Origin of the sequence: Streptomyces sp. NPDC088817 (assembly GCF_044750345.1) — a bacterium.
Taxonomy (GTDB): domain Bacteria; phylum Actinomycetota; class Actinomycetes; order Streptomycetales; family Streptomycetaceae; genus Streptomyces.
Genome location: NZ_JBIVJN010000009.1, coordinates 113,011 through 168,736 on the forward strand (window position 1 = coordinate 113,011; position 55,726 = coordinate 168,736).

Consider the following 55,726-nt stretch of genomic DNA (forward strand, 5'->3'; position numbering starts at 1 on the left):
GCACGTCACGGCGAATTGACGTGCGGTCGGATGGCGCCGGAGTCGGGCCGACCTCATGGGTCAGATCGCGGGGCCCGCGGTCCGGGTGTAGGTGAGCCCGTTGCTGACGCCCGCGGGAGTGGTCACCGTGACGGTGACCGCTCCGGCGGCACCGGCGGGCGCGACAGCCGTGACGCTGGTCGGGGAGAGCACGGTGAACGACGCGGGGACGCCGCCGAACTCCACGCCGGTCGTGGTGGTGAGGTTGCTGCCGGTCAGCGTGACGACGGCTCCCGCGTACGTCGGCCCCTGGCCGGGGGTCACGGAGATGAGGATAGGCGGGTCGAGGTAGACGTAGCTGAGAGGGTTGCTGGTGCCGCCGGCGGTGGTGACCGTGACCGCCGCGGCGCCGGCCGCGTGAGGGGGAGTCACCAGGGTGATCTGCGTGTCGGAGACGACGGTGAACGATGCCGTCACCGCGTCGAAGCGCACCGCCGTGGCGTTGAGGAGTCCGCTGCCGGTCAGAGTCGCCGCGGCGCCGCCGGCCGAGGGTCCGGCGGGGGGCTCGATGCCGGTCAGCGACGGCACAGGCGTGTAGTAGAAGTACGCGGTGGGGTTGTTGGGGTTGCTGGTTCCGCCGGGGGTGGTCACCGTGACCGCCGCGGCACCGGCCGCGTGAGCGGGAGTCACCGCGACGATCCTCGTGGCGGACAGGACGGTGAACGACGTCGCAGCGATCCCGTCGAAGAGCACGGCCGTCGCCCCCGACAGGCTGGTGCCTGTCAGCGTCACCGTGGTGCCCCCGGAGACAGGCCCCTGACTGGGCGTCACGCCCGATACCGTGGGGGCGGCGAGGTAGGTGTACGTGGCGGTCTGGGTGCTGGTGCCCTGGCTGGTGGTGACGGTGACGTTGACCGAACCGGTCCCGGAGGGAGGGATCGCGGTGAGCTGTGTGCCGCTGAGGACGGTGAACGAGGTGGCGGCTCCGCCACCGAACTGCACGGCCGTCACACCGGTGAAGCCGGTGCCCGTGACGGTGACGGTGTTCCCGCCGGAGGACGGCCCCTGGTTGGGACTGAGCGCGGAGACGGTGGGGGCAGCCATGGCTGTACTCCTTCACGCAGCACTGCGGCGGATCTGTGTCGGACCGGTTCGGGCGACGACGGCGAGTGCGGGGACACACCCGCCCGAGCGCAGGAGGGAACTGCGCTCGGACAGGTGTCGTGTGCATCCCCGTTACAGGGTTGCTGAATCAGATGCCGGGGCCGGCGACGTAGGTGAATCCGCCGGCGGCGGTGGCGGTCCCGGCAGGGTTGGTGACCACCACGTCGACGGCGCCGGCCGTGCCGGGCGGGGTGACCGCCGACAGGGTGGTGGAGCTGAGGACGGAGAACGGCGCGGCGGTGCCGCCGAAGGTGACCGAGCTGGTGCTGTCGAGGTTGGTGCCCGTGATGGTCACCGCCGTTCCGCCGGAGGTCGGGCCCGAGGACGGGTTGACGGTCACGATCGTCGGGTCGTCGATGTAGGTGTAGGAGAGGCCGTTGTTGCTGCCGCCCGCTGTCGTCACGGTCACCCCGACCGGTCCGGCCGCGGTGCCCGCGGGCACGACGACGCTGATGGAACTGTCGGAGTTCACCGTCGGGGTGGCGGTGTTCGCGCCGAAGGACACGCTGGTCGCGGTCGACAGGCCGGTGCCGTTGATGGTGATGGTGTTGCCACCCGCCAGCGGCCCGGAGCTGGTGCTCAGAGCGGACTTGAACGGAGCACCGACGTAGAAGAACGACAGCGGGTTGCTCGTGCCGCCCGGGGTGGTCACCGTGACCCCGACCACGCCCGCACCGGACGGGGAGACCGCGGTGACCTGGGTCGGTGAGACGTTGGTGACGCTGGTGGCCGGCTTGGTACCGAACGTCACCGCGCTGGTGTTGGAGAGGTTGGTTCCGGTGATGGTCACCAGCGTGCCTCCGCCGGTGGAACCTTGGTTCGGAGAGATGGGCATAGGGACACTCCTTCGTCTCTGCTGGGGACGTGCGAGGAACCAGCGGGATGGCCAGTCACCGTCCGCGTCGCCGCCGAGAAGGCGGACCGCCGCAGGCACACGAGCGCCGTCAGCCCGTTCGGGCTGCTTCAGGCGTGGAAGAACACGGCTCAGGAATGCTGCTGGACCCGGAGGGAACGAACGGACTGTCGCCGGGCGCACATGGCCAGGCGCGCAGCAGTCTGCGCCGTCTTCCCTGGGCATGGAGAAAACCGGCAACAGCTGCCTGTCTCAACGTCCTTCTGGCACGGGGATGGGCAGCCCGCCGGTGTCACACTCACAGTGACCCACACCTCCGATCGGGTGACAAGAGGCCCTTCGCCACCATCACCCGTATGGAGTAAAGGGGCGCACGACCCGGGCAATCCCAGCAGGTGGCACGACGAGAGGGGAGCGCGGTGATCGCGCTCCCCTGATGGAGTGACGTACCCGGAAACTCCTTGCTGGTGTGCCGACCTGGAGGCTTGGATGTGAATATCCAACCGGTGGGCTGCCCATCCTCTCCGGGGGTTGTGGCGGTCGATCCGCGTTCGGCTTCTCTCCGGAGGACGTGCGTACGTGCCGGCTTGCCACGATGGGCACCCCCGGCAGAGGAATTTGGATCGGGTCAGCCGGTGCCGTCCAGGTACCGGCTGACCCGGTGGTACACGCGGGTTTCCGCATGTGTGAGCCCGGATACGCAGGGGTGTCACGGGCCCTGACTGGCTATCAGGGACTCTTGCAGGTGAGGTTTCCCGGTGCAGGGGTGGAGTTGCCGGTGGCGGTGAAGCCGAAGGTGACGGTGCCGTTGGCCGCGAGGCTGCCGTTGTACGAGGCGTTGCGTACCGTGACGGATCCGCTGGTCCCGGTGCTGACGCCGTCCCAGAGGCTGCTGATGGACTGACCGGAGGCCAGGTTCAGGCCGACCGTCCAGCCGTTGAGCGTGCTGGTGCCGTTGTTGCGGACCGTCACCTCACCCTGGAATCCACCGGACCAGCTGTTGACGTTGCGGTAGGCGGCGGTGCAAGTACCGTTCGTGCCCCCGCCACCCGGGTTCGTACCGCCGCCCGGGTCACCGCCCGGGTCTCCCCCCGTGCCGCCACCCGGGTCGCCTCCGTTGCCGCCTCCGCCGTCGGTCAGGGCCGGCGTCTGCCAGTCACGCCACGAGGACAGGTTGCCGGACTTGCCGGCGGCGATTCTGAACACGCCGGAGCCGTTGCCCGTGCCCAGCAGGAACTTCTGCAGGTTCTGCTGCAACGGTGTCTTCCACTCGGGCCTGACGGCACAGTGGGTCCCGTCCTGGACGTCCGACCAGTAGGTGATGTTGCTGCCGGCGCCGAGCGCCTTGTAGATCTCGGCCCCGCCCAGCGCCGCCACGCTTCCCGACCTGGCGGCCAGCCAGTCGACGTACGGGTTCTCCATGACGAACAGACCGCGCGGCGCGACCATGCCCAGGATTTCGTGGGTGTCCACCGGCAGGGAGTTCGGGTTGCCCGTGTACGAGCTGAACGCGTCGCCCAGCCACGGCTGTTCCGAGTAGGCGCTGCTCAGCGGCTGCGCGCCGCTCTCCCCCGGAATGCCGCGGAGGATGGGCACACCGCCGCTTCCCGACTCGATCGGCATGGTCAGGGCGACGCGCTGGTCGAACGCGCCGGCCACGATGGCACCCTTGCCGAACCGCGAGCACCCCGTCACTCCGGTCGCGCTCGCCTTGAGGATGTTGCCGCCCGACTGCTCGATGACGTCGATGATGCGGCTCACGCCCCAGGACCAGGCCATCAGCAGGCCCGTACTGCTGGACGAGCCGTACACGCTGTAGAAGGCACCCTGCTTGTTGTTCCGCGCGGTGCCCTCCCTGCCCACCGTGTAGGGGTCGAAGTTGACGACGGCGACGCCGGCGGCCTTGATGGTGGCCGTGTCCGCGCCGAGCCCGCCGAACACGATGACGGCCGGGAAGGGCCCCGAACCGCTCGGCAGGCTCACGCTCGCCGAGAAGCTCGCGCTCTTGCCCTGGTCCGACACGTTCACGGTGATGCTGCTCGCCGACACCGCGCCCGTGACGCTAGCGGGTTTCGCGGGCTTCTGGCCGTAGACGGACCTCTGCGCCAGCTGGCTGATCTCCGCCCGGCGGCACCGCCAGTCGCCCTTGGCCGCGATGCGCGTGCCGTTCAGCTTCTTGAAGGGGTCCGGCAGCAGGGAACTGGCCGCCGGAGAACCCGGGTCGGGCACCGCGCAGTCCGCACCGTCGTCCTCGCCGCCGGCCAGCACCTGCGCCGCGCCGACGGCTCCCTCGGCGGCGCCCGCCTGCGCGGTGAGCGAGGGAGTGATGAGGCCGGCGGTGGCGACCAGGACCGCGGCCGCCCACACTCTGGGCCGATATCGGGACCGATGGAAGCGCATGGGGACCTCCGGAGGACGATGCGCGATCGGCTGTGGGGTGTGCCGGTTCGAATGTTGCGTGGCGCGTGGGACGTCGCGAGACAACTGGGAGCGCTCCCAAGCGTAGGAATGGGGCCCGGAGCATGACAACACCCGGGAGGTGGGCCCCTCGGTTTGGCCATTCCGCCCCAGCCATCGACGCACCACACGACTGGCAAAGAGGGACGGATGCCCGGAAAGCCGCCGATCCGCTCGGCCCCCGCGGTTCCACGCAATAGAAGTTCCGGCCGTTTCGTACAGCACAACGAAACTTTCGACGTCAGCACCGTACACCGACGGCGTACCGGGCGCAGGCCCTCACCGCACCGAACGGCACAGTATCCCGACGAAGAATGACAGAGTGTTACAACAGGTGCGTAAGGAAGGAACACGATGAAGCGGAAGCCTTCACAGTCGACAGAGCCGACGGAGCCGACGGCGGGATCCACGCCGGAGGTCGCCGCGGCCAGGCTGCGGCTGCTCGCCGAGGCCAGCCGCGCGCTGGCCTCGGGCCTTGACGCGGAGGAGGCGCTGCGCCGCGTGGCCCGGGTGGTGGTTCCGCATCTGGCCGACGCCTGTGTCGTCGACCTGGTCGAGGGGAACGGGCTGCGCCGTCTCACCGTCATGGACCGGGACGCGGAGCGGGTGTTGCGGGTCCTGCCGGGCGGGTTCCTGCCCGGGCCGGACGACTCGGCCGCCGCCCTGGCGAAGGTGCTGCGCGGCGCGGGCCCGACCGTGGTCACCGACTTCGACATGCCCGATCCGGACGACTCCCTGCGCTCCGCCCAGTGGACCCTTTACCGGATGCTGGGCGCCGAGACCGCGTTGATCGTGCCCATGGGCGTACGCCGGGAGGCGCTCGGAGCGCTCACCTTCGTACGCCGTGCCCCGGCCGTTCCCTTCGACGAGCAGGAGCAGGCGCTCGCCGCCGACCTGGGACACCGCGCGGGCCTCGCCCTGGACAACGCGCGTCTGTACGCGCTGCAACAGCACACCGCGGAGCAGCTCCAGCTCTCCCTTCTGCCCGATCTGACCGGGCTCGGGCACCTCCAGCTCGCCACCCGCTACGTGGCCGCCCGCGAGCGGGCCGAGGTCGGCGGCGACTGGTACGACGCCTTCCCGCTCCCCGACGGCTCGGTGGTCCTCGCGATCGGGGACGTGGTCGGCCACGACCTGGCGGCGGCCGTCCGCATGGGCCAGTTGCGCAACATGCTGCGCGCCCTCGCCTACGACAGCGGGGACGATCCGGCCGGGGTGATGAACCGTCTGGACCGGGTCATGCAGGGCCTGACCAGCATCGAACTCGTCACAGCCGTCATCGCCCGGATCGAGACGCCGCCCGGTGAACCGTGGCGGCTGCTCATGAGCAACGCCGGCCACCTTCCGCCGCTGCTCGCCCAGCCCGATGGCCGCACCCTCCTGCTGGAGGAGGGGCACGCCCCCGTTCTGGGAGTCGATCCGGCGCTCCGGCGCGAGACCGCGGTGGTCGCCCTGCCGTCCGGCGGCACCCTGCTCTTCTACACCGACGGCCTCATCGAACGTCCCGGCGAGGACATCGGCCGCGGCCTCACCCGGCTGCGCCAGCACGCGGCCGCGCTGGCCCGTGAACCGCTGACGGTCTTCCGCGACGAACTGCTCACCCGGTTGAGCGACGACCAGCACGACGACATCGCCATCCTGGCCCTGCGCATCCCTTGATTCCCCGAAACGCGTGGGTACAGAGAAGCGAAAGGTCAGTTGTGATCGCCAACGTGTTCGTATACGACACTCCCCGATCAATGGATGTCAGTGTTGAAGACCTTCCCTCGGACGCCCCGGACGCGCGCCTACGGTGCGCTCACCGGACGGCCGGCGCCGTCCCGGACTCAGCCGACGATCAAGGGGAGACACCGTGGCGAGTGTGGAAGTGTCGCTGAAGGAAATGATGACCGCGGTCGAGGGGGCGCTGGGCGCGGCGGTCGTCGACTACACCAGCGGAATGGCCCTGGGAACCCTGGGCGGGGGCAAGGACCTGGATCTCACCATCGCCGCGGCGGGGAACACGGATGTGATCCGCGCCAAGGTGCGCACCATGGAGCAGTTGGGCCTGAACAGCCAGATCCAGGACGTGCTGATCACGCTCGGCGACCAGTACCACCTGATCCGCCTGGTCACCGGACGCAACGGCAACGGCCTGTTCCTCTACCTGGTGCTGGACAAGACCCGTTCGAATCTGGCGATGGCCCGCCACCAGCTCAAGCGTGTCGAGGAACAGCTCGAGATCTAGCTCTTCGCGCGCCCCGGGCCGACGTCTGCCCATGATGTGAAAACTTCTTCAAGTCACCACATCAGCATGATTCCAAGTCGTGGTTGCACACGGCCCGGGGCGAGAAGGATCTGCTCTGCACAGCACATTCCGTGTGGCGTCCCCCGGGGCGCCACCGCGTCTTGGACCATCCCCGATGCGGCAGGGAGCACGCGCTCATGCAAGTCCCCCTCTACCAGGCCAAGGCGGAGTTCTTCCGCATGCTCGGGCACCCCGTGCGCATCCGGGTCCTGGAGCTGCTCCAGCACGGTCCCGTGCCCGTACGCGATCTGCTCGCCGACATCGAGATCGAGCCGTCCAGCCTCTCGCAGCAACTGGCCGTGCTGCGTCGCTCCGGCATCGTCGTGTCCATCCGGGAAGGATCGACGGTCCGCTACGCCCTCGCCGGCGGCGATGTCGCCGAACTGCTGCGCGCGGCCCGCCGTATCCTCACCGAACTCCTGGCCGGCCAGAACGAACTGCTCGCCGAGCTCCGGCAGACCGACGGGGCCGTTCCCGCCACCACCCCCGTGCCCGCCGTGTCCGGACGGATGCCCGTGGGGGCCCAACTCGCGCACACCGTCGTACCGTCGGAGGCGCGGGGCCGCGGCAAGGGGTGAGCGGCACTCAACGACACCGTGCCGGAGGCTGCGGACCGAACGCGGCGCTCTTCAGGGAACGCCGCATGGTCCGCACCATCGGGCGCTCCACGAACCGGTGCACGAGATGGGCCAGCACGACCAGGGCGACGACCGTGACCCCGACCAGGAGCAGGGGTTCGAACCGGTCGCCGAAGTGGTGCGCGACGGTCATGCCGATCGTGTCGTGCAGTAGGTAGAGCGGGAAGGTCATCGTGCCCATGACGGTCAGCCCGCGCCAGCGGAGCCGGCGGGTCCAGCCGAGCGCGATCGCGCCGACCATCAGGAAGAAGACCGTGACCGCCAGGACTAGCCAGCCACGCCAGGGCGCCCAGGTCTCCCAGTTGTTGCGGCCGCCGGTGGGGGCCAGCAGGAAGTGCAGGGCCAGCAGCCAGGACATGGCGACGATGCCCCACAGCAGAGGTGTGGGCCGGTAGCGGTGCATGAGGTAGAAGGCCATGCCCGCGATGAAGTACGGGGCGGAGGTCGGGTTCACCACGAGCGTGAGCAGCGGGACGTGGGCGGCGGGCGCGAGTACGGCGGCGACCGTCCACAGCCCGCAGAAGATCACGACGCGCTGGTGGCTGAGGCCCTTCCACACCACGGCGGCGAAGGTGAGGTAGAAGCAGAGCTCCGGCCACAGGGTCCAGTAGACGGGGTCCAGGTTGGACACGCCGAGCGGGGTCTGGAGCATGGTGAAGTTCGCGAGCAGGACGCGCGGGTGGGGGTGCCCGAAGGGGGTGTCGGCGAAGTAGATGACGCACGCCGACACCACGATGGCGATCCAGTACATCGGGTACAGGCGGGTGACGCGGGAGATGAAGAAGTCACGCGGGGTGCGCCCCCACGCGCTCATGCAGATGACGAAGCCACTGATCAGGAAGAACAGGTCGACGCCGAGCCGCCCGAAGGCGAAGTAGCCGTGCAGCTCTGGGAAGACGCTCTGGTACGGGCGCCCCCAGATGATCCGCATCGCCGCCGGTGTCTGGCCGACGAAGTGGAAGAGCACGACCGACAGCGCCGCCAGGAAGCGCAGCCCGTCCAGTGCGGCGAGCCGGTCTCCGCCGGTGTCGCGCCCGGCGACGATCGCTCGTGCCGCAGGGGGTGCCTGCGGCACCAGCACTTCCTCTGTGACCGCCCCCTCGTTCCGCAGTCGCGTGGCTGTACCGGCCGATGCCCTGCGATCCGTCTGGGTCATATCTCCCGTTCCAGAGTCGTCCTTTGTCGAAAGGGCCCTGGAATCCGGTTCGATGCCCGACGGGCGGATGGCGGTTTCGCCGAGTTTGCACTCATTCCGCTGCGGGGGCGAGTGCCGGCACCGCCCTGGCCCACAGAAGGGCCCTACCCGAAGTCCTCGATGAGATACGGGGCCGCCGGGGTGACACGAACCCCACAGGGGAGCGACACCCCCGGAGCGTCCTCCTCATGCCGGATGCTCCCGGCAGGAGACTGCCGAAGCCCGCGCCCCTGCACAAAGGTCACTGACTTCCGCCCACGACCAGCACGAGTACCCCGGGGACCGGTCACACCAGCCCTTTGACCTGCGGCTTCAGGTTGGCGAAGGCTCAGTCCTCTCCATTCGCCGGGTCAACTCGGCATTGCCCGACCGAAGTTCTCTGCTACCGGGCACCGGCGATGTCCTGGTACGGGAGTGCGTCGTGCAGTGGATGATCAGGTGTAGGTGTAGGCGTCGGGAAGGGTGGCGGAGCCGCCCGCCGTGGTAACGGTGACGTCGACGGGGCCGGGGGCGGAGCCAGGGGGAACGATGGCGGCCAGGACGGTATCGGACCCGATGCTGAACTGGGCGAAGACGCCGTTGAACGAGACGGCGGCGGTGGTCGTCAGGTTCTTGCCGGTGAGGTCGACGACAGTCCCGCCGGCTACCGGGCCGCTGGTGGCGCTCAGGCCTCCGAACTGTGGTGGGTCGACATAGGTGTAGCTGAGCCTTCCGGTGGTCAGGCCGCCGGCGGTGGTGATGGAGACGGGAACGGTGCCAGGGGAGGCGGCGGGTGGCACGTCGACGGTCAGCTGCTGGTCGGAGACGACTTGGGGAACGGCCAGCAGGGTGCCGAACAGTACTTGGGTGGCGGTGGCCAGGAGGGCGCCGTTGATGGTGACGATGTTCCTGCCTGCTGTCGGACCGGCGGCGGGGCTGAGGGAGGAGGCGTGACCGCTGGGGTAGTACTGGAAGGGCTTGGGGTTGCTGGTGCCGCCTGCGGTGGTGACGGTGACCGGAGCGGTGCCGGAGCCGGGTGGAGACGACGCGACGACCTTGTTGGGCGTGTTGGCGATGACGGCGGCGGAGCTGGTGCCGAATTGCACCGCGGTGACCCCGGACAGGTTGGTGCCGGTGATCGTCACCTTGGTGCCGCCGGACTGGGGGCCCAGAGTGGGAGCCATTTTGTACAGGGCTTGGATGACGCTGACGCTGTTGGATCCGGAGTTGGCCACGAAGACGGCCAGCCCGTTGGGGGTGACGGCGATTCCGGCGGGCTGGTGGCCGACGGCAATGGTGTCGGTGACCGTGCCCGTGGTGGCGTCGATGATGCTGACGGTGTCGGAGCCATTGTTGCTCACGTACACCTCGCTGCTGTCCGGGGTGATCGCCACGCCCCAGGGAGTGGTGCCCACGGGGATGGTGGTGGTGATCGTCTGGCTGGCGGTGTCGATGACGCTGAGGGTGTTCGCGCCGCTGTTGGCGGCATAGAGGTGGAGGGTGTCCGTGCTGGCTGCTACGCCGACGGGCGCGGAAAGGCCGGGGATGGTTGCCACCACGGTGAAGGTGGCTGTGTCGATCACGCTGAGGGTGTTGTCGTCGTGGTTCGTCACGTACACCTGTCCCCCGGTGGGGGAGACCGCGACCCCGGTGGGGCCGGCGCCGACCGGAATGGTCGTGAGGATGGAGTTGTTGAACGTGTCTACCACGGTGAGACTGTCCGATCCCTGGTCGGCGACGTATACGCGGATCCCGGCCGGGCTCACGGCGATCCCGAAAGGAGCGCTTCCCACCTCGATCTTGGAGAGGACGGTCAGTGTCTGCTGCTCTGCGGTGCTGAGAGCGTTCGCGCCGTTTTCCGCCACATAGATGAGACTGCTGTCCGGACTGACCCCCACCCCGGCGGGGGCGCTGTAAGGGGCCAGGGCAGTACTGACGACGAGTTGTCCGATATCCACCACGGAGGTGGTGCCGGATCCGCTGTTGGTCACATACGCATGCAGCCCGAGGGGGCCCATCCCCAACCCCAGTGGCTTGATTCCCACCGGAACCGTTTGCACGGCCCGGGAGATGACGGCAGCCTGCGATACGGCAGCCAGGACTGGCGGTTCTACGGTCGGGTTTGCTGGTTCGTCCATCATGCACCTACCGGTGGTGAGCCCCTGGGAGGGGCTTCGGGAAGACGTGCCACGCCGTCGAAGGCACGGAACGAGCAGTGCAGCGAAGGGCCGACGGGCACGTGCGAGGAGCGAAATCGCCTTGCCTCCGCCTAATTAGACGAGCAGGACCGGACTCGACGACAGGTAGACATGAAGTATTTGATATCAACATAAATACTTCTGTGCGCCCCCGCTTCGACCTGTTTCACCGCGTCCCGTTCGCCGCGCCGACTCGGTGTGCACCTTCCCGGGCAACCGCGTCCGGCGGAGCATCAACAGCATGGATCTGCACCAGGTCCCTGGCGGCCGGTCGGTGAAGCCCCGGTCAGCGTGGCCGGGACAAAAGGACTCGATCCGTCTTTCGAGGAGTCGGATGCCGTCGCACTGTCTCGCCCTGCCGGCGGCGTCGGGTCCGCCTTCTCCCACCGCGACAACGCGTTCGGCACCACGGCCGTGTTGAGGCAGGACGACTTCTCGCGGGGGGCCAAGACGCGCGGCCCCTGTTTCTGGACTCCGCGACGCCGTCCGGGGTGGTCGGTCGCCAGACGCCGCCGGAACTGCGGAAGCCCAGCGGGCGCGGAGCGGTGCCGATGTCCCGCAACGGACCCCTGACCGTCGCGTTGAGGTCGGGCATCTCCCAACGACAATCCTCGATCGCCGAGCGTTTTCAGCTCTTGAGGAACGCCTCCACCTCGTCGCGGTGGGGCAGTGACGGCTGGGCGCCGGGGCGGGTGGTGCTGAGTGCCGCCGCGGCGCAGGCCCAGCGGGCGGCCTGTTCCAGGGTGCGGCCCTCGGCGAGGGCGACGGCGAGCGCGCCGCAGAAGCAGTCGCCGGCCGCCGTGGTGTCGACCGGCCCGACCGTGTAGGCCGGGACGTGCAGTCGCGCGGTGCCCTCCAGGAGGAGCACGCCGTCACCGCCGAGGGTGACGATGACCGCGCCCGCTCCGCGGAGTTTGCCCGCGGCGGCGGCGACCTCGTCCATCGTGTCCGGTACCGGGGTGCCGGTGAGGGCGGCCAACTCGGTGCGGTTGGGGACCAGCACGTCGACGTGGCGGGGCGGGACGGCGCCCTCGACGGCGGGTGCCGGGTTGTACACGACGATGCCGCCGGCCAGCTCGGCGGCCGCGTGATTGGCCTCGTCGGGGACCTCCTGCTGGAGGACCGTGACCTCGGCCCGGCTCAGCACGTCGGCGGCGGCCCGGCAGTCGGCGGCGGTCAGGCGGGAGTTGGCGCCGGGGCTGACGATGATGGAGTTCTCGCCCGAGGGGTTGACGGCGATCAGCGCGCGCCCGGTGGGCACGCCGGGGGTGCGGGTCAGGTGGGTGGTGTCCACGCCCTCGGCGCAGGCCGCGGCGGCCATCACGTCGGCGGCGTCGTCCTCGCCGACCCGGCCGATCAGGGCGACCTGCCCGCCGAGCCGGGCCGCGGCGACCGCCTGGTTGGCCCCCTTGCCGCCGGGGTGCTCGACGATGTCCCCGCCGAGCACGGTCTCCCCCGGCACCGGATGCCGGGGAACGGGTGCGACGAGATCGAGGTTGAGGCTTCCGACGACTGCGATCACTGGTGTTCCTCTGGGGTTCTGCTGCCGGGGACGGTCGTGGGGGCGGCGGCGCCGGGGGCGCTGGAGGCGCGGACGACGAGTTCGGGTGAGAGGCGGACGGCCCGGTACGCCTCGGCTCCCCCGCCGTCGAGCCGCTGGGCAAGGAGCCGGAGCGCCTCGGCCGCGACCTCGGCGGCCGGCTGACGGACCGTGGTCAGGTTGGGTTCGGCGAGGCTCGCCATGGGGATGTCGTCGAAGCCGGTGACGGCGACCTCGCCGGGGACGTCGACGCCGAGTTGTCCGAGGCGTTGCACCGCTCCGACCGCGATGAGGTCGTTGGCGCAGACGATGGCGTCCGGGCGGGCCGGCCAGATCCGGTCGACCGCGGCCCGTCCCCATTCCACGGAGAAGTCGCCGAGTTCGGAGCGTTCGGGGGCGAGCGGGTCCAGGGCGGCGACACCCGCCGCGTAGGCCATGCGCCGTTCGACGGCGGTCGAGGCGGTCCCGGCGGCGCCGAGGAAGCAGAAGCGGCGGCGCCCGGTGCGGGTCAGGTGCTGCAGGACGAGGGCCATGCCGGCGGCGTTGTCGACGGCCACCGAGTCGGCGACGCCGGGACCGCAGGAGCGATCGAGGAGGACCAACGGGACACGGGTTGCGGCGAGTTCGACGGCCGCGCGGCTGTGTGCCTCGTCGACGGGGATGACCAGCAGCGCGTCCACCTGCCGGTCCAGCAGGGCGGTGATCCGGGCCGCCTCGATCCGCGGGTCGTCGTCGCAGTCGGCGAGCAGCAGGGCGCGGCCCCCGGCGTGCAGGGCGTGCTCCACCTCACGCACGAGGGAGGGGAAGAAGGGGTTCGTGATCTGCGGCAGCACCAGGCCGATGGTGCCGGTGGAGCGGCTGCGCAGGGCGCGGGCGACCTGGTTGGGGCGATAGCCGAGGCTTTCAGCCGCGGCCCGAACGCGGCGTGCCGTCTCCGCTCCCACCGGACGGGTGCCGGCCAGTACGCGGGACACCGTGGCGACGGAGCAGCCGGACGCGCGAGCCACATCACGCAATGTCACCTCGGTCACCGCACTCCGCCCCCTTCTGTCGGCTCGGATTCCTGGTCGGCACACGGGTCCCCGGCACCGACCAGCACCGATGCCGGAGAACGTTATCACCCGCCTCCTGCGCCCGGACTGCTGCGGGATCAGGGGAGGGCGGGAGAAAGATGTAACGTCCATTGACATATTGGTGAGGAATGGGCGAATGTTCGGGAGAACGTTTTCCCTAACGTCTCCCCAGGCGCCGGACCACTCGGCGCCCTCCGGACGCGGCCGCCCCTGGGCGTCCCCGGAGATCGGTTTCACCCAGGTATGCGAGCAAAGGGGCTCTCCGTTGGCCAGAAAGATCATCCTCGACTGCGACCCCGGGCACGACGACGCCATCGCCATGCTGCTGGCGCACGGCAATCCCGAGATCGAGCTCGTCGCGGTCACGACTGTGGTCGGGAACCAGACGCTGGAGAAGGTGACCCGCAACGCGCTGTCCGTGGCCCGTATCGCCGGGATCACCGGAGTGCCCTTCGCCGCGGGCTGCCCCCGGCCTCTGGTGCGCGAAATCGAGACGGCGCCGGACATCCACGGCGAGTCCGGACTCGACGGACCCGTGCTGCCCGAGCCGACCCTGGAGCTGGACCGCCGCCACGCGGTCGACCTGATCATCGACACGGTCATGTCGCACGAGCCGGGCGAGATCACCATCGTGCCGACCGCCGGTCTGACCAACATCGCGATGGCGGTCCGCAAGGAGCCGCGCATCGCCTCCCGCGTCCGCGAGGTCGTCCTGATGGGCGGCGGCTACCACGAGGGCAACTGGAGCGCGGTCGCCGAGTTCAACATCAAGATCGACCCCGAGGCCGCGCACATCGTCTTCAACGAGAGCTGGCCGGTCACCATGGTCGGTCTCGACCTCACGCACCAGGCGCTCGCGACACCCGCCGTCACCGAGAAGATCGCCGCGGTCGGCACCGCGCCCGCCAAGTTCGTCCTGGAACTGCTGGACTTCTTCGGCGCGATGTACGAGCAGGCCCAGGGCTTCGAGTTCCCGCCGGTGCACGACCCCTGCGCGGTCGCCTACGTCATCGACCCCGACGTCATGACGGTGCGCAAGGCCCCCGTGGACATCGAGCTCACCGGCACCCTGACCCTCGGCATGACCGTGGCCGACTTCCGGGCGCCCGCCCCGGACGACTGCCACACCCAGGTCGCGGTGAAGCTCGACCACGAGCGGTTCTGGAACCTCGTGGTGGACGCCCTCGAACGGATCGGCGACGTCCAGGCATGACCGCTCCCAGCGTTTCCACCACCGGCAGGCCACCCGGTTCCGCGCAGGGCTCCCCCGTCCGGATCGGTGTCCTGCTGACCGCGCTGCTCGCCGCGTGCGTGGCGTTCCAGCTCAACGCCAGCATGATCAGCCCGGCGCTGAAGAGCATGGAGGGCGCCCTCCACGCCACCTCGGCCGAGATCGGGCTCACGCAGACCGCGTTCTTCACGTCCGCGGCCCTGTTCTCGCTGTTCCTGCCGCGGCTGGGCGATGTCGTCGGCCGCCGCAAGGTCCTCACGGGCATGCTGGCCCTCATGGCGGTCGGCTGTGTCGTCGCCGCGTTCGCGCACAACGTGCCGGTGCTGTTCGCCGGGCGCGTCATCCAGGGCGTGTGCGGCCCGGTCGTCCCGCTGTGCCTGATCATGCTGCGGATGGAGGTGCCCGAGCCCAAGCGCTACGGCACCCTGCTCGGTGTGATCACCGCCTTCAACGGCGGAGTCGCGGGTGTCGACTCCCTCGCGGGCGGCTACCTCGCCGACCACCACGGGTTCCAGTCGGTCTTCTGGGCGATGGCCGTCGTCGCGGCGGTCGCCACGGCCATGGTCGCGCTGATGAGCCGCGAGTCCAGGGCGCCGGTCGCCGAGCGCATGGACTGGCCCGGCGTCCTGCTGCTCGTGGTCTCGGTGGGCTCACTGCTCATCGCGCTGAACGAGGCCGGCAAGCTCGCAGCGGCCGACTGGCCGCTGGTCGCCCTGCTCGTGGTCGTCGCCGCGGTGGCCTTCGCGCTGTTCTGGCGCACGGAGAACCGCAGCGGGCATCCGCTGGTCGCCACGCATCATCTGCGGCAGCGCTCCACGTGGGCGCTCCTGCTCACGACGGTGCTCACCATGACGGGTGTGTTCGCCGTCATGAACGGGCTGATCCCGGCGTTCGCCGAGGACGCGCAGGCCGGACTCGGGATGTCCGCGCAGCAGTCCGCGTGGTGGACGCTCACGCCGTACGCCCTGGCCGGACTGGCCATGGGCCCGATCGCGGGCCGGCTGGCTGCCACCTTCGGGTACGGCCGGATCCTGCGCATCGGTCTCGTCGGGGCCGCGGCGACCGTGGTCCTGATGATCTTCACGCTGCACGGCCATTCGCGGGCCCTGCTGCTGACGGCGTCCATCCTGGTGGGGATCACCTACGCGGGGATCGGGAACATCGTGCTCAACGGGCTCGGCATCGTGCTGTCCCCGCGTGAGAACCCCGGGTTCCTGCCCGGTCTGAACGCGGGCGCGTTCAACCTCGGCGCCGGTCTGAGCTTCGCGGTGCTGTACGCGGTGAAGACCGCGGCGGCCCCCGCGGATCCGTCGTCGACCGGCGACTACACCACCGCGATGATCACGGGCGCGGTCATCATGGCCGTCGCGGTGGTGACATCGTTCCTCATCCCCAAACCGGTGGCTGCGGAAGCGCGTTGAGCCGCGCGCGGGCGCACTGTGGGCCCCGCCGGGAGTTCGCTCCCGGCGGGGCCCACGCGTAGGGTTCCCCGCATGACGAGTGACGAGCGGGAAGAGGCCGTGCGGGCGGCCCTCGACGGAGAGTTGCGGCTTCTCGATCCCGAGGTGCGCGCCTGTCCGGACCGCGTCCTGGAGCTGCTCGACCCGGAGTTCACCGAGATCGGGGCCTCCGGACGCCGCTGGGACGCGCGGTCGATCCTCGAGGTGACGAGCGGCGGCTCCGTCTCCCCGGACTCTCCGGTCGAGGTCAGCGAGATGTCCGGAACCGTCCTCGCCCCGGGCCTCGTCCACCTCACCTACTTCGCCGACAACCAGGGCCGCCGCGTATGGCGCAGCTCCCTGTGGCGACTGACGGAGACAGGCTGGCGCATGTACTTCCACCAGGGCACACCGGCCGGCTGAGTACCCTCACCCCGCGGACGACGCGGAGGCGAGGGTGGGGGCGGCGGTCAGCAGTTCTGCCACAGGCGGGTCATCACCCTGACGCCGAAGCGGAGGCCTTCGAGGGGGACTCGCTCGTCCACGCCGTGGAAGAGGCGGCCGTAGTCGAGGTCGTGGGGCAGTTTCAGGCCCTTGAAGCCGAAGCAGCGGATGCCGAGCTTCGTGAAGGCCTTCGCGTCGGTGCCGCCCGGGTTGCAGTACGGCACCGGGTGGCCGTCGGGGTCCTCCGCGCGTACGGCCGCGCACATCGCGTCCACGAGAGGGCCGTCGAAGGTGGTCTCCATGGCGATGTCGTGGTTGACCCACTGCCGGCTGACCGACGGCAGGAGCAACTTGTCGATGGTGTCGACGAGTTCCTGCTCGTGGCCGGGCAGGAAGCGCCCGTCGACGCGGGCGGTGGCCCGGCCCGGGATCACGTTGGTCTGGTAACCGGCCGAGAACATGGTGGGGTTGGCGGAGTTGCGCAGCACCACCTGCATGAAGTCGGCGACCGGCCCGAGCTTCGCGAGTTCCGCGTCGAGGTCCTCGGCGTCGAAGTCGACGTCGACGCCCTTGAGCCGCGCGGCCTCCGCGAGCAGCGCGCGCACCGGCTCGATCAGGCGGATCGGGAAGGTGTGGCGGCCGATGCGGGTGAGCGACTCGGCGAGGTCGGTGACCGCGTTCTCGTCGTTCGGCGAGGAGCCGTGGCCCGCGCGACCGGTGGCCGTCAGTTCCATCCAGGCCATGCCGCGCTGGGCGTTCTCGATCGGGTACAGCCGCCGGGTGTCGTCGAGCGCGTAGCTGAACCCGCCGCCCTCACCGATCGCCTCGGTGACGCCGGCGAACAGCTCGGGCCGGTGCTCGACCAGCCAGTGCGCGCCGTACCTGCCGCCCGCCTCCTCGTCGGCGAGGAAGGCCAGGACGATGTCGCGGGACGGCCGGGTGCCGGTGCGGGCGAAGTGCCGGGCGGTGGCCAGCATGACCGCCACCGTGTCCTTCATGTCGATGGCGCCCCGGCCCCACAGGTAGCCGTCGCGGATCTCGCCGGAGAACGGCGGGACCTGCCACTCGTCCGGGTCGGCCGGTACGACGTCCAGATGGCCGTGGACGAGCAGCGCCCCGCGGTCCGGGTCGCGGCCGGGGATGCGGGCGACGACGTTGGCGCGGCCCGGCGCGCTCTCCACCAGTTCCGAGCCGATGCCGGCCTCGGCCAGCAGCTCGACGACCCGGTCGGCGCAGGCGCGCTCGTCGCTGGTGGGGTTGGAGGTGTCGAAGCGGATCAGCTCCGCGCACAGTTCGATGGCCTCGCGCTGCGCCTCCTCGGAGGCTGCGGCGAGTGCGGGGGTGGTGCTCATGAGGCTCCTACGGAGGCCGTGCCGGTGGCGGCCGGGGACTGCCCGGTGCCGTCGGCGGTCTCGTCGTCGAGGGTGGTGGTGCCGTAGGTCCTGATCCAGCCGGCGAGTCCGAGGACGCTGTACAGGACGAAGGCGGTCAGCAGGGAGTTGAGGACGGGGATGCCGCCGTCGTAGAACTTGCCGACGCAGAACGCCGCGGCCCAGATGACCAGCGACATCGGTACCCAGACCGGTGAGGTGGCGGGCAGGGTCTGCGTCTCGCGGGTGGCGTCGAGCGGTCCGCGCATGCGGCGCACCACCCAGTACTCGGCGACGATGATGCCGCCGACCGGCGGGATGGCCACGCCGAGCACCGACAGGAAGTCGGTGAAGTGGGTCATGATGCCGACCGCGGACAGCAGGGTGCCGGCGAGGCCGAGGACGATGGTGACCGCGCCGCGGCGCAGGCGCTTGCGGAAGACGACCTGGAAGAAGTTGACGACGCCGAGGGAGGAGCCGTACAGGTTCCAGTCGTTGATCTTCGCCGTGGACATCAGGACGACCAGCACACCGAAGACGCCGGAGGTGGAGAGCACGATCTGGGAGACCTGGTTGCTGCCCACCAGATGACCGAGCAGGACACCGGTCATGCCGACGATGTACTCGGACAGGATCATGGATGAGGCGCTCTGCACGAAGACGTGCGCGCCCTTCTTGTTGTAGCGGGTCATCTCGGGCGCGACGATCGCGCCGGTCATGAAGCCGCCCGCGATGGCGGTCGCGGCGACCGACAGCGGGATCGCCGGGCCGGGGGCCGGCGAGTGGACGAGGTCCGAGAGGGAGTGCTTGGTCAGGGCGTCGGTGACGGACCAGGCGACCATCGCGAAGAACAGCGGGGTGACGATCTTCGCGAAGACCGCCATGTAGCGGAAGCCGAAGACCACCAGGACCGTGATGGCCAGGCCGGCGACGACGCACCACAGCCACGCGGGGCCGCCGACCAGCGCGGAGACGCTGTTGCCGAAGATCGTGTTCTGCACTCCGAACCAGCCGACGAGGCTGATGGAGATGACGAGGCTGACCAGCGCCGAGCCGTTGCGGCCGAACCCGACCCAGCGGGTCAGCAGCGGGGTCGCGAGGCCCTCGCGCATTCCGGCCAGGCCGATCGCGAAGATCACGACTTCCAGGATCACGGCGCCGAGGGTGAAGGCGAGAAGCGCGTTGCCGAAGGACATCCCGACGCCGATGGTGGCGCCGAGCGTGAACTGCGAGATCGATCCGGACTGGGCGAGCCACTGGAGCAGCATCGTCCAGAAGCCGAGCCGTTCGCTGCGCGGGACACGGGCGAGCGCGTAGTCGTCGCTGCCCAGGTCTCTGTGGCCGGCGGCGTCCTGGGCGGTGGCGGTGTTCTTGTGTGCGGCCATGATCACGACTCCCTGGGTGCGCGGCCGAGGGTCTGCAGGTGTGCCAGCGAGCCGTAACGGGACACGAGCTGGTCGAACTCCACGTCGTCGTGGAAGTCCAGGCGTCCGCCGCCGTAGGCCTTGGCGGTCTCGACGGCGAACCGGGCGGCGGCCGCGATGTCGCTCTCGTGGCTCGCGCCCGTCTGGCAGCCGGGCACCGCCGCGGCCGAGGTGACCGCGAGGCCGACGACCGGGGCGGACGTCGCCGTGGCCGGCTGAAGGATCGAATTGATGTGGTGTACACCGTTACCGTACGGGGTGATGTCCTGCGTGGTCACCGGGTACGTGACCAACGGCTCACCGGTGACCACGGCCAGCAGCTCCCCCAGCTGCTCGCTGACCTTGAGCACCCAGCCCTCCTTGACGGTGGGCGACAGGGCCAGGCCCTTGTGGTTGATGATCCGGTTGCCCTTGGTGGTGTCGATGGAGAGCACCGCCTCCATCGCGTCCGTGACCTCGTGCCGGTTCATGGTGGCGATGTCGACCGGCGAGTCCATGAACGGCACCGGGTCGTGCGGTGCGGTCGGGGCGTTCGGGCAGATGTGGGTCGCCACGATCACGTCGCCGTCGAGCACGTCGCCGCGGCGGCGCATGTCCAGCAGCTTGGCGGCGGTGGCGATCGCGGCGATCGCGCCGTCCGCGTCGGAGACCAGGCCGGTGATCTCCGGACGGGCGCCCACGCCGCCGAGCCGTCCGACCACGCCGAGGGTGCGCGCGGTGCCGCCGCGGCCGCGGCCGGCGCGGCCCGGCACGCGTACGAGGACGAAATCCGTGGCGCCCCGCTCGCCGGTGACGGTGGTGACCTGGGTGCCGGAGCCGGCGGGGCCCGCCACGGAGTCGAGGTAGGCGGCGACTCGCTTCCCGTCGGCATCCGGATCGTCCAGCAGATCCACGATGTCCAGGACGTACTTCAACATGTGCAGCTTCTCCTGATCCGCACCTGGGGCGGTGCTGACAGAAGATTCGGGATCCGTTAACCTTCTTGGCAACAGTTTCCCGTTATCTGCAATTCAGGTCTGAATGGCGAGATGGGCGGAGGGACGGACGTCCCTGGCGGACGTCATGCGGAGAGGAGTTGCCGTGCCTGACATCCCCGTCGACCGGAAGACCCCGGCCGGGGCGCTGCAGACCGTCGACCGCGCCCTGCTGGTGCTGCTGGCGTTCGAGCGCACCCGGCCCGACTGGGGCGTGACGGAGGTGGCCACCGAGTTCGGCTGGGACACCTCGGTCGCGCAGCGGCTGCTGTCCACGCTGGCCGGGCGCGGCTTCCTGGTGTCGGACCCGGCGACCCGCCGCTACCGGATCGGTCCCGCCGCGCTGCGGCTCGGCCGCCTCTGGGAGCGATCCGGCTCGCTGGAACTGCTCGCGGAGCCCGTCCTCCAGGAGCTGCGCGCGGCGACCGGGGACACGGTCCTGTTCTGTCTGCCCGACAGCTTCCACATGCGGTGCGTGGCCGCGGTCGAGGGCGAGGAGGGGCCGCTCCGGTACTACCCTCTGGTCGGCGAGCTGTATCCGGCGCACGCGGGGGCGACCAGCAAGTCGTACTACGCGTTCCTGCCCGACGAGCAGCGCCACCGGCTGTTCCGCGGCCGGCCCATGGCCCGGTTCACGGAGCGCACGGTCACCGACCCCGACCAGCTGGAAAGGGAGTTCCGTCAGGTGCGGGCACAGGGGTACGCGTGGACGGTGGGCGAGTACGACGCGGGCATCGGCACCGTCGCCGTGCCGGTCTTCCTCGGCGCCGAGCCCTACGGCAGTCTCAGCCTGGGGGCCGCCGGGGAGCGCTTCCCCGACGGTCCCGAGGACCGGCTCGACGCGCTGCGCAAGGCGGCCCGCCTGCTGGAGCAGCGGCTGACCCACCCGCCCCAGCGCCACCGCCGCCCGCGCGGCCGTACGGCCTGAAGCATCGACCCCATGGTGAGGAACACCCCTTGAACCTGCTGCTCCTGTCCAACTCCACCCAGTACGGCCGCGGTTACCTGGAACACGCCCTCGACACCGTGACCGCGTTCCTGCCGGACCGGGCACGGCTCGCGTTCGTGCCGTACGCGCTCGCCGACCACGACGCCTACACGGCCAAGGTGCGCGACGCGCTCGCCGGGGCCGGCATCGACGTGCACGGCGTGCACGAGGGCGGTGACCCGGTGGGCCGGCTCGCCGAGGCGGACGCCGTGTTCGTCGGCGGCGGCAACTCCTTCCGGCTGCTGACCGCCCTGTACCGGACGGGCCTGCGGGAGGCGCTGATCAAGGCGGTCGGGGACGGGCTGCCGTACATGGGCGCCAGCGCGGGCACCAACATGGCCGCGCCCACGCTGCGCACCACCAACGACATGCCGATCGTCCAGCCCCCGTCCTTCGAGACGCTGGGTCTCGTCCCGTTCCAGATCAACCCGCACTACCTGGACCCCGACCCGGGCTCCACGCACAAGGGCGAGACCCGCGAGGAGCGCCTGACGGAGTTCCTCGAGGAGAACGACGTGCCGGTCCTCGGTCTGCGCGAGGGCTCCTGGCTGCGCGTGACCGGAACCCACGCCGTGATCGGCGGCGAGAACGCCGCCCGCCTCTTCTCCCGCGGCACCACGCCGCGCGAGGTACCGGTCGGCACGGACGTCTCCGAACTGCTCACCATCACCCCGGAGTACGACACACCGGCGCGGTAGGGCCGGGAGCGAGCCGGAGGAGAACCGCCGCCGCGCCGGGGGAGGCGGCGGCGGTTCAGGCCGGCAGGCGCGGCACGCTGTCGAGCAGGCGGCGGGTGTACGGGTGGTCGGGCCGGGTCAGGACCTGGGCGGTGTCGCCGTGTTCGACCATGCGGCCGCGTTCCAGGACGGCGGTGCGTTCGCACAGGGAGGCGACGACCGACAGGTCGTGGGAGACCATCACCAGGGTCAGCCCCTGCTCCTGCTTGAGCTCGGCCAGCAGGTCGACGACCTTCACGCGGGTGGTGACGTCGAGCGCGCTCACGGGTTCGTCGGCCAGCAGCACCCGCGGGGTGCAGACGGTGGCGCGGGCGATGGCGATCCGCTGGCGCTGGCCACCGGAGAACTCGTGCGGGTAGCGGTCCGCCGCGTCGGCGGGCAGGCCGACCCGTTCCAGGGCCGCGGCCACCTTCGGCCGGGCCGTGGCGCGGCTGTCGATACCGAGGGAGAGCAGCGGCTCGGCCACGGTGGCTCCGACCCGGCGGCGCGGGTCGAGCGAGGAGTACGGATCCTGGAAGACGCACTGGACGCCGCGCCGGAAGCGGCGCAGCTGTTCCCGGTCCCGCGGGGACAGCTCAGCCCCGTCGAAGCGGACCTGGCCGGCCGTGGGGCGGGCGAGGCCCAGCAGCAGCCGCAGCAGCGTGGTCTTGCCGGCCCCGGACTCGCCGACGAGCGCGAGACTGCGTCCGGCCTCGACCTCGAACGACACGTCCTCGACCACGTTGCCGACGGCGCCCCGGTAGCGCAGCGCGACGCCGGACAGTTCGAGTACGGGGGTCATCGCGCGCTCCTCAGGTCCAGGGCGGATTCCAGGCGCCGGGCGCTGGCGACGAGGGCCTTGGTGTAGTCCTCGCGGGGCGTGCCGACGATGGCCCCGACCGGGCCCTCCTCCACGGCCCGCCCGTCCTTCAGCACCAGGGCGCGGTCGGTCACCTTGGCCACCACGGCGAGGTCGTGGCTGACGAACAGCACCGCCATGTCCCGTTCCCGGACCAGCGTGTCGATGAGTTCCAGCATCTCGGCCTGGACGGACACGTCCAGGGCGGTGGTCGGCTCGTCCGCGATGAGCAGTTTCGGCTCGCAGGCCAGGGCCATGGCGAGGGCCACGCGCTGACGCTGTCCGCCGGAGATCTCGTGCGGGAAGGCACGGGCGATGCGCTCGGGTTCGGGCAGCCGGACCTGGACGAGTGTCCGCGCCACCGCCTGCTGAAGGTCCTTGCCCTTCAGGCCGGTGCGCCTGCGGAGGGGTTCGGCGATCTGGCGGCCCACACGCATCAGCGGGTCGAGCGCGGTGAGCGGCTCCTGGAAGACGACGGCCGCGTCCCGGCCGCGCAGGGAGGTGAGCCGCTTCTCGGGGGCGCCGACCACCTGGGTGCCGGCGAGTTCGACGCTGCCGGTGGCGGTCATGCCGTCGGGCAGCAGACCGAGCACGGCGAGCGTGGTGAGGGACTTGCCGGAGCCGGACTCGCCGATGAGGCCGAGGCGTTCGCCGCCGGACACGGTGAAGGACAGGTCGTCGACCAGGGTGCGGCCGTCGCTGGTGCGGACGCTCAGTCCGCGTACGTCGAGGAGGTTCACGCGCGCCTCCGGCGGGTGGCCGGGTCGAGGGTGTCGCGCAGGCCGTCGGCGATGAGGTTGACGCCGATGACGAGCAGGACGAGCAGGATGCCGGGGGCGAGCGCGCCCGCCGGGGCGGTGGTGAAGGTGGCCTGGGCCTCCTGGAGCATCCGGCCCCACGAGGCGTTCGGCGGGGGCGCTCCGAGCCCGAGGTAGGACAGTCCGGCCTCGGCGAGCACGGCGAGCCCGAACTGGAGGGCCAGGTTGACCACCAGGGTGGGCCAGATGTTGGGCATCACATGGCCGACGACGGTCCTGGGCCAGGACGTGCCGGAGGTGCGGGCCGCGGTGATGTAGTCCTGCGCGAGGACGCGCTTGACGAGGATGCGCACGAGCCGGGCGACGACCGCGCTCTGCGCCAGGCCGATCGCGAGGACGGCCGAGCCGAGGGTCGCCGAGCGCGCGGCGACGATGAGCATCGCGAGCAGCAGGGTCGGGAAGGCGATGAGGATGTCGAGGAACGCCGAGAGCGTGTCGTCGAGCCAGCCCTGCGCGAACGCGGCGAGCACCCCGAGGGTGACGCCGATCGCGGCGGCGACGAGCACCGACCCGAGGCCCGCCTCGACGGCGATCCGTGAGCCGGTCATGACCTGGGTGAACAGGTCGCGCCCGAGCTTGTCGGTGCCCAGCAGATGCCCGTTCCCGGGGCCGGCGAGGCGCCCGCCGGAGGTGTCGTCGGCGGAGTAGGGCAGCCAGAACAGGGACACCAGGGCGAGCAGCGCGATGAGGCCGGCGAGGACGCAGCCGACGACGAGCGTGGCCGAGCGCCGGGGGCGGCGTCCGCCCGGTGGCGTCTTCTCCGGCCGGACGGTGGGCAGTGTGTCCGCGCGGGTCATCGGGCACCTCCGGAGAGTCGGCCACGCAGACGCGGGTCGATGATCCGCTGGACCAGGTCGGCGACGAAGCCGATGAGCAGCACGGCGAGGGTGGAGACGAACAGCACGCCCTGGATGACCGGGTAGTCGTGCTGGGCGATGGCGGTGGCGAGCAGGGAGCCGAGGCCGGGCAGCGCGTACACCGATTCCACGACGACCGCGCCGAGCAGGGTCGAGGCGAGTTCGATGCCGAGGATCGAGATGACCGGCACGGAGGCGTTGCGCAGTCCGTGCCGCCACATCGCCCGGCCGAAGGACGAGCCCAGGGCTCGGGCGGTGCGCAGATGGTCGCTGCCGAGGACGTCGAGGGTGGCGGAGCGGATGTAGCGGATCAGGGACGCGCTCATCACCAGGGCGATGGTGACGACCGGCAGGACGAGGGAGCGGATCGCCTCGGCGGGCTCCGACCAGCCGTCCGGCGGGAAGCCGCCGGACGGGAGCCAGCCGGCGTTCAGGGCGAACACGGCGATGAGGATCATGCCGAGCCAGAACACCGGAACCGCGATGCCCAGTTGGGACACGCCGCTGAGCAGTGCGCCGTACCAGGTGTGCCGTTTGTGCGCGGCGACGAACCCGGCGGGCACGGCGAGGACGACGGCGAGGGTGAACGCGGCCAGGGTCAGTGGCACGGTGACGCCCAGCCGGGAGGCGACCTCGGGTCCGACGGGCAGCGAGCTGACGAAGGAGGTGCCGAGGTCGCCGCTCGCCAACTGCCCGAGCCAGTGGACGAACTGCTCGGGCAGCGGCTTGTCGGACCCGATGGAGTGCCGTGCCGCGGCGATCTGTTCCGGGCTCGCACCCACCGAGGTGAGTGCGTTGGCCGGGTCGCCGGGCAGCATGCGCAGCAGGACGAACAGCACCACGCTCGCCAGGGCCAGCGACACCAGGAGGAAGGCGAAGCGGCGCAGGAGATAGCGGGCCATCAGCCCTTCTTCTGGATGTCGTAGACGTAGAACTGCGAGTTGAGGCCGTTGAGCGGGTAGCCGGACAGCTTGCTGCTCGCGACGACGATCTGCGGGTACAGGTACAGCCAGTCGCTGGCCGCGTCCTCGGCGGTCCTGCGGTTGACCTTCTTCAGCAGTTCGGTCTGCTCGGCGGTGGTGGAGGCCTGTTCGGCCTGCTCGACCCACTGCGTGACCTGCTTGTTGTCGTAGCCCCAGTAGAAGTCGGGGTTGCCGTACCAGACGAGGTCGCGGTCGTTGACGTGCTCCTGGAGAGTGGCCGAGAAGTCGTGGTTCTTGTAGACCTTCGTGTACCACTCGTCCGGCGTGATCGTGTTGATCTTCACGTTGACGCCGACCTTGGCGAGTTCGGACTTGATGAAGGTCGCGGCGGTGGGGTGCGGGTCGTAGTTCGGGGTGTCGAGGGTGAAGCTGAAGCCCTTGGCGTAGCCGGCCTCGGCGAGCAGCTTCTTGGCGCGTGCCGGGTCGTAGGCGTTGACCTTGGTGAGGTCCTCGTACCAGGGGTCGGTGGGCGGCACCATCGAGCCGATGAGCTTGCCGTAGCCGCCCCACACGGATTCGAGGAGCTTCTTGTCGTCGATGGCGGCGGACACGGCCTGGCGCACCTTGACGTCGGTGAACGGCTTGGCCTTGTCGTTGAAGGCGAGCAGCAGCTTGGTGGTCGAGTCGCCGTCGTTGACCTTGTAGTTCTGGTTGCTCTTGAACTGGTCGAGGGCGTCGGGCGACTGCTCGCTGGTGACCACGTCGACGGCGCCCGTCAGCAGCGCGTTGTTGAGGGCGGTCGCGTCCTTGTAGTAGTGGAAGACGGCCTTCTTGTTCGTGGCCGCCTTGCCCCAGTAGCCGGGGAACCGGTCCAGGCTCAGCGCGGAGCCCCGGGTCCACTTGCCGAGCTGGTACGGGCCGGTGCCGTCCTCGGTCGTCTTCAGGTTCTTCGCCTGGGAGTTGATGATCCAGACGTAGGAGAGGTTGTAGACGAAGGAGATCGACTTCGTCGACAGCGTGACCTTGACGGTCCGCGCGTCGGGGGTGGCGATGTCCTTGATGACCTGGAGGTTGTTCTTGCGGGCGGACTGGGAGTCGTCCGCGATGACCTTCTCCAGGCTGTACTTGACGTCCTCGCTGGTGAGGGCCTTGCCGCTGTGGAACTTCACGCCGTCGCGCAGAGTGAAGGTGTAGGTGAGTCCGTCACCGCTCACCTTGTAGTCCGTGGCGAGCAGCTTCTCGACCTTGCCGTCGTCGGTGAGCTTGAACAGCCCTTCGTAGACGTTGCCGTTGAGGGCCTCGGTGACGCCCTGGCCGCCGCCCGCGGTGTTGTCGAGGTTCTGCGGCTCGTAGAGGGAGCCGACGTTGACGGTGGCGTCCTTGCCGGCGGTGCCGCCGGAGGCGCTGCCGCCCGAGCCGGAGCCGCCGCAGGCGGTCAGGGTCACGGCGAGGACGGCGATGGTGGCGGTGGCGTACAGGGACGTCTTCTTGATGCTCATGGCTGTGGGCGCTTTCGTGCTGGGGGTGCGGGAGGCTACGGGGTGATCAGTGCTGTGCGGGGAAGCCGCCGCGGAAGACGGGGAGCTTCTCACCGGCCTGAATGGGCAGGTGGAAACGGTTCTGCCGCGGCGGCATCGGACAGTTGTACTGATCGGAGAATCCGCAGGGCGGCACGAAGGCGCGGTTGAAGTCGAGCAGGACGCGGTCGTCGTCCTCGGTGCGCCGCACGAAGAGGAAGCGGCCGGCGCCGTAGGTGGTGTCACCGTTGGTGGGGTCGCCGAAGACGAGCAGCAGGGTGCCGTCGTCGTCGAAGGCGCTGAGGGTGTACTCGCGGCCGTCGATGCTGAGCGTGATGTCGCCCGGGACGACGAGGTCGCGGGTGCCGCCGTTGTCCCGGATGTGCTCGAAGGCCACGCGCCGGGCGCCGGGTACGGGCGTGTAGGTCGCCTCGAGCACCCAGGCCGGGTCGTAGGGGAACGCGTCGACGCGGGCGAAGTGGCGGACGGCGTCCGAGTCGGCGTCCCAGAAGCGCAGGCCGTGCTCGGGCTCGCCGGTGACGAGGTCGGTGCGCTTGAGCGTGGTCACGGTCACCGTCCGCGGCCGGCCCGCGCGTGCGGCCTCGGCGTCCGGGCGCTCACCGGCCGGCAGCCAGCGGGTCTCGACGAGGGCGAGGTTGCCCGTCGGCGAGGTGAGGGCCTGATGGCGCTCGGACCGCCATGCGTCCCACTCCCCCGCGGGGTCGGCTGTGGGCTGGTCGGTGGTGGGGTGGGACATGTCAGGACTCATTCGCGCAGCGTTCGTGGGCATCACGCCGCAGATGTCACGCCGCGTGAATTGATGGCCAAAGCGTCACCTTTATCTTCTATAAGGCTCTCTAATGTCAAATGAGATCCACAGGGCGGACAGCGACCCGGACGGCGGACCGGGGACAACCCGTCCGCCGTCCGGGGCCGGACATCAGTGACGCAGCAGCAGCGTGACACCGGCGACCACCGCGCCGAGCACGATCGCGGCGACACCATGGGTGACGCGGTGCGAGCGCAGCCCGGGCAGCAGCCGGTCCACGGCGATCCGGCCGGGGCCGGTCAGGGCGAGGGCCACCGCGGAGACGGCGATGAGCAGTTCGTACTCGACGCCCTGCGGGGCGAAGAAGCCGCCACCCCACTTGACGGAGATCGCGTTGACCAGCGTGCCGGCGACGGCCGCGGCGGCGAGCGGGGTGAGCAGGCCGAGCACCAGGCCGAGCCCGCCGAGGGTCTCGCTGAGCCCGGCCACGACGGCGAACGCCTTGGGCGAGGGGTAGCCGGAGGCCGCGAAGAACTGCCCGGTGCCGTCCACACCGCCTCCGCCGAACCAGCCGAACAGCTTCTGGGTGCCGTGTGCGGCCATGGTCAGCCCGAGTACCAGGCGCAGGACGAGCAGGCCGGCGTCGTACGCGTGCGCGGGGGCCGCCGGGGCCGCCTCCGCCGCGACGGCGGGGCGGGACAGGGCGGTTTCGGAAGTGGTCAAGGCGGGGACTCCTCGTGATTCGTGGGGGCGCGGGGTCTCGCGGCGCCGGGCATGGGGACCCGACATCACTTGAAACTTCAAGCTATACCCCGCGAGAGCATTACTACAACTTTCAAGCAGCTCGGTGTGGCGCCCCACGGGCCTGCCGCGCGCCCAGGGGTGTGGTTACGTCGGACATGGCGGCCCTCCACCGGCCGAAGGGGCATCACGATGACCGCACACGACATCGCCCGGCAGGTCCTGGCCGGCCTGAACACCACCCTGAACCAGGACCTCGAAGCGCTCTACCAGGACCTGCACGCCCACCCCGAGCTGTCCTTCGAGGAGCACCGCACGGCCGCCGAAGTCGCCCGCCGTGCAAGGGACTTGGGGTACGAGGTCACCGAGGGCGTCGGGCGGACCGGCGTCGTGGCCAGGCTGGTGAACGGGGAGGGCCCGACCGTGCTCCTGCGCGCCGACTTCGACGCGCTGCCCGTCACCGAGCGGACCGGGCTGCCCTACGCCTCCGTCAACGAGGGCGTGATGCACGCGTGCGGCCACGACGTGCACGTCACCTGCCTGTCCGGCGCCATGGCACTCCTGGCCGGCGCCCGCGAGCGGTGGTCCGGCACCGTGCTGGCCGTGTTCCAGCCGGCCGAGGAGCTCGGCCAGGGCGCCCAGGCGATGGTCGACGACGACCTGTACGGCCGCTTCGGCACCCCCGACGTCGTCCTCGGCCAGCACGTCATGGCGCTCCCGGCCGGCACCGTCGCCTGCCACCCCGGACTCGCCTTCGCCGCCACCGACGCGCTCCAGGTGCGCATGTTCGGGCGCGGAGCCCACGCCTCCATGCCGGAGGCGTCGATCGACCCGGTGGTGATGGCGGCCTCCACCGTGATGCGGTTGCAGACCGTGGTCTCCCGCGAGATCGCCTCCATGGACCGGGCCGTGGTCACCGTCGGCGCCCTGCAGGCCGGCACCAAGGACAACATCATCCCGGACGAGGCCCGGCTCCAGCTCAACATCCGCACCTACGGACCGCGGGTCCGCCGGACCGTCCTGGACGCGGTGGAGCGGATCGTCCGCGGCGAGGCGGCGGTCGCCGGGGCGCAGCAGGATCCCGAGATCAGCACCCTGCACACCTTCCCGCTGATGGTCAACGACGACGAGGCGTGCGCCCGCACCATGGCAGCCATCGGCGACGTGATCGGCCACGACAGGCTGACCGACCCCGGAGCCTCCTCCGGCAGCGAGGACGTCGGCGTCCTCGGCACCAGCGCGGACGTGCCCGTCTGCTACTGGCTCATCGGCGGCGTCGACCCCGGCACCTACGCGAAGGCTGACGCCGCGGGCACCAGGAGCCGGGACATCCCGCAGAACCACTCGCCGTTCTTCGCCCCCGTGATGCGGCCCACCCTCACCGACGGCGTCACGGCGCTCACCACCGCGGCCCTCGCCTGGCTCGGCCCGGCCCCGCGTGACCCGCCCGCGGGGAAACCTGATCGAGTAGGGTCCCCGGTGTGAACACCGGACCGGCCACAGGCCACTCACGGACGGGCGACCCGGTGGAGGGCTGATCGCACCACGGGAGCCGAGAAGGCTCCCCCCGGGTCCGGCACGCGGACCTCCCGTGCTCGTGCACCTCGACGAGTCCGTTTCCGTGCCGAACCACAGTCAGGTCAGCCGAATGACAGCCACGTTCAACCACACCATCATCGCCTCCAAGGACCCCGAGGAGTCGGCCCGCTTCTTCCGGGAGCTGCTCGAAGCGGGGGCGGCGCCGTCCTGGGGCCCGTTCACCAACGTCCGGCTCGCCGACGGCGTGCTGCTCCAGTTCGCCGAGCCGCCTGTGGAGATCCAGATGCAGCACTACGCGTTCCTGGTCGACGACGACCTCTTCGACCGGGCGTATCAGCGGCTGCGCGACGGCGGCATCGAGCACTGGGCCGATCCGCACATGCGGTGCCCCGGCGAGATCAACCACGAGCACGGCGGCCGAGGGGTCTACCTCAAGGACCCCGCCGGCCACGGGATCGAGCTGATCACCCGCCCGTATCTGTAACCGGGGCGGAGCCCGGCCGGACACCCGCACCCTGGTGCCCGGCCGGGCGTTCAGCGCGCCCCTGACCGGCAGCACGTGCCCTTGACCGGGCAGGACGCGCTCCGAGCCGTCAGGACGTGCCCCGGGACTGGTCAGGAGTCGAGAAGCGCCGGGCACCGGGCCGCCGGTAGCGTGGGCCGGGCTGTCCGGCGACCAGTCCGATGACCTACGGAAGAGTGCACAAAGTCGGAATGCATGGATAATGCCTTGGTTCTCGCGCGGAGCGCGGCCCCGGTGAGCGCCGCCGGACGGGCGTCGCGCCACCCCGGCCGACACCGCCGTTCAGGCGGACCCCCGGCGTCGCCGCGAAGGCGGCCCAGCCTCACAGATGGAGACACGATGAGCAAGGCCACGGACACGCCGTCGCCCGCGGCACACGCTGCCGACAGCCACGACATGATCCGCGTGCTCGGCGCGCGCGAGAACAACCTCAAGGACGTCAGCATCGAGATCCCGAAGCGGCGCCTGACGGTGTTCACCGGTGTCTCCGGCTCGGGCAAGAGCTCACTCGTCTTCGACACGATCGCCGCCGAGTCGCAGCGGCTGATCAACGAGACCTACAGCGCCTTCGTGCAGGGCTTCATGCCGACGCTGGCCCGGCCCGAGGTCGACGTCCTCGACGGGCTGACCACCGCGATCATCGTCGACCAGCAGCGGATGGGCGGCGACCCGCGTTCCACGGTGGGCACCGCGACCGACGCCAACGCGATGCTGCGCATCCTGTTCAGCCGGCTCGCGCAGCCGCACATCGGCTCCGCCAAGGCGTTCTCCTTCAACGTGCCCTCGATCAGCGGCGCGGGCGCGGTCACCGTGGAACGCGCCGGGAAGACCGTGAAGGAGCGGCGCAGCTTCAGCATCACCGGCGGCATGTGCCCGCGCTGCGAGGGCCGGGGCACGGTCTCCGACGTCGACCTCACCCAGCTCTACGACGACTCCAAGTCGCTCGCCGAGGGCGCGCTGACCATCCCCGGCTACAAGCCGGGCGGCTGGAACTACCGGCTCTACAGCGAGTCCGGCTTCTTCGACGCGGACAAGCCGATCCGGAAGTTCACCAAGCAGGAGCTGCACGACTTCCTGCACCGCGAGGCGACCCGGATGAAGATCGCGGGCATCAACATGACCTACGAGGGTCTGATCCCGAGGATCCAGAAGTCGATGCTGTCCAAGGACCGGGAGGCGATGCAGCCGCACATCCGGGAGTTCGTGGACCGCGCGATCACCTTCACCGACTGCCCCGAGTGCGGGGGCACCCGGCTCAGCGAGGCGGCCCGCTCCTCGCGGATCGGCGAAACCAGCATCGCCGACGCCTGCGCGATGCAGATCAGCGATCTGGCCGAGTGGGTCCGCGGCCTGGACGAGCCGACGATGGCACCGCTGCTCGCCACGTTGCAGCAGACCCTCGACTCGTTCGTGGAGATCGGCCTCGGCTACCTCTCGCTCGACCGCCCGTCGGGCACGCTGTCGGGCGGCGAGGCACAGCGCGTGAAGATGATCCGCCACCTCGGCTCCTCGCTGACGGACGTCACCTACGTCTTCGACGAGCCCACCACCGGACTGCATCCGCACGACATCCAGCGGATGAACGACCTCCTGCTGCGGCTGCGGGACAAGGGCAACACCGTGCTCGTCGTGGAGCACAAGCCGGAGACCATCGCGATCGCCGACCACGTCGTCGACCTCGGTCCCGGCGCCGGCACGGCGGGCGGCGCCGTCTGCTTCGAGGGCACCGTCGAGGGACTGCGGGCCGGCGGCACCCTCACCGGCCGCCACCTCGACGACCGGGCGTCCCTGAAGAAGACGGTGCGCAAGCCGGCCGGCACGCTGGAGATCCGCGGCGCCACCTCGCACAACCTGCGGGGCGTCGACGTCGACATCCCGCTCGGCACGCTCGTCGTCGTCACCGGCGTGGCCGGTTCCGGCAAGAGCTCGCTGGTGCACGGGTCGATCCCGGCCGGCGCGGGCGTGGTGTCGGTCGACCAGGGCGCGATCCGCGGCTCGCGGCGCAGCAACCCGGCGACGTACACCGGACTGCTCGAACCGATCCGCAAGGCGTTCGCCAAGGCCAACGGGGTGAAGCCGGCCCTGTTCAGCGCCAACTCCGAGGGCGCCTGCCCCTCGTGCAACGGCGCCGGTGTCATTTACACCGACCTGGCGATGATGGCCGGTGTCGCCACCACCTGCGAGGAGTGCGAGGGGAAGCGGTTCGACGCGTCGGTCCTCGAGTACCACCTCGGCGGCCGTGACATCAGCGAGGTGCTGGCGATGCCGGTGGCCGAGGCCGAGGAGTTCTTCGGCGCAGGGGAGGCCCGCACACCGGCCGCGCACCGCGTCCTCGGCCGGCTCGCCGACGTCGGGCTGGGCTACCTCACCCTGGGGCAGCCGCTGACCACGCTGTCCGGCGGCGAGCGGCAGCGGCTCAAGCTGGCCACCCACATGGCCGAGAAGGGCGGCGTCTACGTCCTCGACGAGCCGACCGCCGGTCTGCACCTCGCCGATGTCGAGCACCTGCTGGGCCTGCTCGACCGGCTCGTCGACTCGGGCAAGTCGGTGATCGTCGTCGAGCACCACCAGGCGGTCATGGCGCACGCCGACTGGATCATCGACCTCGGCCCGGGGGCCGGGCACGACGGCGGCCGGGTCGTCTTCGAGGGCACCCCCGCCGACCTGGTCGCCGCCCGCTCCACCCTCACCGGTCAGCACCTCGCGGCGTACGTCGGCGCCTGACCGGGGCTTTCGAAGCGTCCGTGCCGTGTCCACGGCCGGGCGCCCCGGCCGACCGGGCGCGGCCGTGCTCAGGCTGTGAGGCCCTCGATCGCCACGGGAAGGTGACGGGGGCCGCGCAGCACCGCGTTGACGCGGTACGGCGGCGGGTCCTCCAGCAGCCGGGAGAACTTGACCCGGCGGAACAGCTCGGGCACGGCCAGGTGCAGTTCCATGCGGGCGAGAGGGGCGCCGAAGCAGTAGTGGATGCCGGTGTGGAAACCCAGGTGCTCGTTGTCCTGGCGGTCGGGATCGAACCGGTCGGGGTCCTCGAAGCGCTTGGGGTCCCGGTTGGCCGCGGCCAGCATGAGCCAGACCGGCGAGCCCTCGGGGATCGTGGTGCCGGCGACGTCGATGTCCGCCAGGGCCGCGCCCTGGTCCCCGTGGTGATCAGCAGGCGGTCGTAGGGGACAGTGTCGCCGTTCGCCAGGCGTACCTGCTTGGCGCCGCGGCCCAGGCTCTCGGCGGCGACGCCCAGACGCCCTTCGGCGTCGATGCCGCGCCGCCTCGGCAGCGCCGTATCCTCGGCGTGAGCCCGCCCGAGCAGCGCCTGCTTGGACAGCGGCGGCCGGTCGTAGGGCTCGTACGGATCGTCGCCGATCACGGTCAGTGATCCGGTGAAGCCCTCGTCGCGCAAGGTCTCCGCCGCGCGCAGGCCGGCCAGTGAGACACCGACGACGATGCGGCGCTCCCTGCGCGGGCCGTGGTAGCCGCGGGCTCCGCAGCTCTCTGCGCTCGGTCCATACGGTCGGCCGGCATGCCTCTCCGCCAGGATCGACCCGCTGGAAGGAGGCGTGCAAGGCGAGCCGGTTCCGGCGCACCTGGTCACGGGCCCGACGAGGCGTTCATGCGCGTTCGCGGAGTTGTGCCGGTGAGGGAGCGTCACCTTCCCCGCGCGACGGCATGACCGAGGGGGCCGGCGGTGCGGACCGCCGGCCCCCTCGGTCATGCCGCGAGTACCCCCGTCCGCAGGGGGCGGCGCGGCGCGACCGGGGTGTCCGCGGGGCCGACGCGGTAGGTGGTCCTGGTGGAGTCGACCAGGGGCTCGCCGAGTGTGATCCGTCCGCTGGAGTGCAGCATGTCGCACAGGTCGGTGGGCAGCGCGACGTAGCAGCTTCCCCGGCCGGTACGGGGCTCGAAGGGCTGCCAGTAGCTGTACCTGCGGCGTCCGCCGGCGTGCACGGTGAGGAACACGAGCATGCTCGGGTCGGAGATGATGCGCAGCAGCTCCGCGCCTGAGGGGCTGAGGGGGGCACCGGCACGGCTGTGGGGGTGGCGCAGGACGACGGCGTGGGCCGGGCCGGGTATGGACTGCATCAGCGGTGGCCTTCCTCGAGGCTGGGACTGAAGATCACTTACCCAGCTCGGGCGATGTTGATCTCTCTTTCCCGCGGCATTTTCCAGCATGTCACCGCCAACACGGCGGCGACACGCCGAACTTGTGTCCACTCCGCCCCGGCAACGGGCGGCCCGGCGCTCATGGATCGCGTGTACCGGTGCCCGCCCACAGGGGTCAACTCGCGCCGGGGAACAGCTCGGCGAGCAGCAGGGCGCAGCGCAGTTCCGTCGTGGTGTGCCCCTCGGGGAGCAACTCCGAGGCCCGGTTCAGGCGGTAGGAGATCGTGTTGCGGTGCGCGTGCAGCGACTGGGCGGTCTGCGCGATGCTGCGGTCGCTGTCGATGTGCACCGCCAGTGTCCGCCGCAGCTCGTCCATCCGCGCGTCGGCACGGTGCAGCGGTCCCAGCACCGAGTGCGCGAACGCCCGTGCCCGGTGCGGATCGGCGGCGAGCAGCGAGACCAACTCGACGTCGGGGTAGTCCACGACCTGACTGCCGGTCGCGCCGAGCCGGGCCACCCGCCGGGCGGCGACCGCCTCCTCGTGCGTGGTGCGGAAGCCGTCCACGCCGACCGCGGGCCTGCCCACCGCGACGCGCAGCGGCGGCGGCAGCGCGGCCTTCATGTCGAGGACGGCGGGCACGTCGCCCTGGGGACTGCCGAGCCAGACGTCCACCCGGGTGGCACCACGCCGGATCACGAGGGGCCCGGGCTCGCTGAGCGTGAGACTCGCCAGCGACGCGGCGACGCCCGCGAAGTCGAACAGCCGCGCCGTCTCGATGTCGAGCCCCTCCAGCCAGAGGATCAGGCCCACATGGGTCTGCTCCAGCCGGTGGCCGAGATCCTGGTCGGCGTCCTCGGCCGGCCGGCGTGTTCCGCCGAGGATCCGGCGCACCGCCTGCATCCGGGCTCCCTCGGTGCTCTCCTGCCACCGGCGCGCCTCCGCGGCGTAGGCGCGCGTGATCTCGCTGATGAACGCCGACCAGCTCTGGATGACCGCGCGCGTGGCCGCCTGGACCGTCTCCAGGCGCCGCTCGGCCGGAACCAACTGCCCGATGCGGCCGATCAGTTCCTGGATGAGGAACTCCTGCCCGGTGTGCACGTTGCGCACGACCTCTTCGAGCGGGATCCCCTCGGCGACGTAGAACGCGATGTTCTGCGCCGGCTCGCTCGACTTCCCCAGCAGGGTGACGTCCTGGGTCACCAGCGCGGTGAGCGTGTCCAGCGTGCTGGCCTCGGTGGCCCGTTGCAGTGCCTCCCGCTCCTCGTCCGAGCGGTCCCCCGGCCAGTCCGTGAGGGTTTCCAGAATGTAGGCCGCCATCCGCCTGCCCGCGTCCACGCCCCAGGCGGTCGCCCGGTCGCCGATCGCCCTGGCGGCCCGGCGCCGTGTGGCCAGTGACGTGACCGGCTCTGTCACCGTGCCCGGCGCAAGGCGGCGGATCCAGTCGTGCTCCATGGTGCTCTCCTCGGTGCTGGCGGGCACTGTGGCCACATCGAACCACTTCCCTCCCGGTATGAGCACGGGTCCGGTCGCCGGGACGCGAAGACCTGTTCACCCCGCACAGGACCGGCGGCCGGGCTTGTGCCCGGTGCCGTGTCCGGCGACGGGCAGGGCCGCCCGGCTCCCCCGGATCCACACCCCCGCCCGGGAACTTTGGGGCCGCTGACCATGGGCCCGGGCACGGCCGGTCGCCCAGAGTCCTCCCCACGAACCATCCATGCGGGCAACCCAACGGGAGTGGGAAATGAGTGTGACCACCCTGGCGAGCGAGGTCGTGTCGCTCCCTTCGGCAACCGGTACCGAGCCGGACAACGAGATCGTCGCGCGTGCCACCGCCCTGCGTGCGCTCATCCGGGACCACGCGGAGCAGGGCAACCGTGAGGGCCGCGTCGTAGCGGCCGTGATCGACGCGCTGGCCGGAGAGGGCCTGCTGAGCCTCACCGTCCCCCGGCGGTACGGCGGCGCGGAGACGAACTCGCGGACCACCGTCGATGTGCTGGCCGCGCTGGCGCAGGCGGACGGATCCACCGGCTGGTCGGCGATGCTGCTGAACATCGGCAACTGGTTCGCGACCACGTGGCCGGTCAGGGCCCAGGACGAGATCTGGGGCGAGGACCCCGCGAGCCGCTGCTGCGTGGTGCTGGCGCCGTCGGCCGAGGGCCGTCGTGTGGAGGGGGGCTGGGTGGTCTCCGGCCGCTGGCCGTACGCCTCCGGGTCGTACGCCGCCAGCCACGCGATCATGGGATTCCTCGCCCCGCGGGAGGACGGCGGCGCCGACCACGCCCTGGCCGTCCTGCACCCGGGCGAGTGGACGATCGAACGTTCCTGGTTCCCGATCGGCATGCGGGCGACGGGCAGCGACACCGTGGTCGCCGAGGAGGTCTTCGTCCCGGACCACCGCGCCCAGTACTTCGACGACCTGGTCAAGGGCGACTACGCGACCGAGCTCCGCGACAGCGAACCCCGGGCGAACGCCGCGTTCCTGCCGACCGGCACCGTCATCTTCGGCGGCATCCAGATCGGACTGGGGCGGGCGGCTCTCGAACACTCCCTGGAGCGGATGAAGACCAAGGGCGTGGTGGGCACCGCCTACACGCGGACCCGCAACTCCCCCGTGCACCAAGTGGCCGTCGCCCAGGCCATGTCGAAGGTCGACGCGGCCGAACTGCTCGCCCACCGCGCCTGCCGGGACATCGACGAGGCCGCCCTGCGGGGCGACTACCCCGGCGAACTGGCCCGCGCCCGCGTCCGCCACGACGTCGGCCACATCGTCACGCTCGTCCAGGAGGCCGTGGACGCGCTGCTCAAGGCGGCGGGCTCCAGCAGCTTCATGGAGACCAGCACGCTGGCGCGGCTCTTCCAGGACGTCGGCATGGCCGGCAGCCATGTGCACGCCACCCCCGGCATCGCGGCCGACGTCTACGGCAAGTTGCTGCTCGGCGCCGACGGCCCGCTGCCCTTCCATGTGTGAGCCGGATCGGAGCGATTCCATGACCGCGACCCTTTCCCACCGCGAGGCCGGCGCCGTGACGCCCGAGCGGTTCCGCCACGTCCTCGGCCACTACCCCACGGGCGTCACCGTGGTGACGGCCCGCACACCGCAGGGCGATCCGGTCGGCATGACGATCGGCAGCTTCACCTCGATCTCACTCGACCCCGCGCTCGTCGGCTTCTTCCCGGCCAGGACCTCCGGCACCTTCCCGGCGATCCGCGACTTCGGCAGCTTCTGCGTGAACGTCGTCGCGGAACAGCACCACGAGCTCTGCGCCCGCTTCGCCGGACCCGCCGGCCGGCGCTTCCAGTCCCTCGCCTGGCGGGAGGCCCCCTCGGGCGCCCCGGTCCTCGACGACGCCCTCGCCTGGATCGACTGCGACATCGAGCAGATCACCGACACCGGCGACCACCACCTCGTGGTGGGCCGGGTGCGGGCGCTGAGCGCCGAGCCGGTGCGGCGGCCCCTGCTGTTCTTCCAGGGCGGACTCGGCTCGTTCCGCCCGCTGACGACCGACGCGAGGAGCGAGGAACGATGAACCGGTCAGTTGCCAAGGCGGCCCCCGTGAGCGCCACGAGACGCGGAACGGCCACCTGGATCGAATGGGACAACGGCGCACGCAACCTCCTCGACCTGGAGGTCACCCGCGCCCTCGTCCGCGTGCTGCGCGAGGCCGACGAGGACCGCGCGTCCTCGGTGATCGTGCTGGCGGGCTCCGCGCGGACGTTCTGCGGCGGCGCCGACCTGGCGAAACTCAAGGCGACCGGGACCGCCGAGGAGTTCGCCGCCGAGGTGATCGAACTGCTGGGGCTCCTACCGCTGCTGCGCAAACCGGTGCTCGCCGCGGTGCGCGGCGACGCGCTGGCGTCGGGCTTCTCGATCGCGCTGCTCGCCGACGCCTGCGTCGCGGCCGACGACGCGGAGCTGGGCACCGTCGAGGTGGCCGGTGGCGGCTGGCCGATGATCGCCCAGGTTCCCGTGCGGCACCTGCTGCCGGCCAAGCTCGCGACGTACAACCTGGTCACCGGCCGTACGTTCACCGCCGCGCGGCTCGCGGCGCTCGGCGTGCTGGCCGGGACCGCGCCGTCCGCCGAGGTCGACCGGCACGTCCAGGAGCTGGCCGAGGCCGCGGCCCGGTCCGGCGCCCTGGCCGCCACCGGACGCCGTGCCCTCGCCGAGCTGAGCGTCAACGCCGGTTACGCCGCGGACCTCGACGCCGCCCTGGCCCACTTCGTCGCCATGCTGGGACCGAAGGAGGCCGACGCGTGAGCGCCCTCGGCACGGGCACGGGCACGGCCGCGGACACCGACGCCGCCGTCGGCCTCGCCCGCCGGATCCGGCTGCACGCGCTGCGGATGGTGACCCCGCACGGGTTCGGCTACCTCGGCCAGGCCCTGTCGTCGGCCGAGCAGCTGGCCGTGCTGCACACCCACTGGTTCCGGCAGGGCGTCGACCGCTTCGTCTGCTCCCCCGGGCACTACGTCATCGCCGCGTACGCCGTGGCCCGCGAGGCGGGCGAACTCACCGACGAGCAGCTCGGCGAGTACGGCCAGGACGGCGCCGACCTGGAGGCGATCGGCACCGAGACCAGTCCCGCCGTCGACCTCACCTGCGGTTCGCTCGCCCAGGGCCTGTCCGGCGCGGCCGGGTTCGCGCTCGCGGACCGGCTGCGCGGTCTGGAGGGCTCACGGCGCACCTTCGTCCTGGTCAGCGACGGGGAGGTGCAGGAAGGCCAGACCTGGGAGGCGGCGCTGTTCGCGGGCCACCACCGGCTGCGCGACGTGGTGGTCCTGCTCGACGCGAACGACTCGCAGGTCGACGGCCCGGTCAGCTCGATCACCACCGTCGACCCGCTGGTGGACAAGTGGGCGTCGTTCGGCTGGTACGCCGAGGAGATCGACGGCCACGACACCGCGGCGCTCCGGGCCGCCCTGGGGCGCGCGATCGAGGACGAACGCCCGGGCGTGGTGGTGGCCAGGACGTCCACGGTGCACGGGCTGGCCTGCCTGCCCGAGGACGCGGACGGGCATTTCATCAAGCTGCCGGCCGAGCTCGCCGCCCGCGCCCTGGCGGAGTTGGAGGACGGCGATGCGTGAGGCCCCCTACCGGACCGAGCTGAAGCCCTACGGCCGTGCGCTCGTGGAACTGGCGCGCACCCGCGAGGACATCGTGTGCCTCTCCGGCGATCTGACCCGGCAGTGCGAGGTCGACCTGTTCCAGGACGTCTTCCCGGAGCGGTTCGTCCACGCGGGCATGGCCGAGGCGAACATGATGTCGATGGCCGGAGCCCTCGCCCGCGAGGGACTCCAGCCCTGGGTGCACACCTTCGGCGTGTTCGCCACCCGACGGCCCTACGACCAGATCGTCAACGCGATCGCGTATCCGAACCTGCCGGTCCGGATCATCGGCTTCATGCCCGGTATCTCCACCCCGGGCGGGCCCAGCCACCAGGCGATCGAGGACGTCGCGATCATGCGGGCGCTGCCGAACATGACCGTGATCGACGTCGCCGACGCGGTGGAGATCCGGCAGGCGGTGCCGCGGATCGCCGACCTTCCCGGCCCGGTCTACCTGCGCCTCAAGCGCGGTGAGATCCCGGTGGTGTTCGACGACGACCACGAGTTCCGCGTCGGGGCGGGCCGGCAGCTCCTGCCCGGCGGCGAGGTCGCCCTGCTCACCAGCGGCATGATGCTGCCCGCCACGCTGCGGGCCGCGGCCGGGCTGCGCGCCCATGGCGTCGACGCCGGCGTCACCAGCCTGCCGACGATCAAACCCCTCGACCACGGCGCCGTCCTCACCGCCGTACGAGGCGCCCGCGGCGCGGTCACGGTGGAGAACCACAGTGTCGTCGGCGGCCTCGGGTCGAGCGTGGCCGAGGTCCTCGCCGAGGCGGGTGCGGGCGTGCCGCTGCGCCGTATCGGCCTGCGCGACACCTTCGCCGAGGGGTCCAGGACCGGCCCCTACCTGTTCGAGAAGTACGGCCTGTCCGTGCGGGAGATCGTCAGGGCCGCCTGGGAGCTGACCGGCCGTGAGGGGCCGGCCCCCGAGGTCACCGTGCCCGAGCCGGAGAGCGGCGAGTACGCCCCCGTGTGAACGGCAGTTCCCTCCAACCACCGTAGAAAGAGACCGACATGGCACTGCACGGCATCGCCTCTCCCGGCGCGACCCTCGGCGTCGACTGGGAGGAGCGCGTCGACTTCAGGCGGCTGCGCACCGAACGTCTGGCCCGGGCCCGCGCCGCGCTCGAGTCCTCCGATCTGGGGGCGCTCATCCTGTTCGACCAGAACAACATCCGCTACACCACGGCCACCCACATCGGGAACTGGGCCCGGGACAAGCTGTTCCGCTGCGTGCTGCTGATGCGCGGCGAGGACCCGATCCTGTGGGACATCGGCTCGGCGGCCCGCCAGCACAGGATGCACGCGGGCTGGCTGCCCGAGTCCAGCTGGCAGGCGGGCATCTCCAGCTGGCGCGGTTCCATCCCCGAGAACGTCGGCGTGGAGGCCGGCAACGCCAGGCGGATCGCCGGGCACCTGCGGGAGCGCGGCCTGCACCGTGAGCCGATCGGCGTCGACGTCGTCGAGATCCCGGTGCTGCGGGCCCTGGAGGGCGAGGGCCTGCACATCGTCAACGGGCAGGAACTCATGCAGCGGGCCCGCAGGATCAAGACGGTCGACGAGATCGCGCTGCTCGACCACGCGGCCGGCATGGTCGACGCGGCCTACGACGAGCTGTACCGCACCCTGCACGTCGGCATGCGCGAGAACGAGGCCGTGGCCCTGGTCAACCGGGTCCTGTACGAGAACGGCTCGGAGGAGGTCGAGGCGGTCAACGCGATCTCCGGTGAGCGGTGCAGCCCGCACCCCCATGTGTTCAGCGACCGCATGACCCGTCCCGGCGACACCGCCTACTTCGACATCATCCACTCCTTCAACGGCTACCGGACCTGCTACTACCGCACGCTCAACATCGGCAGTTCCAACGCCGCCCAGCGCGACGCCTACCAGCGGGCCCGCGACGCGATCGACCAGGCCATCGCCGCGGTGCGCCCCGGCGCGACCACCCGCGACGTGGCCCTGGCCCTGCCCAGCGCCGCCGACCTCGGGTACGCGAGCGAGGAGGAGGCGTTCGGCCTGCAGTACTGCCACGGGGTCGGGCTGTCGGTGTGGGAGCAGCCGCTGATCAGCCGCTACCACTCGCTGGAGCACCCGGTGCCGATCGAGGAGGGCATGGTCTTCGCGCTGGAGACCTACTGGCCCACCAAGGACGGCTCGTCCGCGGCCCGTATCGAGGAGGAGGTCGTGGTGACCGGGGACGGTGCCCGGGTGATCACCCGCTTCCCGGCCGACGAGCTGCTGGTGGCCGGCACCCGCTACTGGAACGGCTTCGGCTTCGCCGTCGACTCCGGTGACCGGGCCCCGGCCGGCGACACGGCGAGGAGCTGACCGTGCTGGAGCACTACGTCGTCTTCCGGCCCCGGCCCGGCCGGGAGCGAGCGCTGGCCCGCGCGCTCACCGAGCTGAGCGAGGGACTGGCCGGCGAAGTCCCCGGGATGACGGACCTGACCTGGGGCGACAACACCAATCCGTCCGGTCTCGACCGCGGGTTCACGCACGGCTGCCTGGGCCGGTTCACCGACCGGGAGGCGTTCGAAGGCTACTGGGCCCACCCGGCCCACGAGCGGTTCATGCACGTCCTCGACGACATCTGCGAGGACCGGTTCGCGCTCGACTACACGAGCCGGACGAGCGGATGACGACGGCGCTCGGCGGGCCCCGGCGACGGGCCCGCTGCGCCGTTCGGTGGGCGAACGCGTCGGGTCCGGGGCGCACGGGCGCTCATGACGGACTGTGCGACGCGTCGGGAGCAGGATGATCGCGACGCGCTACGGCCGAGGGGCCGCGTGAAGCGACCGGGGCACGGGATGGGAGCGACAGGGATGGACGGGATCGGGTTCGTCGGGCTCGGCACGATGGGCCGGCCGATGGCGCGCAGGCTGCTGGCCGCCGGCCACCGCGTGGTGGTGTGGAACAGATCGCGGCCGGCCGTCGAGGAGCTGTGCGGGGACGGGGCGGAGGCCGCGGCGGACCTCGCCGAGGTGTTCCGGCTCCCCGTGGTGATGAGCATGCTGTCCGACGACGCCGGCGTCCGGTCGCTCATCCTGGACAGCGGAGTGCTGGACGACGCCGAGTGCCGCGTGCACGTGAACCACGCGACGGTGTCGGCGGGCTTCGCCTCCGAGGCGGAGCAGCGGCACTCGCAACGGGGCATCGGCTACGTGGCGGCGCCGGTACTCGGCCGGACCGACGTGGCGGCGGCCGGGAAGCTCAATGTCCTGGCCGCCGGTGCCCCCGAGGCACTGGACCTGGCGAGGCCCGCGCTCGAACCGCTGGCCGCGCGGATCTGGGAACTCGGGGACGATCCGGCACGCGCCAACGTCGTCAAGATCACGGTCAACTTCCTGCTGGCCGCCGCGGTCGAGGCCACCGCGGAGGCGACGTCGCTGGTGGAGTCGTACGGCGTCGACGCCGCCGCGTTCGTCGAGCTGATCGGCGGCACGCTCTTCCCCGGTCCGGTCTACGGCACGTACGGCGGGCTCATGGCCGGACAGCGTTACGAGCCGCCCGGGTTCACGACGCGGCTCGGGCTGAAGGACGTGGGCCTCGCCCTGTCGGCTGCGCAGCAGCGCGACCTGGCACTGCCCACCGGCAGTCTGGTGCGGGACGCCCTGCTCGAAGCCGTCGCGGCCGGCTGGTCGGAGCGCGACTGGGCCACGCTCGCCGAGGTCGCCAGGCGAAGGGCCGGCCGCTGACAGGCAGGCGATCCCCGCGTCGCGGGCCCCCCCCCCCCGCGGGGGCGCGGGCGATGGGGGGGGGGGGGGGGGGCGCCCGGGGCCCCCGCGCGCGGGGGGCCCCCGGCCCGGGCCGGGCCGGTCCCGGCCCGCCCCCCCCCGGGGCGCCCCCCCCCCCCCGCGGCGCCGCGACGTCGTTCGCGGGGCGTGGGGTCCGTCGGAGTGGTTGTGCCGCGGCGGCCGGTCCGGCCGGTGCCGTTGGTGGAATACGGCTCGGGATGCGCGACCCGGCCCTCGGGACGCGCGACCCGTTCCGACGCCGGGGCACCGGTCCGTCCGGCACAGCGAGGAGTGAAGGCTCATGGCAGTGTGCGAGGTCTGCAACAACGACTACGAGATGTCGTTCGAGGTGCGCGCGGGCGACGCGGTCCACATCTTCGACAGCCTGGAGTGCGCGGCCCAGCGGATCGCGCCGACGTGCGGCAACTGCGACTGCCGCATCCTCGGCCACGGTCTTCAGGCCGACGGGCGCTTCTTCTGCTGCGCCAACTGCGCGCGCCGGCAGGGAGTCGCCCAGCTCGTCGACCACGCCTGACCTCCCGGCGGGGGAACACGGCGCGCTCCCGCCCCGCCTCGATTCCCGTCGCGGTCACTACGGTGGGGGTATGCGCGACGGCGTGGTGACGCTGTTCCTGTGCGGCGACGTGATGCTCGGCCGCGGCGTCGACCAGATCCTCCCGTGCCCCGGCGATCCGGCCCTGCGGGAGGCCTGGGTGCGCGACGCCCGGTCGTACGTCGAGCTGGCGGAGGCGGCGAACGGCCCGATCCCCGCGCCGGTCCCACCGCGGTGGCCGTGGGGCGAGGCGCTGCCGGTGCTGGCGGCCGCCGCCCCGGACGTGCGGATCGTGAATCTGGAGACGTCCGTGACCCGCAGCGACGCGTTCGCGCCGGAGAAGGACGTCCACTACCGGATGCACCCGGGCAACCTGCCCGCCCTGGAGGTGGCCCGGCCCGGCGTCTGCGTCCTGGCCAACAACCACACGCTGGACTTCGGCCGTGCGGGGCTCCTTGAGACGCTGGACTCCCTGACGGGGGCGGGACTGCCGGTGGCGGGCGCCGGCCGGGACGCACAGGAGGCGTTCGCGCCCGCGGTGCTCCCGGTGGCGGACGGGGTCCGGGTGCTGGTGTTCTCCCTGGGGACGACGTCCAGCGGCATACCGCGGAGCTGGGCGGCGACGGCGGACCGCGCCGGTGTCGCGTACGTCCCGGCGGCGACGGCGGAGGCGGCCGCGGCGGTCGTCGCACGCGTTCGGCGGGCGCGGTCCCCGGGCGACATCGTGGTCGTCTCGGTGCACTGGGGGTCCAACTGGGGCTACCACGTTCCCCGGGAGCAGATCCGCTTCGCCCGCGCGCTGGTCGACGGCGGCGTCGACGTCGTCCACGGGCACTCCTCGCACCACCCGCGTCCCGTGGAGGTGTACCGCGACCGGCTGATCCTGTACGGCTGCGGCGACTTCATCGACGACTACGAGGGCATCTCCGGCTACGAGGGTTACCGCGACGACCTGCGGATCGCCTACTTCCCCTCGCTCAGGGCGGAGACGGGACGGCTCGCGGGGCTGCGCATGGTGGCGCTGCGGGCCCGGCGCATGCGGCTGGAGCCCGCCACCGGGGAGGAGCGAGCATGGCTGCGGGCGACACTCGCCCGGATCAGCACGGGTGTCGTCATCGCCTCGGAGCCGGACGGCACGCTCGGCGCGGTGAGTACGACGACGCCGCAGGAGCCGTAAGGCCCCCGCGGCGGCGCTCCCGGACACCCGGCCCGCCGGGAGGCCGGGACCGGGCGCCGGACGTACCTTCGGACATATGGACGAGATGCCCCGGCGCATCGACCCCGCGACGGACCGGACCGCCGCGGCGATCCTGCTCGGCTGCCTCCCCGAAGAGGTCGGCTACTGCCCCCGCTGCCACGGACTGACCCACCGCTACGGTCGCGACGCCCGGGTTCTGTGCCCGGCCTGCGAGGCGAGTCAGTGGAAAACGCCGCTGTAGGCGTTGAGGGCAGGCTGGCCGCCCAGGTGGGCGTACAGGACGTTCGAGCCCTTGGGGATGTCGCCGCGCCGGACGAGGTCGATGAGGCCGGCCATGGACTTGCCCTCGTAGACAGGGTCGATGATCATGCCTTCGAGGCGTCCGGTGAGGCGGATGGCGTCCAGGGTGGACTGGACGGGGACGCCGTAGAGGTCGCCGGCCCAGCCCTCCAGGACGGTGATCTCGTCGTCGCGCAACTCCCGGCCCAAACCTATGAGTTCGGCGGTGTTGCGGGCGATCTTCGCCACCTGGGCGCGGGTCTCGTCGATCTTGGCCGAGGCGTCGATGCCCAGCACCCGGCGGGGCCGGTCCTGGCCCGCGAAACCGGCGATCATGCCCGCGTGCGTGCTGCCGGTGACGCTGCACACCACGATCGTGTCGAAGAAGACCCCGAGTTCCTGTTCCTGCTGCTGGACCTCGTGGGCCCAGTGGGCGAAGCCGAGGCCGCCCAGGGGGTGGTCGGAGGCTCCGGCGGGGATGGCGTACGGAGTGCCGCCGGCGGCGCGGACGTCCTCCAGGGCCTGGTGCCAGCTGTCCTTGAACCCGATGCCGAAGTCCGCCCGGACCAGGCGCACGTCGGCGCCCATGACGCGGGACAGCAGGATATTGCCGACCTTGTCGTTGACCGCGTCCGGCCACTCCACCCAGCTCTCCTGGACGAGAACGGCCTTCAGACCCGTCTTCGCGGCGACCGCGGCCACCTGCCGGGTGTGGTTGGACTGGACGCCGCCGATGGTGACCAGGGTGTCGGCGCCCTTGCGGAGCGCGTCGGGGACCAGGTACTCCAGCTTCCGGGTCTTGTTGCCGCCGAAGGCCAGACCGCTGTTGCAGTCCTCCCGCTTGGCCCAGACACGGGCACCGCCGAGATGGTCACTGAGCCGGTCCAGCGGGTGGACGGGGCTGGGGCCGAACAGCAGGGGGTGGCGCTCGAAGGACTCGAGGGACATCTGGGGGCTCCTCGCGGGGTCGTCTGCCGGGGGATGAGGGTCCTGCGTGGGCGTGGGGACGGGTGGGTCAGCGCCGGGTGACGCCACCGCCGGGTCCGCCGTCCTGCTCGCCGGCGTCGGCGTCGGCGTCGGCGTCGGCGTCGGCGTCGAGGAGCGCGGTGTCGAGCAGCGGCAGCAGCGTCTGCCAGTTGGCACGGGTGGCGGCCACGGCCCCCTCGACGTCCCCGGACTCGCACAGCGCGATGATCCGTTCGTGCTGGGCGACCGAGCCGCGGCCGCTCAGCGAGGAGAAACGCAGCCTCTCCACACGCCGCAGCACTGGCGTGAACTGCTCCAGGACGGTGCGGACGGCCGGGTTGGCACAGGCGGTGACGGCGACGCCGTGGAAGGCGTCGTCGGCCTCGATCGCCGCGTCGACGTCGCCCCGGCGCAGGGCGTCGGCGAAGCGCGCGTTGGCCTCGCGCATGGCGGCCGGCTCGGCGGCGGTCAGGTGGGGCATCGCCTCGCGGACGGCGAGTTCGTGCATGGCCGCCGTCACCGACTGGGCCGCGCGGGCGGCGCGTACGTCCAGGGGGCTGACCATGGTGTAGCGGCCGGGCTTCGTCCGCACCAGGCCGGCCTGCTCCAGCCGCGCCAGGGCCTCCCGCACCGGTGTGCGGCTGACGCCCAGCCACTCCACCAGGTCGTTGTCGTTGAGGCGCTCCCCCGGTGCGAGGGTGCCGTCGACGATGGCGTCCCGGATGGCCCGGTAGGCGTTGTCCCGGAGGAGTGATCGGGAGACGAGTCCCCTGCTCTGCGGCACTGGCATGCAACATATTGCACGCTGCATGACAGATAACTGTCAAGAGTGCGCCCGCACGGGTCCTCCGCGACCGGCGGCCGGAGCCGCGCGCGGCCTCGTTAGCCCACCTGGCTGTATGTGACGGAGCGGGTCACCGGATCGCGTGTTTCGATCAGCAAGGAGGCGAACGACATGGGACCGCGCGTCCCTCGGGGGCCGGGTGCCACCGCCTCCGTCGACTTCCCACCGCCCGGCGGCGGAAGGGCCGCCGCGGTGGCCCGGTGTCGATCGCCGGCGAAGGCCGGTCCGCCTCGTCACCCACAGGGCGGCCGGCGGCGCCGTGAGGCTCGCCTGGGGCCTTCGCCGGGCCGTGGACACCACCGACGTCGTATCCCCTGCCCCGAAGGAACCGACTGATGACCACGGACAACGAGACGGCCGTCTGCCCGTTCGACTTCAGCGAGACCCTGGAGTTCGACCCCTCCCTCGCAAAGCTGATGTCCCGCGACACCCCCACCCGGATCCGGCTGAGCTACGGCGACGCGGACGCCTGGCTGGTCACCGACTTCGACGGCGTCAAGCAGGTGACCACCGACCAGCGGTTCAGCCGGGCGGCCATCATCGGCCGCGACTACCCCCGGATGACGCCGGAGCCCATCGTGTCGCCCGAGTCGATCAACGTGATGGACCCGCCGTACAGCAGCCGCGTCCGCCATCTGGCGTCACAGGCCTTCACCCAGCCGCGGGTGGAGGCCATGCGCCCCCGGATCGTCCGGCTCGCGGACGATCTGCTGGACACCATGGAGAAGGCGGGACCGCCGGCGGACCTGATCCGGCACCTCTCCGACCCGCTTCCCCAGCACACCGTCCTCGACCTCCTCGGCATCGAGCGGGAGGAGTGGCCCTGGATCCAGAAGGCCGTGCACCAGCTCCTCGTCGTCGGCCCGGACAGCAAGGAGGCCGCGGCGAGCGCCAAGACGGAACTGACGGCCTTCTTCGGTGAGCTCGTCGCACAGCGGCGGAAGTCGCCGGGCAGCGACATCATCAGCGCGATGGCCGCGGCGCGGGACGGCAAGGAGCAGCTCGACGACCGGGAACTGGCGGTCATGACGCTCATGCTGGCGCTCAGCGGCCAGGACACGGCGACCTGCGAGATCAGCGACATCGTGTACCTGCTCCTGACCCGACCCGAACTGGCGAAACGCCTCAGGAGCCGGCCCGAGACCCTGACCGACGTGCTGCACGAACTGCTCCGCCACATCCCCTTCCGCAAGGGGGTCGGCATCCCGCGGGTGGCCCTGGAGGACGTGGAACTGGGCGGTGTGACGATCCGGGCGGGCGACTACGTCCACGTGTCGTACCTGACGGCCAACCGCGACCCGGAGCGCTACACGGACCCGCACGACATCGACGTGGACCGGCCGAGCGCCCCGCATATGACGTTCGGCTGGGGCGGGCACCGGTGCATCGCGATGCCGTTGGCCATGGCCGAACTCGAAGTGGCCATCGGACGGCTCATGGAGCGTTTCCCGGAGCTGCGCCTCGCGGTGCCGCCGGAGGAGGTGCGCTGGGACGCGCAGACGATCAGGCGGTTCCCCCTGGAGCTGCCGTTGGCCTGGTAGGGACGCCCGCCCGGCAGGGGCGACACGGACGCCGCCCGGCCCCGGTCGGCCGGACCGCCGGGGCCGGGCGCCGCCTCGCGACGGTATAAAGAATTCCTATGACTGGCAGGGCGCGTTTCACGGTTAGGCTCTGTGCCCAATCCTCGGGCCATGTTTCCGGCCTTCCGTATTCGAAACGCAAGAGGAGTTCATCCGTTGAACGCGATGTGGCGCGTGAACCCGCAGAAGACGGCTCTGCTCGTGATCGACATGCAGAACGACTTTGTTCTCGAGGGATATCCGATGGAAGTGCCGATGGCACGCCGGCGGATACCCCGGATGCAGGAGGTCGTCGCCGAGTGCCGGGCGGCCGGAATTCCGGTCGTCTACACCCAGCACATTCTGCTGGACACCTTCAATGTGTCCCCGCTGGAATCCACCTACAACACGGCACTGCTGAGCGCGGGCATGCGCAAGGGCACGTTCGGCGCGCAGGTCGTCGACGACCTGAAGCCGGAGGCCGAGGACGTCGTCGTCGAAAAGCACCGCTACGACGCGTTCCACAACACGCACCTGGAGAACGTGCTGACCAGCATCTCCGGGCTGCGCGAGGTGGACACCGTGATCATCGTCGGCACCCTCACCGAGGTCTGCTGCGACTCGACCGCGCGCGGCGCGTACATGCGCGACTTCAAGGTGGCCTTCGTCGGCGACGCCACCGGCGCGCGCAGCGAGGAGGCGCAGGCGGCCACGGAGAACACCATCGGCACGTTCTTCGGCCGGGTGCTCACCACCGAGAACCTGGTCGCGGAAATCCGCGCGAACCGTGAGGGGAGAGCGGCATGAGACCCAGAGAATACGACGTCCGCTACGAACGCCAGGCGGTCGTGCTGCTCTCCCTCGGATTCGGCCTCGTCGGTCTGGACCGCTGGATCATCAGCCCGCTTTTCCCGTCGATGATGAAGGAACTCGGGCTCGACTACCAGGACCTGGGCAACATCATCGGTGTTCTCGGTCTCGCCTGGGGATGTTCCTCCCTTCTCATGGGCGGTCTCTCCGACCGGCTGGGCCGGCGCAAAATCCTGGTCGGCTCGATCGTGTTCTTCTCGGTCTGCTCGCTGCTGACGGGAATGGTCGGCGGGCTCATCAGCCTTCTGATGGTGCGGGTCATCATGGGCATCACCGAGGGCGCGTTCACCCCGACCGCGGTGGCCGCCACGGCGGAGGCGTCGCGGCCCGAGCGCCGCGGGCTGAACATGGGCATGCAGCAGAGCACGTTCGCCCTGTTCGGCATCGGCCTGGGCCCGATCATCGCCACCCAGCTGCTGCGGGTCCTGCCGAGCTGGCACTGGGTCTTCGGTCTGATGCTGGTCCCCGGCCTGGTCCTGGCCTGGTTCGTCTTCCGGAGCGTGCGCGAGCCCCATCAGCTGCCGGCCTTCGAATCCGCCGTCTCCCCCACCGCCGAGGGGCAGACCCGCTGGCTGGACGTCTTCCGCTACCGGAACATCCGGCTGGCCATCCTCGCCCTGTGCGGCGCGATGACGTGCATCTTCGTGCTGAGCGCCATGGTGCCGAGCTACCTGGTCGACCACCAGGGCATCGGGACCAGCCAGATGGGCGTCATCGCCTCCGGCATCGGGTTCGGCGCCTTCGCGGGCCAGCTGGTCATTCCGGGGCTGTCGGACAGGTTCGGCCGCAAGCCCGTGGTCGTCGTGGCGCTGCTGATGGCGATGTGCATGCTGATCGGCTTCATCCTCCAGGGACCGGTGGTGCCGCTGCTGTTCCTGCTGCTGTTCTTCGTCGCCTTCGGGGCCAACGGCTGTCTGGCCCTGCTCGCCGGGACCGTGACCGTGGAGTCCGTCCCCGCCGGTCTGATGGCCGCCGCGGCCGGCACCGTCATGGGTGTCGCGGAGATCTTCGGCGGCGGCGTGGCCCCGTCCGTCGCCGGATATCTGGCGCAGCACCACGGCATCCACACCGTCCTCTATCTGGCGCTCGGCGGACTGCTGCTGTGCGTGGTGGCCGCGTCCTTCCTCCAGGAGACGGCGCCGAAGAAGACCGGCCGTGCCGGTCACGAGGACGCCGCCGTCACACCGGCCGCGGGCGTGCGGCCGGAGCCCGGCCCCGCCGCGCGCTGAGGACCTGTTCGGGAGGCGGACGACCCGCGCGTCGGCGCGGGTCACCCCGTCCCGGGCAGACCGCCGTCCGGGGTACCGGGCGGGTCCTCGTCGAGGAATCGCGCGACGGACGCGGCGAACGCCTCGGTCACCCCGTGGTCACGGCCCGCGTCGCTGACCCCCACCGTGACGTTGATCTGCGGAAGCAGTCCGGGCAGCCGGGACGAGGGCAGGTCCGTCGCCCGCTGCCCCCGGTCGCCGAGGAGGACACCGGCCGGGACCACGGTGATGCACTCCCCCAGGCGGATCAGCGCGTGCATGGTCCGGTAGTCGTCCACCACGTGGAAGCGGGAGATCTCGTACGTCTCGATGAGTGTGGTGGTGATCGCCGCGTGGTGGGTCAGCACGGGATTGTCGAACAGCACGAACCGGTAGCGGGACAGCAGTGCCTTCACGGCCGGGGCGCTGACCTCCTCCAGCACCGTTCCCGGCGGGTGGACGAGCGCCATGTCCTCGGTGCCGACGACGTCGGTGCGGAAGGGGTGGTCGGCTTCCGTGGAGTAGAACAGCCCGGCGTCCAGCTGGTTCAGTTCCAGCAGGTCGATCACCGTCGTGGCGGGCCGGCTGGTCACCCGGAACTCGTCCGCCCCGTACACGTCCAGCGCGCTGCTCACCACGGCCCGCACGGACCGCTCCGACAGCCAGTTGTCCACGCCGAACACGACCTTGTGCGGATGACCGGCCACCTCGGCGAAGCTCCGCGGCCGGGACGGGTCCTGCTTGCCGAGGACCGCAGAGGCGTTGGACAGGTCCCGCATGAGCTGGGCGGCGTACGGCAGGAAGTACGCGCCCTGCGGGGTCAGCACCGCGCCCTTCCAGCCCCGCTGGAACAACGCGAAGCCGAGACTGTCCTCCAGCCGCCGCAGCCGCTGGCTCATCGCCGGCTGCGTGACGTACGAGTCCGCGGCGGCCTTGGAGATACTGCGGTGCTTGGCCACGGCCAGGAATGAACGAAGCGCCTCGACATCCACGGTTGCCCCTCCTTCGGCCACGACACGGGGCTCGATGGACGGGACCCTACTGCCCCGCGGACCCTTTGTGACCTGCTGGGACCGCTGGGGCCCGGCGTAGGCGGAAGGAATTGTTCCGGGCGGGTGCCGCGGGCCGGCGCGGCCGTCAGCCGTGATCGGCGCAGCAGGGGGTGGGGTCGGGCACCTCGAAGGGGGCGAGGAGGCCGCCCGGGGCGGGCACGAGCGGCAGCACGAGCCGTCCGTCCTGCCACAGGGGGCGGACGTGATCGCGGGTCGTGACCGGGGTGTCCGGTGCCGGGCCGCTGCCGGGGCCGGACGGCGCTCCGAGGACCGTGACCCGTTCGATGGCGGTGTGCTGGAGGAGGAGGCTCAGCGGGACCGTGCCGACGAGACGCCCTGCACCGGGGTAGACGACGGCGCGTCCCCGCGTGCGGCTGTGCTGCTCGGCCGCCGCCAGCGCGGCGCCGTCCGCGTACGCCGCCGGACCGTGCCGCAGCGCGCCGAGGGCCGCGCCCGGGGGTGGCCTGTCCTCGTCCGCCTCCGCGAGGAGGGTGACCAGCCGGTGCCACACCGAGGCCGCGGTGTCCGCGTCCGGCAGCGCCAGGGAGACCGCGATGTGCGGTCGCTCGCCGCTTCGGACCGGGTGGGTGCAGGCGACGGTGGTGTCCGGCAGTCCGAGCCGCGTCACCAGGTCGTGGGCGAGGTGGTCGGCGCCGCGCAGGTCCGCCGACCCGGCGTCCACACCGATCACGGTGGGGGCGCCGGGTCCGCCGGGTGTACCGGTCATGCGGGCAGGACCCACATCGGGTTGGAGTAGAACCACAGGTCCTTCCACGGGTCGGCGTCGCCGACCACGTCCATCGCCGGTCCGGCCGGGTCCACGGCGGCACCGCGCAGACCGACCGCGGAGCGGTTCCCGTCGGTGCCGCGCAGCCGCACGTACACGGGCTTGTCCACGCGGCCGAGGGAGTACGTCAGCCGCACCGAGCCGGTGGACTTGTTCACCTCGAAGGACTTGACGACCTTCGTGTTCGGGGTGATGAACACGTCCTTGTCGGAGACGCGGCCCGTGACGGCACCCTGGATCACGTCGACGCGGGCCAGCTTCGGCACGAACTGCGCCCAGTTGGGACCGTCCGCGAGGCTGATCTCGACGACCAGGTCGACCTGGCTGCCACGGCGCACGTGCAGCGCGTCGCCGAGGGTGACGGCCTTGCCGCCGGAGCGCAGCTGGGCGTCGAGGCCGCTGATCAGCCCGCCGTGGTCGACCCAGACGCGGCCGGCGCGGATGCCGTCCATGACCGCCTGGTAGGAGAAGGAGGCGGCACCGACGTGGGTGCGGGAGTACTGGCCGGGCCAGAAGTCGCCGTCGCCCAGGTTCGGTCCGCCGCCGTGGACGGGGTCCTCGTAGCGGCCCTTCGCGTCGAAGTCGCTGCCCGGTCCGCGGACGGAGGAGTCGGCGTAGACGCTGTGGGAGTCGGAGTTGGCGGTGATCCACCACGGCTTGCCCTCGGCCAGCAGGCTGTCCCAGAGGCCGCCGACGGTCGCGGTCATCCAGTCGAAGCCGCCCCAGGTGCGGTAACTCTCCAGCGGGTAACCGGAGAAGGAGTCGGCGCCGGGGCTGTTGTCGTAGTAACCCCGGCCCGAACCGGGGCCGTTCGGCGCGGGCAGGCCGGCGGCCTGGTGGCCGGGGGCGCCCTCCATGCCGACCGCGATCGTCGGCTGCGCGTCGCGCCAGGCACGGATCTCGTGCGGGGAGTCGATGCCCTTGCGGGCGGGGTGGTTGGCCAGGAACAGGGCGTCCTTGACCTTGCGGCGCTTGACCTGCTCGGCGAGGAAGTCGACACCCGCGATGGCGAGCGCCTCGTTGGCGGGGGTGGAGGCGGTGGCCTTCTTCACGGCCCCGTCGAAGGAGTTCTCGAACTCCTTCAGCACGGCGACCTCGTTGCTGCCGGGGTGGACGAAGACGGTGCCGTGCTCGGCGGCCGGGATGTTCCACTCCAGGCCCTGGAAGACGAGCGTGTCCCTGATCTTCCCGCGGGCGGCGACGATGTCCGGGTTGACCTTCTCCACGCCGATCTTGGCGTGCTGCTCGCTGCCGTGGTCGGTGATGACCATCCAGTCCAGGCCGTGCGCGTTGGCCTGGCGCACGTGGTCGACGACCCGGTACTTGCCGTCGGAGCTGTACTGGGTGTGGATGTGGTGGTCGCCGGCCAGCCACAGATAGCCCCCGGAGCGGGCGGGCCGGGAGGACGGCTGGTTCTGGTTCTGGCCCTGGTGGCCCTGGGACTGGGACGCGGCCGCCTGTCCGGCGCCTGCGAGCACGCTGCCCGCCGCCAGTCCCGCGCCGAGCAGACCGGTGCGGCGGAGCATGGACCGGCGGGAGAGCTGATCGGGCGTCAACTCGGCGTCGGGGATGTCGAGGTCGAGCGCCGGTGGCAGGGATCCGCCGCCCGTACCCTGCGCGTGGTCGTGGTGATGCCCGTGGGCGTGACTGTGGCCGTGGCCCATGTCCGAACTCCTGCCGTCGGTACGTGCGAAGCGTGTTCGAGCGGCGCCCATGCTGGGCCCCTGCCGCCAACACGGTGGGAACGGCTGGTGACATCGACAGGTACGGCCGGTGGCACCCGATGTTGCGGCGGGGCCGTGGACACGACGAAGGCCCCGGCCGGGAAACCCGGTCGGGGCCTTCGTCACATGGTCAGATGGCGCCGGTGAAGGTGTCGCACCGGGCCGGGGAGCCCGTGGTGTACCCGGTGGTGAACCAGTGGACCCGCTGCTGCGAGCTGCCGTGGGTCCAGCCCTCCGGGTCGACGCGGCCCTGGGTGCGTTCCTGGATGCGGTCGTCGCCGACGGCCTCCGCGGCGTCGAGGGCCTCACGGATGTCGGAGTCGGTGAAAGGCTTTTCGAAGAAGCCGGTGGTGACGGCGTTCTTGGCCCAGACCCCGGCGTAGCAGTCGGCCTGGAGTTCCAGCCGGACCGAGCCGCTGTCGGCTCCCGTGCGGTCGCGGCCGGCGCGGTTCATGGTGCCCAGCAGGTTCTGCACGTGGTGCCCGTACTCGTGGCCGATGACGTACGCCTGCGCGAAGGGACCGCCCTTGGCGCCGAACCGGTCCTCCAGATCGCGGAAGAAGCCGAGGTCGAGGTAGACGCCGCGATCGGCCGGGCAGTAGAACGGGCCCATGGCAGAGGTGGCCCGGCCGCACCCCGTGTTCCAGCTGCCGGAGACCAGTTTGGTTCCGGCCTTGCTGTACGTCTGCTGGAAGTGCTCGGGAAGTGCGCCCTGCCAGTAGCGCTGGATGCTGTTGACCACACCCACCACGCGGCACTTCTCCAACTCGTTGGCGTTGCTGCCCTTGCGGCACTTCTCCTTCAGGTTCTCGCCCGGCTGCGAGGCGGCGGAGTTCGAGCCGCCGCCGTTCAGGAGACTCGCCGGGTTGACGCCCAGGAGCAGCGCGGCGACCAGGACGACGACGCCGATGACGCCGCCGCCGATGGTGAGCCCTCCTCCGGGAATGCCACCGCCGCTGCTGCCGAGGTCATCGACCTGAGAAGCATCAAGATCCACGTCATCGCGGAATTCCATGGGTCGTTCGTCTCCTGGGGGTTGGTGATCACCCCCATTCTGCCCGGTGCCGTGGACCGGTCGCACGAAGGCGGGCACCGGAGCAGCGACTGCCCGGGCGGACCAGTCCGAGTGGACAGGACCCGAACGCCCGGGGCCAACTGGGAGAAGAGGTCCGCCGAGGTCGTGTCCCGCGGCTGCCCGGATGCGCCGTCCGAC

At 71.1% G+C, this 55,726-nt stretch carries 50 protein-coding genes and 2 pseudogenes; 25 read left to right on the plus strand and 27 right to left on the minus strand.

Translation table 11 applies throughout. From position 1 onward, the window contains the following. Nucleotides 1-60: 60 nt before the first annotated feature. The 3 genes from ACIP4X_RS18775 to ACIP4X_RS18785 all read right to left on the minus strand — a co-directional run bounded on the left by ACIP4X_RS18775 (nucleotide 61) and on the right by ACIP4X_RS18785 (nucleotide 4,396). Entirely contained in the window at nucleotides 61-1,083 is a 1,023-nt protein-coding gene (locus tag ACIP4X_RS18775; RefSeq protein WP_391455606.1) for an IPT/TIG domain-containing protein, read from the minus strand. A 148-nt stretch (nucleotides 1,084-1,231) separates the two neighbouring features. Beyond that, nucleotides 1,232-1,978 carry an IPT/TIG domain-containing protein gene (locus ACIP4X_RS18780; protein ID WP_358734181.1) on the minus strand — a complete coding sequence of 249 codons (747 nt, stop codon included), beginning with the start codon at nucleotides 1,976-1,978 and terminating at the stop codon, nucleotides 1,232-1,234. Nucleotides 1,979-2,725: 747 nt separating this feature from the next. Next, on the minus strand, nucleotides 2,726-4,396 hold the full coding sequence (locus ACIP4X_RS18785) for a cellulose binding domain-containing protein (RefSeq protein WP_358734179.1): 1,671 nt from the start codon (nucleotides 4,394-4,396) through the stop codon (nucleotides 2,726-2,728). A 411-nt stretch (nucleotides 4,397-4,807) separates the two neighbouring features. Between ACIP4X_RS18785 and ACIP4X_RS18790 the strand changes: the two genes are divergently transcribed. The 3 genes from ACIP4X_RS18790 (at nucleotide 4,808) to ACIP4X_RS18800 (ending at nucleotide 7,318) form a co-directional block, all read left to right on the plus strand. Next, nucleotides 4,808-6,112 (plus strand): GAF domain-containing SpoIIE family protein phosphatase, encoded by a 1,305-nt coding sequence (locus tag ACIP4X_RS18790; RefSeq protein ID WP_358734177.1) that lies wholly within the window; start codon nucleotides 4,808-4,810, stop codon nucleotides 6,110-6,112. A 193-nt stretch (nucleotides 6,113-6,305) separates the two neighbouring features. Continuing rightward, entirely contained in the window at nucleotides 6,306-6,680 is a 375-nt protein-coding gene (locus tag ACIP4X_RS18795; protein WP_358734175.1) for a hypothetical protein, read from the plus strand. Between the two features lie 197 nt (nucleotides 6,681-6,877). Then, nucleotides 6,878-7,318, plus strand: a complete 441-nt coding sequence (locus tag ACIP4X_RS18800) for a metalloregulator ArsR/SmtB family transcription factor (RefSeq protein ID WP_358734174.1) — start codon at nucleotides 6,878-6,880, stop codon at nucleotides 7,316-7,318. Between the two features lie 7 nt (nucleotides 7,319-7,325). Here ACIP4X_RS18800 and ACIP4X_RS18805 read toward each other — a convergent pair whose 3' ends face one another. The 4 genes from ACIP4X_RS18805 to ACIP4X_RS18820 form a co-directional block, all read right to left on the minus strand. Then, nucleotides 7,326-8,453 (minus strand): acyltransferase, encoded by a 1,128-nt coding sequence (locus ACIP4X_RS18805; RefSeq protein ID WP_358734172.1) that lies wholly within the window; start codon nucleotides 8,451-8,453, stop codon nucleotides 7,326-7,328. A gap of 554 nt (nucleotides 8,454-9,007) precedes the next feature. Beyond that, on the minus strand, nucleotides 9,008-10,693 hold the full coding sequence (locus tag ACIP4X_RS18810) for an IPT/TIG domain-containing protein (protein WP_358734170.1): 1,686 nt from the start codon (nucleotides 10,691-10,693) through the stop codon (nucleotides 9,008-9,010). Between the two features lie 685 nt (nucleotides 10,694-11,378). After that, nucleotides 11,379-12,272: a ribokinase gene (gene rbsK / locus ACIP4X_RS18815; RefSeq protein ID WP_358734168.1), complete on the minus strand. Its 894-nt coding sequence runs from the start codon at nucleotides 12,270-12,272 to the stop codon at nucleotides 11,379-11,381. Continuing rightward, nucleotides 12,269-13,297 (minus strand): LacI family DNA-binding transcriptional regulator, encoded by a 1,029-nt coding sequence (locus ACIP4X_RS18820; protein ID WP_401349478.1) that lies wholly within the window; start codon nucleotides 13,295-13,297, stop codon nucleotides 12,269-12,271. Before ACIP4X_RS18820 ends, rbsK begins: the two co-directional genes overlap by 4 nt. Before the next feature lie 331 nt (nucleotides 13,298-13,628). Between ACIP4X_RS18820 and ACIP4X_RS18825 the strand changes: the two genes are divergently transcribed. The 3 genes from ACIP4X_RS18825 to ACIP4X_RS18835 all read left to right on the plus strand — a co-directional run bounded on the left by ACIP4X_RS18825 (nucleotide 13,629) and on the right by ACIP4X_RS18835 (nucleotide 16,456). After that, complete coding sequence (locus ACIP4X_RS18825; RefSeq protein ID WP_358734164.1) at nucleotides 13,629-14,576, plus strand: nucleoside hydrolase; 948 nt, start codon at nucleotides 13,629-13,631, stop codon at nucleotides 14,574-14,576. Further along, a complete protein-coding gene (locus ACIP4X_RS18830) occupies nucleotides 14,573-16,015 on the plus strand; it encodes an MFS transporter (protein ID WP_401349483.1) in 1,443 nt (480 codons plus the stop codon). Before ACIP4X_RS18825 ends, ACIP4X_RS18830 begins: the two co-directional genes overlap by 4 nt. 72 nt (nucleotides 16,016-16,087) lie before the next feature. After that, nucleotides 16,088-16,456: a DUF4440 domain-containing protein gene (locus ACIP4X_RS18835; RefSeq protein WP_401349486.1), complete on the plus strand. Its 369-nt coding sequence runs from the start codon at nucleotides 16,088-16,090 to the stop codon at nucleotides 16,454-16,456. A 47-nt stretch (nucleotides 16,457-16,503) separates the two neighbouring features. Here ACIP4X_RS18835 and ACIP4X_RS18840 read toward each other — a convergent pair whose 3' ends face one another. Genes ACIP4X_RS18840 through ACIP4X_RS18850 form a run of 3 tightly spaced genes read right to left on the minus strand, consistent with a single transcriptional unit; the run spans nucleotide 16,504 to nucleotide 20,188 of the window. Next, on the minus strand, nucleotides 16,504-17,829 hold the full coding sequence (locus ACIP4X_RS18840; RefSeq protein ID WP_391455597.1) for a M20/M25/M40 family metallo-hydrolase: 1,326 nt from the start codon (nucleotides 17,827-17,829) through the stop codon (nucleotides 16,504-16,506). Beyond that, nucleotides 17,826-19,232, minus strand: coding sequence for a cytosine permease (locus ACIP4X_RS18845; protein ID WP_401349490.1), 1,407 nt, complete (start codon nucleotides 19,230-19,232; stop codon nucleotides 17,826-17,828). The genes ACIP4X_RS18840 and ACIP4X_RS18845 overlap by 4 nt, the downstream gene beginning before the upstream one ends. 2 nt (nucleotides 19,233-19,234) lie before the next feature. Then, nucleotides 19,235-20,188 (minus strand): DUF1177 domain-containing protein, encoded by a 954-nt coding sequence (locus tag ACIP4X_RS18850; protein WP_358734155.1) that lies wholly within the window; start codon nucleotides 20,186-20,188, stop codon nucleotides 19,235-19,237. Nucleotides 20,189-20,333: 145 nt separating this feature from the next. On the opposite strand from ACIP4X_RS18850, the gene ACIP4X_RS18855 reads away from it, so the two are divergent. Both ACIP4X_RS18855 and pepE read left to right on the plus strand, forming a co-directional pair. After that, on the plus strand, nucleotides 20,334-21,173 hold the full coding sequence (locus tag ACIP4X_RS18855; protein ID WP_358734154.1) for an IclR family transcriptional regulator: 840 nt from the start codon (nucleotides 20,334-20,336) through the stop codon (nucleotides 21,171-21,173). 29 nt (nucleotides 21,174-21,202) lie between these two features. Beyond that, the gene (gene pepE / locus ACIP4X_RS18860; protein WP_391455592.1) at nucleotides 21,203-21,931 is read left to right on the plus strand and encodes a dipeptidase PepE; all 729 of its coding nucleotides are present in this window, start codon (nucleotides 21,203-21,205) and stop codon (nucleotides 21,929-21,931) included. A gap of 55 nt (nucleotides 21,932-21,986) precedes the next feature. Here pepE and ACIP4X_RS18865 read toward each other — a convergent pair whose 3' ends face one another. The 7 genes from ACIP4X_RS18865 to ACIP4X_RS18895 form a co-directional block, all read right to left on the minus strand. Continuing rightward, nucleotides 21,987-22,751, minus strand: coding sequence for an ATP-binding cassette domain-containing protein (locus tag ACIP4X_RS18865; protein ID WP_391455590.1), 765 nt, complete (start codon nucleotides 22,749-22,751; stop codon nucleotides 21,987-21,989). After that, nucleotides 22,748-23,548 carry an ATP-binding cassette domain-containing protein gene (locus ACIP4X_RS18870; protein ID WP_391455588.1) on the minus strand — a complete coding sequence of 267 codons (801 nt, stop codon included), beginning with the start codon at nucleotides 23,546-23,548 and terminating at the stop codon, nucleotides 22,748-22,750. The genes ACIP4X_RS18865 and ACIP4X_RS18870 overlap by 4 nt, the downstream gene beginning before the upstream one ends. Further along, a complete protein-coding gene (locus ACIP4X_RS18875) occupies nucleotides 23,545-24,423 on the minus strand; it encodes an ABC transporter permease (RefSeq protein ID WP_358734149.1) in 879 nt (292 codons plus the stop codon). The genes ACIP4X_RS18870 and ACIP4X_RS18875 overlap by 4 nt, the downstream gene beginning before the upstream one ends. Continuing rightward, complete coding sequence (locus ACIP4X_RS18880) at nucleotides 24,420-25,385, minus strand: ABC transporter permease subunit (RefSeq protein WP_391455584.1); 966 nt, start codon at nucleotides 25,383-25,385, stop codon at nucleotides 24,420-24,422. The genes ACIP4X_RS18875 and ACIP4X_RS18880 overlap by 4 nt, the downstream gene beginning before the upstream one ends. Further along, complete coding sequence (locus ACIP4X_RS18885; RefSeq protein WP_358734146.1) at nucleotides 25,385-26,905, minus strand: ABC transporter substrate-binding protein; 1,521 nt, start codon at nucleotides 26,903-26,905, stop codon at nucleotides 25,385-25,387. Before ACIP4X_RS18885 ends, ACIP4X_RS18880 begins: the two co-directional genes overlap by 1 nt. 46 nt (nucleotides 26,906-26,951) lie before the next feature. After that, nucleotides 26,952-27,680 carry a DUF1684 domain-containing protein gene (locus tag ACIP4X_RS18890; protein ID WP_401349498.1) on the minus strand — a complete coding sequence of 243 codons (729 nt, stop codon included), beginning with the start codon at nucleotides 27,678-27,680 and terminating at the stop codon, nucleotides 26,952-26,954. Nucleotides 27,681-27,863: 183 nt separating this feature from the next. Continuing rightward, nucleotides 27,864-28,415 (minus strand): DoxX family protein, encoded by a 552-nt coding sequence (locus ACIP4X_RS18895; RefSeq protein ID WP_358734143.1) that lies wholly within the window; start codon nucleotides 28,413-28,415, stop codon nucleotides 27,864-27,866. A gap of 210 nt (nucleotides 28,416-28,625) precedes the next feature. On the opposite strand from ACIP4X_RS18895, the gene ACIP4X_RS18900 reads away from it, so the two are divergent. The 3 genes from ACIP4X_RS18900 (at nucleotide 28,626) to ACIP4X_RS18910 (ending at nucleotide 33,219) form a co-directional block, all read left to right on the plus strand. Further along, nucleotides 28,626-29,918 (plus strand): amidohydrolase, encoded by a 1,293-nt coding sequence (locus ACIP4X_RS18900; protein ID WP_391455578.1) that lies wholly within the window; start codon nucleotides 28,626-28,628, stop codon nucleotides 29,916-29,918. A 163-nt stretch (nucleotides 29,919-30,081) separates the two neighbouring features. Then, nucleotides 30,082-30,456: a VOC family protein gene (locus ACIP4X_RS18905; RefSeq protein WP_358734140.1), complete on the plus strand. Its 375-nt coding sequence runs from the start codon at nucleotides 30,082-30,084 to the stop codon at nucleotides 30,454-30,456. Between the two features lie 378 nt (nucleotides 30,457-30,834). Further along, the gene (locus ACIP4X_RS18910; RefSeq protein WP_358734138.1) at nucleotides 30,835-33,219 is read left to right on the plus strand and encodes an excinuclease ABC subunit UvrA; all 2,385 of its coding nucleotides are present in this window, start codon (nucleotides 30,835-30,837) and stop codon (nucleotides 33,217-33,219) included. A 68-nt stretch (nucleotides 33,220-33,287) separates the two neighbouring features. Here the strand turns inward: ACIP4X_RS18910 and ACIP4X_RS18915 are convergent. The 4 genes and pseudogenes from ACIP4X_RS18915 to ACIP4X_RS18930 all read right to left on the minus strand — a co-directional run. Next, nucleotides 33,288-33,623: pseudogene (locus ACIP4X_RS18915) on the minus strand (cytochrome P450); the annotation flags it as partial. Further along, a pseudogene (locus ACIP4X_RS18920) lies at nucleotides 33,617-33,937 on the minus strand (FAD-dependent oxidoreductase); the annotation flags it as partial. The pseudogenes ACIP4X_RS18920 and ACIP4X_RS18915, both read right to left, overlap by 7 nt. Before the next feature lie 263 nt (nucleotides 33,938-34,200). Then, a complete protein-coding gene (locus tag ACIP4X_RS18925) occupies nucleotides 34,201-34,572 on the minus strand; it encodes a hypothetical protein (protein WP_358734136.1) in 372 nt (123 codons plus the stop codon). Between the two features lie 196 nt (nucleotides 34,573-34,768). Next, nucleotides 34,769-36,073: a PucR family transcriptional regulator gene (locus tag ACIP4X_RS18930; protein ID WP_401349503.1), complete on the minus strand. Its 1,305-nt coding sequence runs from the start codon at nucleotides 36,071-36,073 to the stop codon at nucleotides 34,769-34,771. Nucleotides 36,074-36,335: 262 nt separating this feature from the next. On the opposite strand from ACIP4X_RS18930, the gene ACIP4X_RS18935 reads away from it, so the two are divergent. The 11 genes from ACIP4X_RS18935 to ACIP4X_RS18985 all read left to right on the plus strand — a co-directional run bounded on the left by ACIP4X_RS18935 (nucleotide 36,336) and on the right by ACIP4X_RS18985 (nucleotide 45,426). Then, nucleotides 36,336-37,562 (plus strand): acyl-CoA dehydrogenase family protein, encoded by a 1,227-nt coding sequence (locus tag ACIP4X_RS18935; protein ID WP_401349506.1) that lies wholly within the window; start codon nucleotides 36,336-36,338, stop codon nucleotides 37,560-37,562. 19 nt (nucleotides 37,563-37,581) lie between these two features. Beyond that, nucleotides 37,582-38,121, plus strand: a complete 540-nt coding sequence (locus tag ACIP4X_RS18940) for a flavin reductase (protein ID WP_391455570.1) — start codon at nucleotides 37,582-37,584, stop codon at nucleotides 38,119-38,121. A gap of 26 nt (nucleotides 38,122-38,147) precedes the next feature. Further along, nucleotides 38,148-38,852: an enoyl-CoA hydratase/isomerase family protein gene (locus ACIP4X_RS18945; RefSeq protein WP_401349510.1), complete on the plus strand. Its 705-nt coding sequence runs from the start codon at nucleotides 38,148-38,150 to the stop codon at nucleotides 38,850-38,852. Continuing rightward, nucleotides 38,849-39,679 carry a 1-deoxy-D-xylulose-5-phosphate synthase N-terminal domain-containing protein gene (locus ACIP4X_RS18950; protein WP_358734125.1) on the plus strand — a complete coding sequence of 277 codons (831 nt, stop codon included), beginning with the start codon at nucleotides 38,849-38,851 and terminating at the stop codon, nucleotides 39,677-39,679. Before ACIP4X_RS18945 ends, ACIP4X_RS18950 begins: the two co-directional genes overlap by 4 nt. Further along, on the plus strand, nucleotides 39,672-40,676 hold the full coding sequence (locus tag ACIP4X_RS18955; protein WP_358734124.1) for a transketolase C-terminal domain-containing protein: 1,005 nt from the start codon (nucleotides 39,672-39,674) through the stop codon (nucleotides 40,674-40,676). The genes ACIP4X_RS18950 and ACIP4X_RS18955 overlap by 8 nt, the downstream gene beginning before the upstream one ends. A gap of 38 nt (nucleotides 40,677-40,714) precedes the next feature. Continuing rightward, on the plus strand, nucleotides 40,715-42,028 hold the full coding sequence (locus ACIP4X_RS18960; protein ID WP_358734122.1) for a Xaa-Pro peptidase family protein: 1,314 nt from the start codon (nucleotides 40,715-40,717) through the stop codon (nucleotides 42,026-42,028). 2 nt (nucleotides 42,029-42,030) lie between these two features. Then, nucleotides 42,031-42,339, plus strand: a complete 309-nt coding sequence (locus ACIP4X_RS18965; protein WP_358734120.1) for a Dabb family protein — start codon at nucleotides 42,031-42,033, stop codon at nucleotides 42,337-42,339. 183 nt (nucleotides 42,340-42,522) lie between these two features. After that, complete coding sequence (locus ACIP4X_RS18970; protein WP_358734118.1) at nucleotides 42,523-43,395, plus strand: NAD(P)-dependent oxidoreductase; 873 nt, start codon at nucleotides 42,523-42,525, stop codon at nucleotides 43,393-43,395. Nucleotides 43,396-43,735: 340 nt separating this feature from the next. Beyond that, a complete protein-coding gene (locus tag ACIP4X_RS18975) occupies nucleotides 43,736-43,969 on the plus strand; it encodes a hypothetical protein (RefSeq protein ID WP_100568832.1) in 234 nt (77 codons plus the stop codon). Nucleotides 43,970-44,039: 70 nt separating this feature from the next. After that, the gene (locus tag ACIP4X_RS18980; RefSeq protein WP_358732154.1) at nucleotides 44,040-45,164 is read left to right on the plus strand and encodes a CapA family protein; all 1,125 of its coding nucleotides are present in this window, start codon (nucleotides 44,040-44,042) and stop codon (nucleotides 45,162-45,164) included. A 76-nt stretch (nucleotides 45,165-45,240) separates the two neighbouring features. Continuing rightward, nucleotides 45,241-45,426, plus strand: coding sequence for a hypothetical protein (locus ACIP4X_RS18985; protein ID WP_358732156.1), 186 nt, complete (start codon nucleotides 45,241-45,243; stop codon nucleotides 45,424-45,426). Here the strand turns inward: ACIP4X_RS18985 and ACIP4X_RS18990 are convergent. Both ACIP4X_RS18990 and ACIP4X_RS18995 read right to left on the minus strand, forming a co-directional pair. Continuing rightward, entirely contained in the window at nucleotides 45,405-46,412 is a 1,008-nt protein-coding gene (locus ACIP4X_RS18990) for a 1-aminocyclopropane-1-carboxylate deaminase (protein WP_358732157.1), read from the minus strand. The two genes, ACIP4X_RS18985 and ACIP4X_RS18990, sit on opposite strands and share 22 nt — an antisense overlap. Nucleotides 46,413-46,479: 67 nt before the next feature. Beyond that, entirely contained in the window at nucleotides 46,480-47,220 is a 741-nt protein-coding gene (locus ACIP4X_RS18995) for an FCD domain-containing protein (RefSeq protein WP_391455562.1), read from the minus strand. 389 nt (nucleotides 47,221-47,609) lie between these two features. Here ACIP4X_RS18995 and ACIP4X_RS19000 point away from each other — a divergent pair, with 389 nt between their 5' ends. From ACIP4X_RS19000 to ACIP4X_RS19010, 3 genes are all read left to right on the plus strand, one after another. Next, nucleotides 47,610-48,815 (plus strand): cytochrome P450, encoded by a 1,206-nt coding sequence (locus ACIP4X_RS19000; protein WP_358732161.1) that lies wholly within the window; start codon nucleotides 47,610-47,612, stop codon nucleotides 48,813-48,815. 204 nt (nucleotides 48,816-49,019) lie between these two features. Further along, a complete protein-coding gene (locus tag ACIP4X_RS19005) occupies nucleotides 49,020-49,640 on the plus strand; it encodes an isochorismatase family cysteine hydrolase (protein ID WP_358732488.1) in 621 nt (206 codons plus the stop codon). Then, nucleotides 49,637-50,932, plus strand: coding sequence for an MFS transporter (locus ACIP4X_RS19010; protein WP_391455559.1), 1,296 nt, complete (start codon nucleotides 49,637-49,639; stop codon nucleotides 50,930-50,932). The genes ACIP4X_RS19005 and ACIP4X_RS19010 overlap by 4 nt, the downstream gene beginning before the upstream one ends. Before the next feature lie 41 nt (nucleotides 50,933-50,973). Here ACIP4X_RS19010 and ACIP4X_RS19015 read toward each other — a convergent pair whose 3' ends face one another. The 4 genes from ACIP4X_RS19015 to ACIP4X_RS19030 form a co-directional block, all read right to left on the minus strand. After that, entirely contained in the window at nucleotides 50,974-51,942 is a 969-nt protein-coding gene (locus tag ACIP4X_RS19015; RefSeq protein WP_358732165.1) for a LysR family transcriptional regulator, read from the minus strand. Nucleotides 51,943-52,087: 145 nt separating this feature from the next. Beyond that, nucleotides 52,088-52,729 carry a hypothetical protein gene (locus tag ACIP4X_RS19020; protein ID WP_391455556.1) on the minus strand — a complete coding sequence of 214 codons (642 nt, stop codon included), beginning with the start codon at nucleotides 52,727-52,729 and terminating at the stop codon, nucleotides 52,088-52,090. Further along, nucleotides 52,726-54,453 (minus strand): PHP domain-containing protein, encoded by a 1,728-nt coding sequence (locus ACIP4X_RS19025; protein WP_358732169.1) that lies wholly within the window; start codon nucleotides 54,451-54,453, stop codon nucleotides 52,726-52,728. The genes ACIP4X_RS19020 and ACIP4X_RS19025 overlap by 4 nt, the downstream gene beginning before the upstream one ends. Before the next feature lie 190 nt (nucleotides 54,454-54,643). After that, nucleotides 54,644-55,528: a neutral zinc metallopeptidase gene (locus tag ACIP4X_RS19030; RefSeq protein WP_358732171.1), complete on the minus strand. Its 885-nt coding sequence runs from the start codon at nucleotides 55,526-55,528 to the stop codon at nucleotides 54,644-54,646. Nucleotides 55,529-55,726: the final 198 nt, after the last annotated feature.

Excerpts from the sequence above, each read along its gene's own strand:
- ACIP4X_RS18925 (WP_358734136.1), bottom strand. The coding sequence starts at position 34,572 with ATGCAGTCCATACCCGGCCCGGCCCACGCCGTCGTCCTGCGCCACCCC.
- ACIP4X_RS18975 (WP_100568832.1), top strand. The coding sequence starts at position 43,736 with ATGGCAGTGTGCGAGGTCTGCAACAACGACTACGAGATGTCGTTCGAG.
- ACIP4X_RS18840 (WP_391455597.1), bottom strand. The coding sequence starts at position 17,829 with ATGAGCACCACCCCCGCACTCGCCGCAGCCTCCGAGGAGGCGCAGCGC.
- ACIP4X_RS18900 (WP_391455578.1), top strand. The coding sequence starts at position 28,626 with ATGACCGCACACGACATCGCCCGGCAGGTCCTGGCCGGCCTGAACACC.
- ACIP4X_RS18855 (WP_358734154.1), top strand. The coding sequence starts at position 20,334 with ATGCGGAGAGGAGTTGCCGTGCCTGACATCCCCGTCGACCGGAAGACC.
- ACIP4X_RS19020 (WP_391455556.1), bottom strand. The coding sequence starts at position 52,729 with ATGACCGGTACACCCGGCGGACCCGGCGCCCCCACCGTGATCGGTGTG.
- ACIP4X_RS18780 (WP_358734181.1), bottom strand. The coding sequence starts at position 1,978 with ATGCCCATCTCTCCGAACCAAGGTTCCACCGGCGGAGGCACGCTGGTG.
- ACIP4X_RS18960 (WP_358734122.1), top strand. The coding sequence starts at position 40,715 with ATGGCACTGCACGGCATCGCCTCTCCCGGCGCGACCCTCGGCGTCGAC.
- ACIP4X_RS18790 (WP_358734177.1), top strand. The coding sequence starts at position 4,808 with ATGAAGCGGAAGCCTTCACAGTCGACAGAGCCGACGGAGCCGACGGCG.
- ACIP4X_RS18995 (WP_391455562.1), bottom strand. The coding sequence starts at position 47,220 with ATGCCAGTGCCGCAGAGCAGGGGACTCGTCTCCCGATCACTCCTCCGG.
- ACIP4X_RS18980 (WP_358732154.1), top strand. The coding sequence starts at position 44,040 with ATGCGCGACGGCGTGGTGACGCTGTTCCTGTGCGGCGACGTGATGCTC.
- ACIP4X_RS18890 (WP_401349498.1), bottom strand. The coding sequence starts at position 27,680 with ATGTCCCACCCCACCACCGACCAGCCCACAGCCGACCCCGCGGGGGAG.
- ACIP4X_RS18880 (WP_391455584.1), bottom strand. The coding sequence starts at position 25,385 with ATGGCCCGCTATCTCCTGCGCCGCTTCGCCTTCCTCCTGGTGTCGCTG.
- ACIP4X_RS18905 (WP_358734140.1), top strand. The coding sequence starts at position 30,082 with ATGACAGCCACGTTCAACCACACCATCATCGCCTCCAAGGACCCCGAG.
- ACIP4X_RS19000 (WP_358732161.1), top strand. The coding sequence starts at position 47,610 with ATGACCACGGACAACGAGACGGCCGTCTGCCCGTTCGACTTCAGCGAG.
- ACIP4X_RS18885 (WP_358734146.1), bottom strand. The coding sequence starts at position 26,905 with ATGAGCATCAAGAAGACGTCCCTGTACGCCACCGCCACCATCGCCGTC.
- ACIP4X_RS18835 (WP_401349486.1), top strand. The coding sequence starts at position 16,088 with ATGACGAGTGACGAGCGGGAAGAGGCCGTGCGGGCGGCCCTCGACGGA.
- ACIP4X_RS18955 (WP_358734124.1), top strand. The coding sequence starts at position 39,672 with ATGCGTGAGGCCCCCTACCGGACCGAGCTGAAGCCCTACGGCCGTGCG.
- ACIP4X_RS18785 (WP_358734179.1), bottom strand. The coding sequence starts at position 4,396 with ATGCGCTTCCATCGGTCCCGATATCGGCCCAGAGTGTGGGCGGCCGCG.
- ACIP4X_RS18775 (WP_391455606.1), bottom strand. The coding sequence starts at position 1,083 with ATGGCTGCCCCCACCGTCTCCGCGCTCAGTCCCAACCAGGGGCCGTCC.
- ACIP4X_RS18910 (WP_358734138.1), top strand. The coding sequence starts at position 30,835 with ATGAGCAAGGCCACGGACACGCCGTCGCCCGCGGCACACGCTGCCGAC.
- ACIP4X_RS19025 (WP_358732169.1), bottom strand. The coding sequence starts at position 54,453 with ATGGGCCACGGCCACAGTCACGCCCACGGGCATCACCACGACCACGCG.
- ACIP4X_RS18830 (WP_401349483.1), top strand. The coding sequence starts at position 14,573 with ATGACCGCTCCCAGCGTTTCCACCACCGGCAGGCCACCCGGTTCCGCG.
- ACIP4X_RS19005 (WP_358732488.1), top strand. The coding sequence starts at position 49,020 with ATGTGGCGCGTGAACCCGCAGAAGACGGCTCTGCTCGTGATCGACATG.
- ACIP4X_RS18875 (WP_358734149.1), bottom strand. The coding sequence starts at position 24,423 with ATGACCCGCGCGGACACACTGCCCACCGTCCGGCCGGAGAAGACGCCA.
- ACIP4X_RS18935 (WP_401349506.1), top strand. The coding sequence starts at position 36,336 with ATGAGTGTGACCACCCTGGCGAGCGAGGTCGTGTCGCTCCCTTCGGCA.
- ACIP4X_RS18970 (WP_358734118.1), top strand. The coding sequence starts at position 42,523 with ATGGACGGGATCGGGTTCGTCGGGCTCGGCACGATGGGCCGGCCGATG.
- ACIP4X_RS18990 (WP_358732157.1), bottom strand. The coding sequence starts at position 46,412 with ATGTCCCTCGAGTCCTTCGAGCGCCACCCCCTGCTGTTCGGCCCCAGC.
- ACIP4X_RS19010 (WP_391455559.1), top strand. The coding sequence starts at position 49,637 with ATGAGACCCAGAGAATACGACGTCCGCTACGAACGCCAGGCGGTCGTG.
- ACIP4X_RS18810 (WP_358734170.1), bottom strand. The coding sequence starts at position 10,693 with ATGATGGACGAACCAGCAAACCCGACCGTAGAACCGCCAGTCCTGGCT.
- ACIP4X_RS18865 (WP_391455590.1), bottom strand. The coding sequence starts at position 22,751 with ATGACCCCCGTACTCGAACTGTCCGGCGTCGCGCTGCGCTACCGGGGC.
- ACIP4X_RS18985 (WP_358732156.1), top strand. The coding sequence starts at position 45,241 with ATGGACGAGATGCCCCGGCGCATCGACCCCGCGACGGACCGGACCGCC.
- ACIP4X_RS18845 (WP_401349490.1), bottom strand. The coding sequence starts at position 19,232 with ATGGCCGCACACAAGAACACCGCCACCGCCCAGGACGCCGCCGGCCAC.
- ACIP4X_RS18940 (WP_391455570.1), top strand. The coding sequence starts at position 37,582 with ATGACCGCGACCCTTTCCCACCGCGAGGCCGGCGCCGTGACGCCCGAG.
- ACIP4X_RS18850 (WP_358734155.1), bottom strand. The coding sequence starts at position 20,188 with ATGTTGAAGTACGTCCTGGACATCGTGGATCTGCTGGACGATCCGGAT.
- ACIP4X_RS19030 (WP_358732171.1), bottom strand. The coding sequence starts at position 55,528 with ATGGAATTCCGCGATGACGTGGATCTTGATGCTTCTCAGGTCGATGAC.
- ACIP4X_RS18800 (WP_358734174.1), top strand. The coding sequence starts at position 6,878 with ATGCAAGTCCCCCTCTACCAGGCCAAGGCGGAGTTCTTCCGCATGCTC.